Source organism: Lysinibacillus sp. KU-BSD001, assembly GCF_042920265.1.
In the GTDB taxonomy this organism is placed as follows: domain Bacteria; phylum Bacillota; class Bacilli; order Bacillales_A; family Planococcaceae; genus Lysinibacillus_B.
The window spans coordinates 1-57,671 of record NZ_JBDQZI010000004.1; the positions used below are offsets into that span (position 1 = coordinate 1).

At 37.7% G+C, this 57,671-nt stretch carries 59 protein-coding genes and 1 pseudogene (1 of these 60 running past the window's edge); 11 read left to right on the forward strand and 49 right to left on the reverse strand.

Annotated features, from left to right (window positions below):
• From AAGS61_RS07110 to AAGS61_RS07140, 7 genes and pseudogenes are all read right to left on the reverse strand, one after another.
• Positions 1 to 1,999: pseudogene (locus AAGS61_RS07110) on the reverse strand (hypothetical protein); the annotation flags it as partial.
• A 531-nt stretch (positions 2,000 to 2,530) separates the two neighbouring features.
• The gene (locus AAGS61_RS07115) at positions 2,531 to 3,115 is read right to left on the reverse strand and encodes a tyrosine-type recombinase/integrase (protein ID WP_391369363.1); all 585 of its coding nucleotides are present in this window, start codon (positions 3,113 to 3,115) and stop codon (positions 2,531 to 2,533) included.
• Positions 3,112 to 3,555, reverse strand: a complete 444-nt coding sequence (locus AAGS61_RS07120) for an ArpU family phage packaging/lysis transcriptional regulator (protein WP_391369366.1) — start codon at positions 3,553 to 3,555, stop codon at positions 3,112 to 3,114. The genes AAGS61_RS07115 and AAGS61_RS07120 overlap by 4 nt, the downstream gene beginning before the upstream one ends.
• Before the next feature lie 37 nt (positions 3,556 to 3,592).
• Positions 3,593 to 3,748 (reverse strand): hypothetical protein, encoded by a 156-nt coding sequence (locus tag AAGS61_RS07125; protein ID WP_391369369.1) that lies wholly within the window; start codon positions 3,746 to 3,748, stop codon positions 3,593 to 3,595.
• Between the two features lie 138 nt (positions 3,749 to 3,886).
• Positions 3,887 to 4,417, reverse strand: a complete 531-nt coding sequence (locus AAGS61_RS07130) for a hypothetical protein (protein ID WP_391369371.1) — start codon at positions 4,415 to 4,417, stop codon at positions 3,887 to 3,889.
• Positions 4,356 to 4,628, reverse strand: coding sequence for a hypothetical protein (locus AAGS61_RS07135; RefSeq protein ID WP_391369374.1), 273 nt, complete (start codon positions 4,626 to 4,628; stop codon positions 4,356 to 4,358). Before AAGS61_RS07135 ends, AAGS61_RS07130 begins: the two co-directional genes overlap by 62 nt.
• A 187-nt stretch (positions 4,629 to 4,815) precedes the next feature.
• Positions 4,816 to 5,556, reverse strand: a complete 741-nt coding sequence (locus tag AAGS61_RS07140; protein WP_391369377.1) for a polysaccharide deacetylase family protein — start codon at positions 5,554 to 5,556, stop codon at positions 4,816 to 4,818.
• A gap of 161 nt (positions 5,557 to 5,717) precedes the next feature.
• Between AAGS61_RS07140 and AAGS61_RS07145 the strand changes: the two genes are divergently transcribed.
• Entirely contained in the window at positions 5,718 to 5,894 is a 177-nt protein-coding gene (locus AAGS61_RS07145) for an asparagine synthase (protein ID WP_391369380.1), read from the forward strand.
• Positions 5,895 to 5,969: 75 nt separating this feature from the next.
• On the opposite strand, the gene AAGS61_RS07150 is transcribed toward AAGS61_RS07145, so the two are convergent.
• A complete protein-coding gene (locus AAGS61_RS07150) occupies positions 5,970 to 6,227 on the reverse strand; it encodes a DUF1871 family protein (protein WP_391369383.1) in 258 nt (85 codons plus the stop codon).
• Between the two features lie 221 nt (positions 6,228 to 6,448).
• Here AAGS61_RS07150 and AAGS61_RS07155 point away from each other — a divergent pair, with 221 nt between their 5' ends.
• Positions 6,449 to 6,922, forward strand: coding sequence for a DUF2062 domain-containing protein (locus tag AAGS61_RS07155; RefSeq protein ID WP_391369386.1), 474 nt, complete (start codon positions 6,449 to 6,451; stop codon positions 6,920 to 6,922).
• Between the two features lie 104 nt (positions 6,923 to 7,026).
• On the opposite strand, the gene AAGS61_RS07160 is transcribed toward AAGS61_RS07155, so the two are convergent.
• From AAGS61_RS07160 to AAGS61_RS07225, 14 genes are all read right to left on the reverse strand, one after another.
• A complete protein-coding gene (locus tag AAGS61_RS07160) occupies positions 7,027 to 7,464 on the reverse strand; it encodes a cell wall hydrolase (RefSeq protein WP_391369389.1) in 438 nt (145 codons plus the stop codon).
• 618 nt (positions 7,465 to 8,082) lie between these two features.
• Entirely contained in the window at positions 8,083 to 8,430 is a 348-nt protein-coding gene (locus AAGS61_RS07165; protein ID WP_391369392.1) for a four-helix bundle copper-binding protein, read from the reverse strand.
• Positions 8,431 to 8,532: 102 nt separating this feature from the next.
• The gene (gene epsC, locus AAGS61_RS07170; RefSeq protein WP_391369395.1) at positions 8,533 to 9,474 is read right to left on the reverse strand and encodes a serine O-acetyltransferase EpsC; all 942 of its coding nucleotides are present in this window, start codon (positions 9,472 to 9,474) and stop codon (positions 8,533 to 8,535) included.
• A gap of 114 nt (positions 9,475 to 9,588) precedes the next feature.
• Positions 9,589 to 11,319: a cache domain-containing sensor histidine kinase gene (locus tag AAGS61_RS07175; RefSeq protein ID WP_391369398.1), complete on the reverse strand. Its 1,731-nt coding sequence runs from the start codon at positions 11,317 to 11,319 to the stop codon at positions 9,589 to 9,591.
• Positions 11,316 to 12,089 carry a response regulator transcription factor gene (locus AAGS61_RS07180; protein ID WP_391369400.1) on the reverse strand — a complete coding sequence of 258 codons (774 nt, stop codon included), beginning with the start codon at positions 12,087 to 12,089 and terminating at the stop codon, positions 11,316 to 11,318. The genes AAGS61_RS07175 and AAGS61_RS07180 overlap by 4 nt, the downstream gene beginning before the upstream one ends.
• A gap of 161 nt (positions 12,090 to 12,250) precedes the next feature.
• Complete coding sequence (gene msrAB, locus AAGS61_RS07185; protein WP_391369403.1) at positions 12,251 to 13,363, reverse strand: bifunctional peptide-methionine (S)-S-oxide reductase MsrA/peptide-methionine (R)-S-oxide reductase MsrB; 1,113 nt, start codon at positions 13,361 to 13,363, stop codon at positions 12,251 to 12,253.
• 15 nt (positions 13,364 to 13,378) lie between these two features.
• Entirely contained in the window at positions 13,379 to 13,912 is a 534-nt protein-coding gene (locus tag AAGS61_RS07190; RefSeq protein WP_391369406.1) for a redoxin family protein, read from the reverse strand.
• Between the two features lie 15 nt (positions 13,913 to 13,927).
• Positions 13,928 to 14,647: a cytochrome c biogenesis protein CcdA gene (locus AAGS61_RS07195; RefSeq protein WP_391369408.1), complete on the reverse strand. Its 720-nt coding sequence runs from the start codon at positions 14,645 to 14,647 to the stop codon at positions 13,928 to 13,930.
• 179 nt (positions 14,648 to 14,826) lie between these two features.
• On the reverse strand, positions 14,827 to 15,147 hold the full coding sequence (ytxJ, locus tag AAGS61_RS07200) for a bacillithiol system redox-active protein YtxJ (RefSeq protein WP_391369410.1): 321 nt from the start codon (positions 15,145 to 15,147) through the stop codon (positions 14,827 to 14,829).
• Between the two features lie 200 nt (positions 15,148 to 15,347).
• The gene (locus AAGS61_RS07205) at positions 15,348 to 15,773 is read right to left on the reverse strand and encodes a MarR family winged helix-turn-helix transcriptional regulator (RefSeq protein ID WP_391369413.1); all 426 of its coding nucleotides are present in this window, start codon (positions 15,771 to 15,773) and stop codon (positions 15,348 to 15,350) included.
• A gap of 17 nt (positions 15,774 to 15,790) precedes the next feature.
• A complete protein-coding gene (locus AAGS61_RS07210; RefSeq protein ID WP_391369416.1) occupies positions 15,791 to 16,543 on the reverse strand; it encodes an SDR family NAD(P)-dependent oxidoreductase in 753 nt (250 codons plus the stop codon).
• A 255-nt stretch (positions 16,544 to 16,798) separates the two neighbouring features.
• Positions 16,799 to 17,743: a ring-cleaving dioxygenase gene (locus AAGS61_RS07215; protein ID WP_391369419.1), complete on the reverse strand. Its 945-nt coding sequence runs from the start codon at positions 17,741 to 17,743 to the stop codon at positions 16,799 to 16,801.
• Between the two features lie 966 nt (positions 17,744 to 18,709).
• Positions 18,710 to 19,804: a sensor histidine kinase gene (locus AAGS61_RS07220; RefSeq protein ID WP_391369422.1), complete on the reverse strand. Its 1,095-nt coding sequence runs from the start codon at positions 19,802 to 19,804 to the stop codon at positions 18,710 to 18,712.
• Complete coding sequence (locus AAGS61_RS07225) at positions 19,801 to 20,523, reverse strand: response regulator transcription factor (RefSeq protein ID WP_391369425.1); 723 nt, start codon at positions 20,521 to 20,523, stop codon at positions 19,801 to 19,803. Before AAGS61_RS07225 ends, AAGS61_RS07220 begins: the two co-directional genes overlap by 4 nt.
• Positions 20,524 to 20,675: 152 nt before the next feature.
• On the opposite strand from AAGS61_RS07225, the gene AAGS61_RS07230 reads away from it, so the two are divergent.
• From AAGS61_RS07230 to AAGS61_RS07240, 3 genes are read left to right on the forward strand one after another with little or no spacing between them, the layout of a single operon-like run.
• On the forward strand, positions 20,676 to 21,596 hold the full coding sequence (locus AAGS61_RS07230; RefSeq protein WP_391369428.1) for an ABC transporter ATP-binding protein: 921 nt from the start codon (positions 20,676 to 20,678) through the stop codon (positions 21,594 to 21,596).
• Positions 21,589 to 22,293, forward strand: coding sequence for an ABC transporter permease (locus AAGS61_RS07235; RefSeq protein ID WP_391369431.1), 705 nt, complete (start codon positions 21,589 to 21,591; stop codon positions 22,291 to 22,293). The genes AAGS61_RS07230 and AAGS61_RS07235 overlap by 8 nt, the downstream gene beginning before the upstream one ends.
• The gene (locus tag AAGS61_RS07240) at positions 22,293 to 23,123 is read left to right on the forward strand and encodes a DUF4097 family beta strand repeat-containing protein (protein ID WP_391369434.1); all 831 of its coding nucleotides are present in this window, start codon (positions 22,293 to 22,295) and stop codon (positions 23,121 to 23,123) included. Before AAGS61_RS07235 ends, AAGS61_RS07240 begins: the two co-directional genes overlap by 1 nt.
• Positions 23,124 to 23,184: 61 nt before the next feature.
• On the opposite strand, the gene AAGS61_RS07245 is transcribed toward AAGS61_RS07240, so the two are convergent.
• From AAGS61_RS07245 to AAGS61_RS07265, 5 genes are all read right to left on the reverse strand, one after another.
• Entirely contained in the window at positions 23,185 to 23,490 is a 306-nt protein-coding gene (locus tag AAGS61_RS07245; protein WP_391369436.1) for a YfzA family protein, read from the reverse strand.
• A 14-nt stretch (positions 23,491 to 23,504) separates the two neighbouring features.
• Entirely contained in the window at positions 23,505 to 24,146 is a 642-nt protein-coding gene (locus AAGS61_RS07250) for an ABC-2 transporter permease (protein WP_391369439.1), read from the reverse strand.
• Positions 24,139 to 25,008 (reverse strand): ABC transporter ATP-binding protein, encoded by an 870-nt coding sequence (locus AAGS61_RS07255; RefSeq protein WP_391369442.1) that lies wholly within the window; start codon positions 25,006 to 25,008, stop codon positions 24,139 to 24,141. Before AAGS61_RS07255 ends, AAGS61_RS07250 begins: the two co-directional genes overlap by 8 nt.
• A complete protein-coding gene (locus tag AAGS61_RS07260; protein ID WP_391369445.1) occupies positions 25,008 to 25,385 on the reverse strand; it encodes a GntR family transcriptional regulator in 378 nt (125 codons plus the stop codon). Before AAGS61_RS07260 ends, AAGS61_RS07255 begins: the two co-directional genes overlap by 1 nt.
• A 191-nt stretch (positions 25,386 to 25,576) precedes the next feature.
• A complete protein-coding gene (locus AAGS61_RS07265) occupies positions 25,577 to 25,873 on the reverse strand; it encodes a hypothetical protein (RefSeq protein WP_391369448.1) in 297 nt (98 codons plus the stop codon).
• Positions 25,874 to 26,401: 528 nt separating this feature from the next.
• On the opposite strand from AAGS61_RS07265, the gene AAGS61_RS07270 reads away from it, so the two are divergent.
• A complete protein-coding gene (locus AAGS61_RS07270; RefSeq protein ID WP_391369451.1) occupies positions 26,402 to 26,602 on the forward strand; it encodes a hypothetical protein in 201 nt (66 codons plus the stop codon).
• A 365-nt stretch (positions 26,603 to 26,967) separates the two neighbouring features.
• Here the strand turns inward: AAGS61_RS07270 and AAGS61_RS07275 are convergent, their stop codons facing one another.
• From AAGS61_RS07275 to AAGS61_RS07315, 9 genes are all read right to left on the reverse strand, one after another.
• Positions 26,968 to 30,153 (reverse strand): SNF2 helicase associated domain-containing protein, encoded by a 3,186-nt coding sequence (locus tag AAGS61_RS07275; RefSeq protein WP_391369454.1) that lies wholly within the window; start codon positions 30,151 to 30,153, stop codon positions 26,968 to 26,970.
• Between the two features lie 95 nt (positions 30,154 to 30,248).
• Positions 30,249 to 30,551 (reverse strand): HNH endonuclease, encoded by a 303-nt coding sequence (locus AAGS61_RS07280; RefSeq protein WP_391369457.1) that lies wholly within the window; start codon positions 30,549 to 30,551, stop codon positions 30,249 to 30,251.
• Positions 30,552 to 31,062: 511 nt separating this feature from the next.
• On the reverse strand, positions 31,063 to 32,265 hold the full coding sequence (gene dpaL, locus AAGS61_RS07285; RefSeq protein ID WP_391369459.1) for a diaminopropionate ammonia-lyase: 1,203 nt from the start codon (positions 32,263 to 32,265) through the stop codon (positions 31,063 to 31,065).
• Between the two features lie 203 nt (positions 32,266 to 32,468).
• Entirely contained in the window at positions 32,469 to 33,731 is a 1,263-nt protein-coding gene (locus AAGS61_RS07290) for a cytochrome P450 (RefSeq protein ID WP_391369461.1), read from the reverse strand.
• A gap of 154 nt (positions 33,732 to 33,885) precedes the next feature.
• On the reverse strand, positions 33,886 to 34,257 hold the full coding sequence (locus tag AAGS61_RS07295; protein WP_391369463.1) for an excalibur calcium-binding domain-containing protein: 372 nt from the start codon (positions 34,255 to 34,257) through the stop codon (positions 33,886 to 33,888).
• 150 nt (positions 34,258 to 34,407) lie between these two features.
• Entirely contained in the window at positions 34,408 to 35,859 is a 1,452-nt protein-coding gene (locus tag AAGS61_RS07300) for an RNA-guided endonuclease TnpB family protein (RefSeq protein ID WP_391369466.1), read from the reverse strand.
• A gap of 5 nt (positions 35,860 to 35,864) precedes the next feature.
• Positions 35,865 to 36,266: an IS200/IS605 family transposase gene (gene tnpA, locus AAGS61_RS07305; RefSeq protein ID WP_391369469.1), complete on the reverse strand. Its 402-nt coding sequence runs from the start codon at positions 36,264 to 36,266 to the stop codon at positions 35,865 to 35,867.
• A gap of 112 nt (positions 36,267 to 36,378) precedes the next feature.
• A complete protein-coding gene (locus tag AAGS61_RS07310) occupies positions 36,379 to 37,032 on the reverse strand; it encodes a ComEC/Rec2 family competence protein (protein ID WP_391369472.1) in 654 nt (217 codons plus the stop codon).
• Between the two features lie 101 nt (positions 37,033 to 37,133).
• A complete protein-coding gene (locus AAGS61_RS07315; RefSeq protein ID WP_391369474.1) occupies positions 37,134 to 37,643 on the reverse strand; it encodes an S-layer homology domain-containing protein in 510 nt (169 codons plus the stop codon).
• Between the two features lie 274 nt (positions 37,644 to 37,917).
• Between AAGS61_RS07315 and AAGS61_RS07320 the strand changes: the two genes are divergently transcribed.
• From AAGS61_RS07320 to AAGS61_RS07330, 3 genes are all read left to right on the forward strand, one after another.
• On the forward strand, positions 37,918 to 38,559 hold the full coding sequence (locus tag AAGS61_RS07320; RefSeq protein WP_391369476.1) for a hypothetical protein: 642 nt from the start codon (positions 37,918 to 37,920) through the stop codon (positions 38,557 to 38,559).
• 144 nt (positions 38,560 to 38,703) lie between these two features.
• A complete protein-coding gene (yfkAB, locus tag AAGS61_RS07325; protein WP_391369479.1) occupies positions 38,704 to 39,816 on the forward strand; it encodes a radical SAM/CxCxxxxC motif protein YfkAB in 1,113 nt (370 codons plus the stop codon).
• A gap of 104 nt (positions 39,817 to 39,920) precedes the next feature.
• Positions 39,921 to 40,685 (forward strand): sporulation protein, encoded by a 765-nt coding sequence (locus AAGS61_RS07330; protein WP_391369482.1) that lies wholly within the window; start codon positions 39,921 to 39,923, stop codon positions 40,683 to 40,685.
• A gap of 42 nt (positions 40,686 to 40,727) precedes the next feature.
• Here AAGS61_RS07330 and AAGS61_RS07335 read toward each other — a convergent pair whose 3' ends face one another.
• Complete coding sequence (locus AAGS61_RS07335) at positions 40,728 to 42,557, reverse strand: dynamin family protein (RefSeq protein ID WP_391369485.1); 1,830 nt, start codon at positions 42,555 to 42,557, stop codon at positions 40,728 to 40,730.
• 347 nt (positions 42,558 to 42,904) lie between these two features.
• Between AAGS61_RS07335 and AAGS61_RS07340 the strand changes: the two genes are divergently transcribed.
• Together AAGS61_RS07340 and AAGS61_RS07345 are read left to right on the forward strand one after the other, a co-directional pair.
• On the forward strand, positions 42,905 to 44,299 hold the full coding sequence (locus tag AAGS61_RS07340; protein ID WP_391369487.1) for a methyl-accepting chemotaxis protein: 1,395 nt from the start codon (positions 42,905 to 42,907) through the stop codon (positions 44,297 to 44,299).
• Positions 44,300 to 44,552: 253 nt separating this feature from the next.
• Complete coding sequence (locus AAGS61_RS07345) at positions 44,553 to 44,741, forward strand: hypothetical protein (protein ID WP_391369490.1); 189 nt, start codon at positions 44,553 to 44,555, stop codon at positions 44,739 to 44,741.
• A gap of 134 nt (positions 44,742 to 44,875) precedes the next feature.
• Here AAGS61_RS07345 and AAGS61_RS07350 read toward each other — a convergent pair whose 3' ends face one another.
• From AAGS61_RS07350 to ilvB, 12 genes are all read right to left on the reverse strand, one after another.
• On the reverse strand, positions 44,876 to 45,262 hold the full coding sequence (locus AAGS61_RS07350) for an STAS domain-containing protein (protein WP_391369493.1): 387 nt from the start codon (positions 45,260 to 45,262) through the stop codon (positions 44,876 to 44,878).
• Positions 45,263 to 45,304: 42 nt separating this feature from the next.
• Positions 45,305 to 46,999 carry a methyl-accepting chemotaxis protein gene (locus AAGS61_RS07355; protein ID WP_391369496.1) on the reverse strand — a complete coding sequence of 565 codons (1,695 nt, stop codon included), beginning with the start codon at positions 46,997 to 46,999 and terminating at the stop codon, positions 45,305 to 45,307.
• 27 nt (positions 47,000 to 47,026) lie between these two features.
• The gene (locus tag AAGS61_RS07360) at positions 47,027 to 47,446 is read right to left on the reverse strand and encodes an ATP-binding protein (RefSeq protein WP_391369499.1); all 420 of its coding nucleotides are present in this window, start codon (positions 47,444 to 47,446) and stop codon (positions 47,027 to 47,029) included.
• 6 nt (positions 47,447 to 47,452) lie between these two features.
• Positions 47,453 to 48,583, reverse strand: coding sequence for a SpoIIE family protein phosphatase (locus AAGS61_RS07365; protein WP_391369502.1), 1,131 nt, complete (start codon positions 48,581 to 48,583; stop codon positions 47,453 to 47,455).
• Between the two features lie 521 nt (positions 48,584 to 49,104).
• A complete protein-coding gene (locus tag AAGS61_RS07370) occupies positions 49,105 to 49,611 on the reverse strand; it encodes a DUF4275 family protein (protein ID WP_391369505.1) in 507 nt (168 codons plus the stop codon).
• A gap of 107 nt (positions 49,612 to 49,718) precedes the next feature.
• Positions 49,719 to 50,312 carry a 3-isopropylmalate dehydratase small subunit gene (leuD, locus tag AAGS61_RS07375; protein WP_391369508.1) on the reverse strand — a complete coding sequence of 198 codons (594 nt, stop codon included), beginning with the start codon at positions 50,310 to 50,312 and terminating at the stop codon, positions 49,719 to 49,721.
• A gap of 16 nt (positions 50,313 to 50,328) precedes the next feature.
• On the reverse strand, positions 50,329 to 51,735 hold the full coding sequence (leuC, locus tag AAGS61_RS07380) for a 3-isopropylmalate dehydratase large subunit (protein ID WP_391369511.1): 1,407 nt from the start codon (positions 51,733 to 51,735) through the stop codon (positions 50,329 to 50,331).
• Between the two features lie 15 nt (positions 51,736 to 51,750).
• Positions 51,751 to 52,851, reverse strand: coding sequence for a 3-isopropylmalate dehydrogenase (gene leuB / locus AAGS61_RS07385; RefSeq protein WP_391369514.1), 1,101 nt, complete (start codon positions 52,849 to 52,851; stop codon positions 51,751 to 51,753).
• 172 nt (positions 52,852 to 53,023) lie between these two features.
• Entirely contained in the window at positions 53,024 to 54,565 is a 1,542-nt protein-coding gene (locus AAGS61_RS07390; protein WP_391369516.1) for a 2-isopropylmalate synthase, read from the reverse strand.
• Positions 54,565 to 55,578 (reverse strand): ketol-acid reductoisomerase, encoded by a 1,014-nt coding sequence (gene ilvC, locus AAGS61_RS07395; RefSeq protein ID WP_391369519.1) that lies wholly within the window; start codon positions 55,576 to 55,578, stop codon positions 54,565 to 54,567. Before ilvC ends, AAGS61_RS07390 begins: the two co-directional genes overlap by 1 nt.
• A gap of 85 nt (positions 55,579 to 55,663) precedes the next feature.
• Entirely contained in the window at positions 55,664 to 56,179 is a 516-nt protein-coding gene (ilvN, locus tag AAGS61_RS07400; RefSeq protein ID WP_391369522.1) for an acetolactate synthase small subunit, read from the reverse strand.
• A protein-coding gene (gene ilvB, locus AAGS61_RS07405; protein ID WP_391370341.1) for a biosynthetic-type acetolactate synthase large subunit crosses the window boundary here: on the reverse strand, positions 56,176 to 57,671 show its 3' portion. The gene runs 229 nt beyond the window's last position; only the last 1,496 of its 1,725 coding nucleotides appear in the window; its start codon lies beyond the right edge, outside the window — the gene reads right to left on this strand; the stop codon is at positions 56,176 to 56,178. Before ilvB ends, ilvN begins: the two co-directional genes overlap by 4 nt.

Here is a 57,671-nt window from a genome sequence, read left to right on the forward strand (position 1 = left end):
CATACGTTGCACTTGTTGCTCCAGGAATGAGCGTTCCACCACTCGTACTATTCGTTGTGTTGCTATACCATTGATAGCTTAACGACACGCCTCCACTTGCTGCTACATTGAGAGTGGATGACTCTCCTACATTGACCGTTTGGTCTGTTGGGTGGGTACCGATGTTTGGCGTTGCTGCATGCGTTAATGCGTTCACTTGTACCTTTGCTACATTACTTGTAGCTGTTGCTGTTTGTTGTCCAGTCGCACTATTATCTGTATTTGTAACTACCACATAATAGTAAGTCGTTCCTGCAGTAACCGTTGATGGGGCATACGTTGCACTTGTTGCTCCAGGAATGAGCGTTCCACCACTCGTACTATTCGTTGTGTTGCTATACCATTGATAGCTTAACGACACGCCTCCACTTGCTGCTACATTGAGAGTGGATGAATCTCCCACATTCACCGTTTGGTCTGTTGGGTGGGTACCGATGTTTGGCGTTGCTGCATGCGTTAATGCGTTCACTTGTACCTTTGCCACATTACTTGTAGCTGTTGCTGTTTTATTTCCAGTCGCACTATTATCTGTATTTGTAACTACCACATAATAGTAAGTCGTTCCTGCAGTACCCGTTGATGGGGCATACGTTGCACTTGTTGCTCCAGGAATGAGCGTTCCACCACTCGTACTATTCGTTATATTTTTATACCATTGATAGCTTAACGACACGCCTCCGCTTGCTGCTACATTGAGAGCGGCTGAATCTCCTACATTCACCGTTTTATCTGTTGGTTGGGTACCGATGCTTGGCGTTGCTGCATGCGTTAATGTGTTCACTTGTACCTTTGCCACATTACTTGTAGCTGTTGCTGTTTTATTTCCAGTCGCACTGCTATCTGTATTTGTAACTACCACATAATAGTAAGTCGTTCCTGCAGTACCCGTTGGTGCTACATACGTTGCACTTGTTGCTCCAGGAATGGGCGTTCCACCACTATTACTATTTGTTGTATTACTGTACCATTGATAGCTCAATGACACGCCTCCACTTGCTGCTACATTGAGAGTGGCTGAACCTCCTACATTCACCGTTTTATCTGTTGGTTGGGTACCGATGTTTGGCGTTGCTGCATGCGTTAATGCGTTCACTTGTACCTTTGCCACATTACTTGTAGCTGTTGCTGTTTTATTTCCAGTCGCACTATTATCTGTATTTGTAACTACCACATAATAGTAAGTCGTTCCTGCAGTACCCGTTGATGGGGCATACGTTGCACTTGTTGCTCCAGGAATGAGCGTTCCACCACTCGTACTATTCGTTATATTTTTATACCATTGATAGCTTAACGATATGCCTCCACTTGCTGCTACATTGAGAGTGGCTGAATCTCCTACATTTACCGTTTTGTCTGTTGGTTGGGTACCTATGTTTGGCGTTGCTGCGCTAACCGGTACTATTGTAAGAGTAAGCGCCGGCCTGTACTCAGGGTAACGGTATTCTTTAGAATAGAGGATAACACCACTTAATCCCCCAGTTGTTTCTCCTTGAAGAATAAACGAAACCTTATCATCCGCTTGGGACTTGATAAAGGATGTAACGTCAATGACATGTGGAGATGGTAGATTAGCGAGATTTCCTACTCGCCCCAGCTCATTAGTATTAGCAGTAGGTATATGTTGATTACTTTCACTCCAAGTATCATCATTAGATCCGTAAACCGCTACAAATGGGTTACCCTGGGATAGACCAACGTTAAAACTCAATTCTGCTTTCACAATTTGGCTTGTTAAGGCTGGTAGAGTAAACTGTAAAGCTCCTCTTATAACTCCATAGTCTGGATCGTATCCGATCTCTATAGACTCCCCATGATATATGCCTGAATTATCATAAGTGATATCATAAGTTGGTTCAACTCTAGTAGTAAATCCTGCAGCATCAGCCTTTGAACCAAAATGGACTAAATTTAGTAGTATAATCATTGCAATCGTTAACACAACATAATTTGTTTTCCTCATAAATCCTCCTCCGAACAAGATTGTAAACAACAAAACACCATATAAAAGATTTCTACGTGTCTTGTCAACATTCCTTTCTCTATGATATATCCCTGATTTTATTATAAAAAGTTTAAATTCAGGTTAAAAAAGAGAAATTTAGTCGTTTTTGAGAAGTGAAATTTTCAATAAGTACTCCAAATTTTAATGAATGGTCTAAAAGATTATCAAAAAATCAAACAGATTCGTAAGGAATCTAAATTTCAACAATCTGTTAGTCCCATTTCTATATCAATAAAGGGGGGGCTTTAGTGTAGTAATGTTTTATAAAACATAAAAAAATAAATTCAAATAACGTTCGCAAATAAAAGTTTGAGCGCAACATAAAAAAACCAAGAATGTTGTCAAAAATCAACGTTTCTTAGCTTTTCTTATGAACATTATCTATACATGTTTTTATGAAGTTTTTTTAAAGTAGTTTACAGCAACAAATTAGTGCATTTTAGGAAATCCTACACTATCCCCTTTTGATTTAATTGTTTGAACGCCCGTTTATATCCTTAAATTATTAAGGGCATTGTATGCATCTTCAATCGCATCCTGATTAACCCCAATGTATTTCAACGTAATGTATGGAGCACTATGATTAAAAATATCTTGAAGCAACGCCACATCCTTTTCGTTCTGATAAACTAGAAAACCAAATGTCTTACGTAATGTATGTATACCGATTTCTTTCAACTCACAGTGATGAGCAGCTTCACGCAAAATATCATAAGCACGTACACGAGTTATTGGCTTGTTCTTTCCCTGCCGTGATTTGAAAAGAAAATCATTTGGTTGCAATGTTGCACAAAAGTCATTTAATAGACGCTGCAGCTTCTTCACGATTGGCACACGCTTCCTCACCGTGTACTTTTTGCTCCGCTGCTTCGCTTTCTTTGTCTTCTGCTCCACGATATAAAAATGATCCTTGCCATATACATCCTTCACACGAATCGTTAAAATATCACTAATCCTTAATCCCGTATAAATACCAAAGCAAAAGAGTAGCTCATCTCTTTTATTCTTGCTGGCCAAAAACTCACGTACTTCAGAAATCTTTTCTAAATCACGTATCAGCTGCACAAAATTCATGAGGACTTCACCTCATCTTCCTGGTAAACCTCAACTCGTAATACTAAAGCTAATTTATACAATGCCTGTGCCTTCATACGATAAAAAGTGCGCTCACTCACATTCAATTCATTAGCAACTTGGTAATTAAACATTGGCACTTCTTCTAAAAATGCCATAATGATTATTTGGCGTTCCTTTTTAGTCAATTTGTAAAAGCCTCGGTTGAAGCGTTCAAAAAACTTTTCGGCTTGCTTATAATGCTCCACATTCTTAACAGCAGCGTTCTCTACTTTTGAGTTCACAGTTCCACCAAAAGACGGCATCTCTAATGTATATTTTGGTGTAATTGTCGGTAAAAGATCTTCGGGTGTCGTAAGTTGATATGTCCGATATTGTCGTAATACTTTTTCAATAGCTTTCTGTGTAGCCTTGCCGTCAATACCTTTTAAAATCTCCATTGTATATACCTCCTCATTTACGGCGAATAACGCTATTTCATCTTGTATAAATGTCACGACGAACACCCATTAAATCCTCAATCTCCCATTTACTAAGCTGCTCTTTCCGCTTATTAGGCTTGCGGTTATTTGTCTTCACCTTTTTCTTTTGATGAAGACCATGTTGCTTAATCTCTAATTGAATCATGCGCAATTGCCTCACCTCTTTCATTCCGAATTGGAATACCCATTTGAACAGTGATTCGATAAAATAAAAAAGAGGACAACAAAAGACGGCAGCGTTTTGCTGCTATCAATTGTTGTCCTCCAGATAGCTGGTAGGTCAGAACTATTATTTTTTATAATCTTCTATAATTATATCCAACATTGAGATAATATATTTTATACTTCTAGTTTTAGCAGTAAATATTTCAAATACTTCCTTTATAAAAATATAAATTACGAAGATTAGAATTATAATTATTAGTGAGAGACCTGCAGAAGAAAAAATCACAGGAAATATTTCTATTATTTTGTTGAAGTATTCTTTAAAACTATCATTGAAATTTGGTATGATTATCGCTGTTATAAAAGCCGATAACATAGACATAATTACTAAAATAAATCGTTTTAAAAAAGCACTCTCTCCCTTAAATACTAAATGATTTTTTAATAATTCATAATTTAAAATATCGTCTCCTAGCTCTTTGTACCATTTGATTGCGTCATCCAATGAACGAGCTGCCACTGCGTCACATTCGTAAAGCCGAAATACAAATACAAAATCTAGCTCTGGAATATTGTAAAAATTTTCGATTTCTTCAAGTCTTTGATGCTCTTCCTCGATTAAATCTTCTAATGTACACAGCACACCATTTTTCAACTTCAACAAAATCATTATCCATATCGTATTTAATTTGGTAAAATGCTTTTTCCTCTGCAGTGTATTCTGGCAACGTGTACGCATCATAGGCAGGACGTGGTAAGTAAACTACATTTCCATCAATCATGTAACTTGTACATTTTTCTAGCCCTGTAATTAAACATAAATGTGATTCGTCAATGATTTTTGCACGAAACTTTATATTATCCATACCGTCACTCCTTTACTCCGCAAAATGTTTCTTATACTACTCAGTATCTGAATAAATTTAACTGTGCAATTACCATCGTCTCACCACCTAGCAACCTCTATAAAAGAAACAATTTGGAATTTGCCATAACAAAAACCGTCGTCTCTAGATCATTAGAAACAACGGTTTTCGTAATTATTCCATCTGGTTAACTTACCTTACTTATACTCCCCTTCTTCCGTTCGATGAGCTCAGAAATCGTTATAAATTCGTACCCTTGATTTTTAAGTGCTGGTAAAATTTCTTCTAGCGCTTTCACGGTTTGACTGCGATCACCACCCGCATCATGAAATAGGATGACATCCCCCGGTTTTGTGCCTTTTAATACTTTATCTACAATTTTGCTTACCCCTGGATTTTTCCAATCCTCTGTATCTTGATGCCACGACCACATGACAACGGTATAACCATTTTTGACCACTGTATTAATCATCGCATCTGTATATTGTCCACCAACAGGACGGAATAAAGTTGGTCTAAATCCGGTAATACTATAAATCGTTTCATTTGTCTTTTTTAGCTCTTCTTCAATTCGTTGTACTGATTGACTGCGTGTATGAGTATATGTGTGATTCGCGATTTCATGCCCCTCACCATACTGTCGTAGCACAACTTCAGGATATTTTTCAGCATATTGACCCACAATAAAAAAAGTGGCTTTTGCCTCATATTGAGCAAGTAAATCTAATATATCCGTTGTGTATTTTTGATCTGGACCATCATCAAATGTAATTGCTACGACTTTTTCACTCGTCTGAATATCCCACACAACCTGCCCTGCTTCTTCATAATAGTGTCTTCCTTTATCCGCATACGATTTATAGCCAAAATAAAACACCGAAATAAAGACAATAAAAATGGAGAACATCGTGATATACTTTCGCTGCAAGCATTGTCACCACCGTTTACTTTAATCTTTGCTACAGAGATGGCTTTAGTATTTGCTGCTTCGCTAAAAAAATGCCTTGAAATAGCTCGTATATTTTTTATTGCTATACACAAAATAAATGTGGTGTTTTCTCACCAACTAACAACGATGGAGGGACTTTTATGAATATTCGTGAAGGTTTAATCCCAGCGATCCTAGGTTCTGCAGTAACAGCAACAGGCTATGCGATGAGACAAAAAGGGAGTAGTTCCAATCAAGCGATAGCGAACACCATTTTAGGCTTCGGCTTAGCCCATATCGTGCTAGGTGCAATTGACCTGGTGGAGCATCGTCGTTAGCATGAAGAGAGCGCAACATTTGCGCTCTCTTTTTAGGTAATATGTTATTTGCACGTGTTTTACATTTACTTTAAATTAACTGTTATTCATTTTGTCCCAAATTTTTGATGCAATTGGATAACAATTTTGAATCGAATATACTTCGTCTACTGACAACATTTTCACAAACACCTCGTGTATGACTACAGCTAATTGTTCAATCGATGTTGCGGTTGGTAGTAACGCTACAATATCTCTTATTTCTGGATGATATTCATCGTCAGGTGTGTGATGTAAAAATCGCTTTGGATCCCAATCATCAATGACTTCTTTTACAATTTGGTAGTAGTTCATCGTATCCCTCTTTTAAAACAATATATTTTGGTTATTTATTCCACAATAGCATATTACTAATCTATATAGCTAGTTTAAGTACGCTCCGTTAAACGAACCATATTATTAGCAACGAGGAGGTTTTATGTAGAAATTTGTAGATATGTGTAGAGTGATGCATGTGGTACAATACTTACATAATCTTTTAAAGTAATTGTGGTAAGAAGGGAATGTACACTACAATGAAAATAGCGCGTAGAATGAAATATTACCTTCTCCGTTTATTTCGACTAAACGCCAGTCCACATCAAGTAGCAGTAGGTTTTACAATGGGACTCATCCCACACTGGTTCCCTACTTTCGGATTAGGTCCCGTCCTATCCATTGGCTTGGCGAAACTAGCAAGAGCGAATACAGTTTCAGCCATTGTAGGCGGTGTTATGGGAACGCCTGCTTGGCCACTTCTGTTTTTGTTAAATTATCAAGTCGGAAGCCTATTACTAGATAGGAAAACTACAGTAGATGAGGTTGAAGATGTCGATTATATCAATGCCCTTTATCATACCGTCGATGGAATAGATAGCATGCATTCCAGTGGCTACTTATTTCTAACTGGGGCAATCATAAATATACTAATTTCCTCTATATTCATTTACTTTATTGTGTATTTCCTCTTTAAGATGTATCGGATGAGGATTTTGCATAAAATTAGATAAAAGGGAACTCTCATTAAACAGAAAGTTCCCTTTTATTCCGCTAGAAAACAGTGCAGTAAAGCTATTAAACAGATGTACGAAAAGATAAAATTGAGATGACTTAACTAAATATAAACACTTTCACATGTTCCAGCTATTGGTTCATAAAAACAATGACTTTTGAATTGACCAGTAAATGGCTGATTATACCATGTTGGCGGACACGGAGCATATGGATTAAAATACCAAAGCGCAAATTTCGCTGGATGTTGTCTCCAATAATCCAAATTCTGCTTTGCTAATTTTTTTTCAGAAGATCGCGCTCTTTGATAAAATAAATTCCCCTTTTGAACCGCTTCAAAAGAATAATTGCCTCCCTGTACCTGATAAATGACTTGTTCAATCGTTCTGACATCTCTAAAGTCTAAACAATCTGCCAGTGCACGATTCACAATGACATTTCCAACATATAACATCCCTTGGTTTCCTTCACCCTCGGCTTCTGCTCGCATCATCCTTGCCATTAAATCAATATCTGCATCTCGGTATTTGATTCTTGGCATTTTTTCACCCCAAAATATAGTATGAAAATAAAACTACATTGGTGTCATTGTTTGTGAAATAAGGATGTTTGCCGTTTTTTCGGTAAGATGTACACTATGACACTCTTTCACGCGTGTTGATTTCCGCTACGGCTGATTCGCTTTCTGTAGGCATGGCTTCAACTATATATGTGCATTTTAATGTTCTAGCATAACGATTGACTTTAAAAATCAGCCTACATATTGCGAAGCTTTTGACTGGATACGCTGATGTTTTGCTCGTACCAGTTTTTTGACCGTTCAATGTCGACAGTTTTAAGATGATTTATATAATTGATTTCGGCTAGTGCGGAAATAAATGGATTTCCAGCTCGGAGCAACATGATGTTGCTCACAAAGGCGTTGCGCTCGTGACGTGGCGACTTTAGCCTTTGATATTTCTCCTGCAGGAGTCGAGTCGCCTCCGCTCCAATCAACCATTCCATTAAAAAATCACGCTAATTCCCCACCAATATTTGTATAATCAACACATCTGACATTCTTTGTTATTACTTATTGAAGTACGATTCTTCACATACATAAAAAATAACGAGGAAAAGACTAATCATGCTTTTCCTCCCCATTCTTCTCTTTAATACATTACATAGTAGCCATTTTTCTACATTCTTCTGCACACATACGGCAAATATCAGCGCATTTTTGACAATGGTCATCTTTAAACATGGAACACTCTTCTGCACATTTACTACAAATTTTTGCACACAGCTCACAATGTTCTTTAGAAAACTGTCCATTCATTGACATCATTGATACTGACATTTCACACATCATCGCGCATTCAACAAGTGTGCTTACACAATTTTTCCGTGCGTTTAAGTCGGGTTCATTTAAACATGCATTAAAACACTCATAACAAGCCTGTACACATTTTAAACATGCATCAATACATGCTTGAAATTTGTCATTATTATTTGTTACTACACCCATACTAAAAACCTCGCTCTTCATCATATTTTTCAAACAATCATATGATTTGCGAAAGAAGAGGTTTTATTCTTATTTTTTAAACTCCCCTTTAATTAATAAAAACTACATTTTAGAATCGCTAGTTTTCATCTGACCATTGCTAATTTTAGGAGATGGCTGCGAATTATACACTCTTGAATATGGTGGGATTGAATGTGTTACCCAAATATTACTACCTAGAATGGAATCATGACCAATCTTTGTTTCTCCTCCTAAAATTGTAGCGCCCGCATAAATAATGACATTGTCTTCAATGTCCGGATGACGCTTAATGCCTTTAATCGGGTTACCATTTTCATCAAGTGGGAAACTTAACGCCCCCAATGTAACCCCTTGATAGATTTTCACGTTTTTCCCAATCGTACATGTTTCACCAATGACGACACCTGTTCCGTGATCGATAAAGAACGATTCACCAATTGATGCACCTGGATGAATATCAATCCCTGTTAATTGATGTGTATATTCAGACATAATGCGCGGAACAATTTTCACATCTAATTTATACAGCTCATGCGCAATACGATGAATGCACATCGCAATAATAGACGGATAACTTAATAAGATTTCTTCTGTAGAAACAGCAGCTGGATCCCCGTTATAGGCAGCTTGAATATCAGTTTGAATGAGTTGACGAATTGTCGGGAGCTTATTAATGAGCGTCATCACAATATCATCCGCTTGTTCTCTACACTCTTTTTCGCTGTATACAGATTCCGTCATATTCTGGTTATAAATCATTACTTTTTCAAGAATATCGCGTAAATCTAACGCAGCTTCTCTTAAATTATTACTAATTTCAACATTCAATCTTGTCTCATCAATCGGCTGACAATTATAAAAACCTGGAAACAATACGGCCTGGAACTTATGAAGCACTTTATAAATTTTATCTTTTCCTGAAAAACCAATCGAATTTTCAATATCAACATATTGTTGATTGATTTCATTCAGCGCGTGCGCGATATTCGGCACTTCTGTGTTTAACCACTCATTTAATTTCATTGTCTTTTTCTCCCCGAATTTTCTATTATATAATTGCTATTTTAACTCAATCCTTCTTTTTATACTAATCTCATTTCAAAAAAAGTTTCTTGTGAGGGTCAAATAAACTATTTGTTACTTCCTCAACATTGGTATTTTAATGCGGACCGTTGTGCCTTTGTCTTTTTGCGAATCAATAAAGATGCCGTAGGGAGAGCCGTAATAAAGTTTAATACGTTCATCTACATTTTTAATGCCTACACCGCCAAGCTTGACTTGTTTTTCTCCGCGTTCCTTATCCAATTGTTTGACGTCAAAGCCTTCTCCATTATCTCGCACTGTCAGCTCTATAACGTTCTCGTTCTGTGAAGCACTGACCCAAATATACCCTGTACGGTCAATGCTTCGAATGCCATGGTAAAGAGCATTTTCAACAATGGGCTGTAAAATCAGTTTGGGTACTTGTACATTCCGCAAAGCTTCCTCACAGTCAATCGAATAATTCAACTGTTCACCGTAACGTTCTTTTTGAATAAATAAATACTGCCGGACATGATCTAACTCATTTTCTACTGTTGTCATATCATTCCCACCGCTGAGCGATAAACGGAAAAATTGCGCCAGTGCTTTGGTCATGTCAATTACCTTTTCACTGTCATTAAACTCCGCCATCCAAATAATTGTATCTAACGTATTGTATAAGAAATGCGGGTTTATTTGACTATGCAGTGCACTAATCTCAGACGCTCTTAAATGCTGTTCTTTTTCTGTAATTTCTTGCATTAATTTTTCAATTTGAACAATCATCGAATTAAAATGCTTCGCTAAGCTTTGGGCTTCGTAACAACCTTTTTCATCAATCGGCACTGTTTTTAATCCTTGCTCAATATTTTGCATCGCCTTTTCTAAGCGCTGGAAAGGCGTCGTTATGCGCCCAGCAAATAATGCCACACTCACTGTAGCAATAATAAATAGAACTACCCCTACGAGTAAAAAGATTTCGAGTAACTGCCTTTTCATCATTAACAGTGCGTCTTGTGAAGAGACACCAACAAATGTCCAATCTGCATTTTCCAGCTTGTATGTGTGCGTCAATGTATTTTGTGCTGCGTCATACCATGCTTGATCATTCACAATACGCTGGAGCTCTTGCTGTTTTGTATCATCCTCAAAATACATCGTATCTTTATGGTAAACGACTTCCCCGTTGTCATTCATAATGAAAGAAAACCCATTCTTCCCTAAATCCAAGTCAGCTAAGTAATCTTCAATTACGGTATATTGAATATCAATTAGGAGCACACCGATATTTTTACCAGCGCTGTTCGTAATTTCCCGACTAATAGAAATCACCCAATTGTCTTTATCCATTGAAAATTGTTGCATCCGCGCAGATGTCAAGACCGGTTTGCTACCACTATTCATTGCAGCTACATACCACTGTTCCTGCATCATATTGCTCGACATACTCATAATTAGCCCTGTTTCATTGGACAGTACTTCCCCGTCTTTACTCACAATAACAACCGATTGAATAAATGGATCGGTCGCCATCGTTGTCCGAATCGTGGACAGTACATCTTTCTTTACAGCAGCATCTCGCTCCGGACTTGAAAAATAAGATACGAGTTGCGGATTTTCCGCCAGTAAATCCGCGACGGCTTTAAGACGATCGATGTACAGTTCAATGTACATACCACTTTGCTCAACCGCTGCTTTCGTGTTGGCTGTCGCTTCACGTAATACAATAGAGGACATACTGACATATAAAATACAGCCAATTAATAATAAAATGAGCGCACTTGCCTTTAAATAATGCAAGGCAATTTGCATCCGTAATGTTTTCATCATCGTGAACTTCTTCATCTTGATTCACTCATTTTTTCTCTAAACTGATTCGGTGAAACATGACATTTCCTCTTGAATGTAGCACTAAAATAATTAGGATCTTCAAAGCCTACCGCCGCAGCAATTTCATATATTTTTAAATCCGTACTTAGCAATAAAATTTTCGCTCGGTCTAGGCGAATTTTCAGCATATAATCTTGAAAATTCGTACCGAACAATGTTTTAAACAAACCACTCAAATAAGAGTTACTTAACGCCATCTGTTTAGCTAAATAGCTTAAAGAAAAATCGATATTCGCAATATTTTCTTCCAATTCTTTTTGAATTTTGGCTTTATAGCCCGTATCATCATGCGCTGGGGCATCTTTCAATAGCTCCCCAACAAGGCGCGATACTTCGGTTTGATTTTGTAATGCTTGCCGCTTTTCAATTAGCCTTTTTAATGTTTCCTGAATATCTTTTTTCGAGACTGGCTTTAATACATAGTCATCAATTCCAGCCTTTAAAGCCGTTACCGCATAATCAAAATAATCATAACCGGTAATAATGGCGATTTTCACATCTGGTTTTATAGCTTTTGCGGCAACCGAAAAATCAAGCCCATTCATTTTTGGCATATTAATATCGGCTAAAACAAAATCAGGTAAATACTGTTTAAAAAGTTCAAGTGCTGCCTCTCCGTTCGATGCCTCGAACACTTCCGAAATCGAGAGCGCCTCAAAATCAACTAACGAGCGTATGCCTTTCAGGATGATCGGTTCATCATCCACGACTAATAGTTTATACATGATATTCACCTTTTTCTGGAAATATAAAACAAAGAGACCGTCTGAAAAGATACGTTGCGACGGAACCTTTGTTAATGGATGATGATGAAGGGGGTGTTCTGAAAGCTTTTACTTTCTGGACACCCCCTCGAAATCTTATATTCATTTTACAGCATATGATGTTATTTTGTTAGATGAATTAAATAGTCATAGCCGGCTGCTTCCATTTCCTCTTGCGGAATGAATTTAATCGCAGCACTATTAATACAATAGCGCAATCCACCACGATCTTTAGGGCCATCATTAAATACATGCCCTAAATGGCTATCACCTGTACGACTTCTTACTTCTGTTCGCACCATATTATAACTCGTATCTTCAAATTCAAGCACGACTGCTGGATCGATTGGCTTTGTAAAGCTTGGCCAGCCACACATAGAGTCATATTTATCGGCTGATGAAAACAGCGGCTCCCCTGTGACAACATCTACATAAATACCTGGCTCAAATAAGTCCCAATATTCATTAGAAAAAGCCCGTTCTGTATCACTTCCTTGCGTCACTTCATATTGTTCCTTCGTTAACATCTTTTTAATCTCTTCATCACTTGGCTTCGGATAAAGTGCTGGATCAATTAGTGATGGAATTTCTTGATTTTCCAACGCATCAAACTCTACATGACAATAGCCATTTGGATTTTTTTCAAGATAATCTTGGTGATACTCTTCTGCTAGCGTAAAGTTACGTAGTGGCTCCACTTCTGTTACGATTGGTTCATCGTAGCGCTCTTGCTCTTTTGCTATGATTTGATCAATCACTACTTTATCGGCTTCATTTGTATAATAAACACCTGTACGGTATTGTGTACCACGGTCATTTCCTTGTTGATTTAATAATGTCGGGTCAATGATGCCAAAGAAATGCGTTAATAGCTTTTCTAAAGACACACGCTCTGGATCATAGCGTACATGAACCGTTTCGGCGTGACCTGTATTTTTTCGAATCACATCTTCATATGTTGGATTTTCTGTATCGCCATTTGCATAACCAGACGTTACATCATATACACCATAAACACGCTCCATATATGCTTCTACACCCCAGAAACAACCACCTGCTAAATAAATTTCGGCTAATTGATCTGTATCAAAGCTTAAATTCACGTTTGGATTCGGTGGATATTTCGAATCTGCTTGAACAGGATTTGAACTACCTGTTAATGTTGACGTCACATTGGAACATGCTGCTAACAACAGGACGATTCCAATGAAAGTCCCAACTAATTTGATATTCATATATCGTTTCCCTCCCTATTCAATTCCTTTAAATGTTTCAATAATATGTTCATTGCTTACATGTCCCGGTAACGTTTGAATGAGTGTACCATCTGAGCCAATATAAGACGATGTAGGATATGCTCGTACGCCAAATTGTTTTGCAACCGTACCATCTTCATCTAATAACACTGTTATGTTTGACGCTTCTTCTACACCGCTGAACCATTTAATAAAAGCATCAGTCTTTTTTTCATTGTTAAAGCCAGGTGATACAATCGTTAATACGACGAAATCTTGTTCTTCTCCAGCTAATGTATTTAATTCTTCTAAGCCAGCTAAGCAAATGGAACACCAGGAAGCCCAAAATTTCACATATACTTTTTGCCCTTTGTAATCTGCGAGATTATGCGTTTTTCCGTTGACATCGACTAATTCAAAAGTCGGTGCCTCACTCCCTTCATTTTTAGCTACCTTATCCGTATTATTCGAATTTTTAGTTTCGCCCGAGCAAGCCCCTAACATCAAGACAGCAGCTAACAGCACGATCATCTTTTTTAAATTGTTCAAACTCATGCTCCTCTCTTATTGTGGAATAATCGTTAATAGTAAATTTAAGTTATTCGTCATCAGCACAATACCCATCAAAATAATGATGACGCCGCCTGCAATTTTCATTTTATTTGCATGCTGATTGAGTTTTTTTAGATGTCGTAGCAGCACATCTGAAAAAATAGCAACAAGTAAAAAAGGAATTAATAATCCAAGTGCATAAATAAACATCATTAATGCACCAAACGCTGCATGCCCTTCACTTGCGGATAACCCTAGTACAGCCCCTAGAACCGGACCAATGCAAGGTGTCCAGCCCATACTAAACGTAAACCCTAATAAATAGGTGCCTAGTAAATCGCGTTTATTACTTCTTTTTAACTGGACTTTATTCTCTTTATGAAGCACGGCAAATTTGAATACCCCTATTTGATGTAAGCCAAGCAGCACAACGACTGCACCACAAGCGACGAGAAACCAGTCTGCCTGAATGACTGAACCTAGAAGACCCGCGCCAAACCCTAGGATTACAAAGCTCGTAGAAAGACCAAATACAAACACCATCGTCTTAAAAATCAAATATACATTCACTCGCCATTTCCCAATCGTCACAACATGTCGATCAGACGTACCGATTTCATTTGTTGACAGCACGGATATATAAACCGGCAACAATGGCAAAATACAAGGCGACAGAAAAGAGAGAATGCCCGCAATAAAAACCGTACTAAATAACAGCTGCTCACCTACCATAAGAGCACCACCTTTCTCTTGTATAGTGTTATAGTAAGAAAAATGAATAACGAAGAACATAGAATCATTTCACATAACTCTTAGAAATCATCCTATACCGATAAAAATTTTAACCGAACACACTATACAAAAAAGCCTGCTAGAAATGAATCTAACAGACCTTTAATGGATGGCACTATTTACACCAATGCTTCTTTTAACGCATTCGCTGTAATTTTATAATGGGTCGCTTGCCAAACTGCTTGACCGTTTTGAATAATAATCGCTTGCGGTGAGGCATGTTGTACTTGTAAATCCTTAGCGATTTCATTTGAGACATCGCGATGCTCAATCACCTTTACTAAATAGGCATCCGCTAATTCCACCGATGTAAACTCACGATAAGCTGCCGCGCTAATCGGGCATGTCGTACTATGCTTAAATACAACAATCGGCTGTTCATTGGATGTAGCTAAAATATGTTGCCACTGATTAATATCTACAATTTCTGTATAATTCACTTTATCTTGCCTCCTTCTACACGCTTTAAAACCATTCTTAACTCATTTTAATCGTTAAAAGAGGAATTTTCCAATTTGTTGTTTGATTATATGGATATTGTGAGACATTCACAATCATTGCTATACTGTGTATTATCAAAACAAAGCTCCCCTACTTAGACCGGGTGAAATGGCAAGTGGGGAGCTTATTTAGGTTTGATTTAATTTTTAAGATGATACAGTAGCTTTCTTTGGATACTTATATATTGAGAAAGCTCTTCTTCTGTCAAAACGGAATAAATTGTTTCATAATATTTTTGACCAAGCATTTCGGCTTCTTTTAATATAGCGATCCCTTCGTTTGTAACCTCAAAGGAGATACTTCGACGGTCGTGTGGATCAGCAAAGCTTGTAATATAGCCCGCTTGTAGTAGCTTATTCGAAATAGCGGTAATGCTGCTTTTTGAGTAGCCCAATTTATTAGCTAATTGGATTGGCTGGCATTTTTTTTGCTTCTTTATTTCGCTTAGCACGATGATGGACGATATTCCAATTGGTTTTGATAAGCTATCGGTATATTGAATAATACTCGCATTGTTTACCTGCTCGACCATATTGACTAATTCGTAAATACTTGGTTTCTTCATTATGATATCCCTCGATTTTAACGTAGTTGAACTGAACCACCATCAACCATAATTGTTTGTCCTGTAATATAGCGAGCATCTTCTGAAGCGAGGAAAACCGCTACACGACCGATATCCTCTTCTGGCTCACCCCAGCGACCAAGTGGAATGCGAGATAAGCTATCCTGATACATTTCAGGGAACTGCTTAGCCCATGCTTCTACCCCAGGACTTTTCGCAATTGGGCTGATTAAGTTGATATTAATATTATACTTGCCCCATTCATTTGCAGCAACACGTGTAATACCGCGGATTGCTTCTTTTGCAGCTGCATATGCTCCTTGTGTTGGTTGACCAGCTAAACCTGCGCCAGATGCAAAGTTAATAATAGAGCCTTCTGTTTCTTTTAAGTACGGTAATGCTGCTTTCATTAAGTAGAAAGTTGGGTAGAAACCAGTACCAAATGATAGATCGAAGTCTTCTTGTGTTAACTCTTCAAACGGTTTTTGTGTAGATGCATGTGCATTGTTCACTAACACATCTAGCTTACCAAACTTTTCTACAACAGTAGTTACGATATTTGGTAAGTTTGCTACATCAAATAAGTCACCATTGAAGTAAATCGATTGTGGTGAATATTCGTGTACTTTTGCTAGCACTTTCTGACCCGCTTCTTCATTAATATCTACTAGCGCAAGGATAGCGCCCTCTTTTGCCATTGCCATCGCCATACCTGTTGCGATACCACCAGCACCACCCGTAATAATAACAACTTTATCTTGTAATCGCATTATAAAATCCCCTCTTTCTCATTTATTCGACTTCATTATAACGTCATATAGTTCACAAGTAAACTGTTCAGAAAATTTATGAAATTACACTTTATCTTTTCTCTTCCAGGTGATAGTTCCTACTTCAATCAAACTAAACTTCAACAATTGAAGACATTACATAGTCGGTGATTTCGACTTATCAATGCAAAATAATATCTTCAATAAAAATACGGCATACACTCAAGTAAAACCCGAGCATATGCCGTTTATTGATTAATCTAAAGGCGTTAACATCGCTTCAATTTCTTCTCTACGATGTTCGAACTTTGGCGGTAGATGTAGCTTTTCACCTAACGTCTCGATATCCCCCGCAATCGTAAAGCCTGGTTCATCTGTCGCGAGTTCAAATAAAATATTGTTTGCATCACGGAAGTATACACTTTCGAAGTAATGGCGATCAACTACGTTTGAAGTTGTTACGCCGCGCGCCTTTAGCAACTCATCGAAATGCTTTAGTTGCGCCACATTTTCCACACGAATCGCTACGTGGTGCACACTTCCTCTTCCTGGCTTTTCAGCTGGACCATCCTCTTCTATCAACACAAGCTCGCTAAATACCCCGCCCGCTTCCGTTTGAATAATCGTTTGACTGCCTTTTTGTTCTACTACTTCATAGCCGAAAAGTTCATGTAGTACTTCCACCGTCGCTTTCGGATTACGCACCTTCAACTCCACACTCGCCATGCCCAAAATACGATGCTCTTTCGGAACGTCACTTTTCTCCCAAGCTTCCCAGTGAGCTGGTAGCACTGTATTTTTCGGTACAACAAGTAATACCATTTCAAGCATTTCGTGATCTCGGAAATGAAGTGCCGCTTTATTCGCATATTCCGTTACTTCTGCATGAAACGCAACACCGAACCGAGTGAAGCGCTCTTTCCAATAATCCAAGCTTTCTACTGTTGGTACAAATAAGCCAATACGTGAAATGCTATTTGTCCCTTTATGTGTCTGACCCGCATTTGGAATTTCAAAAAACGTTAATTCTGTTCCTGGTGACCCTGTTCGATCCCCGAAAAATAAATGGTACATATTAGGTGAGTCTTGATTTACCGTCATATTCACACGGCGTAAGCCTAATACGTTTGTATAAAATGCGTTATTACGCTTGGCATCTTTCGTAATCATGGAAATATGGTGATGTCCGTTAATATTCATATTGAGTGCCTCCTTTAGTTTAGAAATAAAAGAGATTGCTTTTATATCGTTTCATTTTACCTAGTATTACATCCTCCCCAAGTTCATCTGCTAAGTGTAAAACGATTCATATTGGCTAATACTTGACTGCGAATTTGCTGCAAGTATTGTTGGGGTAATGGATGTCGCTCATGTCATTTAGTAGGCGTTAAGTAGGCTATCTTATTTTTTATTACGAATGCATTCATTTGATTGAGTAATTTCATCATCTTAAACGCCCTCCTATTTATGCGAGTGTAAAATATCTTGAATTCAAGATATTTGTTAATTGAAATATAACACGCAGCATTTTACATGTCAACTGCTGGAAAGTGATGCGTGTTATGTGTGTAATTTATTTGATTTTCGATGTATTTGAGCTGAAATCATCCGCTATTTTTATGCTGAAATTTATATGTAAATCGCCGGTTTTGTTCATGAAATTTACCCTTTTTGTATCAAAATGAACATAAATAAGTGACAATGGGGATTTAAGAGAATTCTAAAATGGCACTTATTTTACCGTTTCCTCCACTTAAACCCTACAATTCATTCAAAAAATCATTGTAATCAGCTAGTAATGGAGAAAATGAACGCTGTTGCTTTGCATTTCGTTTAACCCATCCCGAATAAATAGGCTGGAGAAATGCCTACCCCTAGCGCTTTATTAGCTGCTTAAAAAATGAAGGGTGATTTTTTAAATCGTATTTTATGCAAATGAACGATTTTGATATACAACTTATTTGAAAATAAGTGTCAAATCCTTTCGACACTTATTTATTTTTAAGTCGTATATGAATTTTATTAAATGACAAAATCACGGTTTATAAAATGGGGAATTCAATTTTGTTGTGTGTATTTTTGAGAAACGATTTCACACTTAATTTACAATAAGCTATTGAAACAAATTTTATATTTCGTTATCCCTACTTAACATGATGAGCCTATTCAATAGCCTTTTTCAAAAGGTAATGTCACTATAAATTTTGTTCCCTTTTGTAGTTCGCTCTCTACTGTGATAACCCCCTCATGCGCTTCAATCAAACTTTTGACAATCGCCATCCCTAAGCCTGTCCCTTCAGATTTTTGTTCTGTTGTCGTCCCCCGATAATACCGATTAAACAAATTTTGTTGTGTTTTCTCTGTCATACCTATTCCATTATCTTGAATGCTTATCGTTAACTTATCTTGTTTTTTTTCTACTATCGTTGTAATCATAACAGGCGCTTCATTATGAATGACTGCGTTCATATAAATGTTTTGCAGTGCTCGTTTTAACAATTGTGGGTCAAACTTTATAGCTAACTCGTTCATTTCTGTTTGCAATTCAAAGTGGTGCTTTTGTGCACGTAAGTCACTGCTAATATCGGCCAAAACTTGTTGGACGAACGATATCATATTTTGTGTTGTTTTATGAATAGGTACTGACTGTGAGCCGTCGAAATGCATTGATAAATTCAAGTCTTGTACAAGTTGCTCCATATGTGTCCCCTTATCATCGATTTCTTGAATGAAACCGCGCTGCTCCTCTTTTGACCAATGATAATCCGTGTTTAATAACAATTTAGAATAACCTTTAATATATGTTAAAGGTGTTTTCAAATCATGTGAAATGCCGGCAATCCATTCCCGCTTTACTTTCTCTAGTTGAGTCCGCTCGACCTTTGCTTTTTGCAATTGATCCTGCATATGATTCAGTTGCCTGATGACTTCTTGATATAAACGAAAGCGCATTTTCAGTTTTTGTTTACGCGTATAAATTTTTTCCCTCTCTTTAAATAAAGAAAAATCTTCATTTGCTAATTGGTCAATCCATTTCATAATAAGTAACAAGGGGCTGGCAAAATACCAACCAAACCAGATGATACACAATACTGTATCAACCCCCATAATAATCATGACAAACCATTCATAGCTTTCATCACCAAGCCCTAGTTTCGGTAAAATCCCTTCCATGACGAACGGCACTGTAACTGCTAAAAGTAATAACCAAATGACAAATCCAAGTAATAAATGTAGAACAAAGCGTTGTTGGATTTTCATTTAGCATCACCTATCGATGGAATGAATTTATAACCAATACCTCGTAAATTCACGATCACAGTTGGATTTCTAGTATTATCGCCTAGCTTTTTACGTAACTTTGCAATATGAATGGTTACGGTTTTTTCCTCACCAAACACATCTTCTCCCCATACACGTTCATAAATTTGTGTGGTAGTAAATACTCGATTGGGATTTTCACAAAAGAAACGAAGTAATTCTAACTCTTTTGCTGTAGCTTGAACGACTTCCCCATCTACAGTTAATAAAGCCTCATCTGGTGTAAATGTAAACGTGTTATATACATAGTTTTTCATTTCAGATTGTATCGCCTTTTTTTCGTACTCACGCTGTCGACGTAAAATGGCACGTATTCTTGCTACAACTTCAAGTGGATTAAATGGTTTTGTAATATAATCGTCTCCTCCTACACTCAGTCCTGTTAATTTATCGAAATCACTAGAACGTGCACTAATAAATAATATCGGTGCTACCGTTTGCTGACGAATGGCTGAACATAATGCAAAGCCATCACCATCTGGTAACATGACATCCAATAGAATAATATCGAAATTTTTCTCTGTTAAAGCTTGCAGTGCCGCCGCTTTCGTTGTGGCGGTTGTAATATATATAAAATGCTCTTTTTGCAATGTGATTTCGAGCATTTTTAAAATACCCACTTCATCATCTACAATTAAAATTTTTGCATCATCTGTCATATGATTCCCTCTCTTCTATATCTATCCTAACAAGTTTTTCCACCAATACCTACACTTTAAGTAAAAATTACGTACATTTTCCTGCCATTTTACTTTATTTTTACTTTCATCTTTTACGCTATAACTAAGCAATTTAAAGGAGTGGTTTAAGTATGAATTATCTGATTCAAACACATCAATTAACGAAACGTTTTACAGAACAATCTATCATTAACAAAGTAAGCATGAATATTAAAGAAGGTGAGATTTATGGTTTTCTTGGGCCAAATGGGGCGGGTAAAACTACAATTATGAAAATGCTATTAAATTTAATTAAGCCAACATCAGGTGAAATTACAATTCAACATCAATCCATTACAACTACTTCATATGAATATTTAGAAAACATTGGTAGCATGATTGAATATCCTATTTTTTATGAAGAGCTAACCGCATATAAAAACTTGCAAATCCATTGTGATTACATCGGTTATAAAGACCCAAATCATTTAAAGAAAGTGTTAGACATTGTAGGTTTACAAAAAAGCGGAAAGAAACAGGTAAAGGAATTCTCTCTTGGTATGCGTCAACGTCTAGCCATTGCACGCTCCATTGTTGCTAAACCGAAAATTCTAATATTAGATGAACCCATTAATGGGCTAGACCCAATTGGTATTAAAGAAGTAAGAGAGCTACTTGTTATGCTAAAACAACAATATGGTATGACGATTTTAATTTCTAGCCATATCGTCTCAGAAATTGAATCAATCGCAGATACAATTGGTGTACTAAATCATGGTGAATTAATCGAGGAAATTGCGATGTGTTCCCTACGCGAAAAACAGCAATCCACGGTTGAAATGATAGTAAATGATCCAACAAAAGCTAAACAGTTATTAGAAGAAAAATTTAATGCTAACGTTCAAATCATTAATGCTACAACGCTGCATATTCAAAAAATAGTTGAAAAACCATCCATACTAACGAAGCATCTCATACTCCACGGGATTGATGTAGATGAAGTCGAAACAATCCATCAATCATTAGAAGAATACTTTGTAAATCTGATTAGTGGAGGGAACCAATATGTTTAATTTAATCAAATTAGAATGGCAGAAGCATTATATCGGACGTTATTTTATAAGCTTTTTCTTCTGTGTGATTGGTATTTATAGCTGTGTAGTATTACTTGCACTAGACGCAAAAAATGATGTAGATGGGGCAATGAGTTCATTTCAAGAATTTATGTCATTAGTAAATATTTTATCGAATATTACTTTTATTATTTTCGGTAGTGTTATTTTATCTCGCCTTATCATTTCAGAGTTTCGTACAAAAACAATGCAAGTGCTGTTTACCTACCCTATAAATCGTAAAAAACTATTATTTGCTAAGCTAGTACTTGCTTATTCATTTATCACAGTTATTTTATTCACCAATATTTGGATATTACAAATGATTACATACTTCCTGCAGCCCTCACTTCAGTTATTTGAAGGAACCGTAACAGTACAGGATTTATTGGCAACTTTGCCAGAGACGATCACTAACGCTTTCATGATGAGCGCAATCGCTTTAATTCCATTATTTTTCGGTATGCGAAAAAAATCAACAGCGACAACGATTACATCAGCTACCATTATTGGTTTTTTAATTAATGGAACCGTTTCTGATGTCGATACCACATTTAACTTCACCGATACAATCATTATTCCAGTCCTATTGGCACTTCTCGGTGTTAGTATTGCTTATTTATCCTTCCGCAATATTGATGTAAAGGATGTGACATAATGACGAAAAAAGTGTTATTTGCACTATTACTTGGAACAATCATTGTAATCATTACAATTTTTATGAAGCAACAACCTGCGGAAAAAATCACAATGGGTGAGTATACAGCAATGCCACAGATCGATGTGACACTTGATGTGTTAAGTATCGCTATTAACAATTCACCTGATGATAAAATACATGTACACCTACAAGGACATAAACTAAAAAAAGATCTGCTAACAATTACTGAAGAAAATAATCGATTATTCATTACAGAGAAAAAACGCAAAACAAACTGGCTCGAAAACATTCGCTTTCGTTCAGCGCCAACCATTATCGTACAACTGCCCAAATCTCAAAATAACGCACTCACACTTAACACAGAAAATGGCGATGCTACTATTCAAGACTTGCCACTGGATACAGTGCAATTGAACACGTCTACTGGTAATGTTAATCTAAACAATACAGCTATCTTACATGCTGAACTTCGTACGAAAGATGGCACTGTCACCATTACTAAGAGCGCTATTGACAATTTATCGATTACAACAAGTGCAGGCGATGTTGCAATAAAAGAAAGTACAGGATTAACGCATACAATCGAAACGACGGACGGCCAAATCAAAATGACAGAGGCTACGGAACAGCCAAATATACATGTAAAAAGTACTTCAGGTGATATTAACATTCACTATAAAAAAACACCCACATCGCTTCAATTAATGATGACTAGTGAAGATACTAAAATCACATTACCGAAATACGATAAAAAAACACATACTATTGGTGATGGAGCTAACATACTTTCAGCAGAAACAAAGTACGGCTTTATTGTTATTGAATAGGATTAAGTAGTAAAGGGAGTGTTCTGAAAGTTTTTACTTTCTAGACACCCCCATTAAATAATTAGTCGTTGGCTTGTCGAAAAACATCTTTTATTGCACCTATCATTCCTGGCAAGAGCAGTATGATAGCAAAAAAGACAGTAAATAAATTGAAATGCGCTGTTTCATAAAAAGAAAACCATTTAATAAACGACGGAGATTCAGCAATTCTTCCAAATAATGTTCCATTAATATCTTGCAAATTAGGTATCCAACCAGTTGCTTCAAATGTAATGAAAATGAACTGGGACAATAAAAATGTACCAACAAGCGATACCCATGTTCTTTTCAAAAGTGGAACTGAATTTTTTTGTTTATTTACTAACACATTCAACACCCTTTTTAAAACGCCTTTTTACTATAAATACGAATCGAAAGAAGCCATGAACAAACATATAAAATAACTACGATAGCTACAATGAATGCATACAGCTGCCCGTCCTGTAAACTGAATAATGTTTGCGTAAACCATTCAACTTTTTCATTCACGTTCATTTTATCTTCTATTATTGAACCAAACCTCGGAAGAATAAATTTAATAATAACCATCAGCGCAACAACTAGGATGAGAGCTCCAGTAACCAAAAATTTACTTGTATACTTATAAGAGAATGGAAAGGAAAACGAAACCATCATTAAAACAACGCTAACAACAAGTAACGCTTCTTTCCAATCGGTCATTTCCTGATGAATGATTAAATTCCCAATAAAAAGAGCAAAAACAATGATGAAAGTAAAAATTAATGCTCCCATATACTTAGAACTAACAATCTCTTTTCTCGTATAAGGAAGAGAATTAAGAAGATTATTAATAGAAGACTTTTCATCTAATATAAAAGCATTCATAATGATGGAAGTGCTAAATATAACGCCTAGCCAGACAGATGAAACATCATTTACCATTAAATATGCTATTAAAATCGGAACTAATATCATAAGTGAAGTTTTTTGAACTAGAATATCTTTCCGAATTAAATTAAACATACTGTTCACTTCCCTTCTTCGTATAGAACATAATATCTTCTAGCGTGGGCTTCTCGATCATAACCATTTCTCCAAAAATATGTTCGATTCGGTCCCTATTTGCTGTTAACGCTTCAAAACCATGATTCGATTTTCGAATAGACAGGAATTCCTTTTCTGTTTCAACATCTAACAACTCGGTGCCACCTTTCACAATCGCATATTCCTCTTCAATTTGATGAAATTCCTTTGTAAAAACATGCGCCCCATTATGAATAAACGTGATATAATCTGCAATTCGGTCTAAATCCGTCGTAATATGAGTAGAAAAGAAAATGGTTTTATTCTCATCTTCCATTAATTCGTGAAGAATGTTTAACAGCTCTCTTCGAAAAATAGGATCTAAGCCAGAAGTTGGTTCGTCCATAATGATTAATTCCGCATGATGAGATAAGGCCATCGTTAAGGAAGCTTTCATCATCATCCCTTTTGAGAATGTTTTTATCTTTTTATTTAATGGCAGCTCAAATGCTTTTACATAATGATTGAATAGATTGTCATCCCAATTTGAATAGGCAGGCTTTATAATTCGCTTCATTTCCATTAATGTTAAGTGTTCATAAAAGATATTTTCATCAAAGACAAAACCGATTCGTTGTTTGATTTCTTTTTCATGCTCCTTATAATTCAATCCAAAAATCGAAACCGCCCCGCTATCTGGTCGCAATAAATTCATAATGATTTTGATTGTTGTCGATTTTCCGACCCCATTCCCCCCGATAAAGCCAGTTACAAATCCTTTTTTCACATTTAACGAAAAGTCTTTCAGCTGAAACCCTTCAAATTGTTTATTCACATTGCGTAATTCAATGACGTTTTCCATCATTCTTCCTCCCTATATAGCATCGTGAGCAATTCCTGTAGTTCTGTAAGGCTAAGACCAATTTCTTTACTGTTTTGGATAGCCGTCATTAATTGCTCTTCAATGACTTTGAATTTTCGTTCTTTAATCATTTCATTGTTTTGCTCTGATACAAAAGAGCCTTTCCCAACAACTGAATAAATAAAGCCATTCTTCTCTAGTTCTTCATAGGCCCGTTTTGTCGTAATAACACTGACATCTAGCTCCTTCGCTAACTGCCGCATAGAAGGTAACCCCTGCCCCGCCTGTAATTCATTCGTCAAAATATGCTTTTTTATTTGAGCATAGATTTGTTCATAAATCGGTTCCTTTGAATGATTTGAAATTATAATTTGCATGCAAATACCTCTTCTTGAAATATTGTATATATACTTTATATACAATATACACAAAAAGAATTCCTTTTACAACTTTTTTTGGAATTAAATTGGTATAAAGCATTTTAGCTCTGCTATGAATCCCCAACAAAAAACACCTATAACCGTTGTTTTATCAACGTTTATAGGTGTTCTGCTTAAGTATTCCATCATTATTTTTGGACCAAACTCATATGCATCTCGATTTCATCCGCCTTTTTCCTCATATACATTGCCCATTCAATTAAAACAATTGGAACTAGTGACATGTAAACATTAGCAATAATAAAAACAAAGAATAATTCTTCTAAATTCGTCAAAACACTGTAAACATAACCGATTATGCCACTAGCAATTAGGACCATATAAAACGGAAAGCGTGGAAAACGAAAGCCTATGACACCACTAAAAACCATCACAAGTACCACCATCATAATAAAGTGCCAATACATTGAAAAGTACATTGCCATCCCAATTCCTCCTTTGGTCGGTCATGTGGAAACCTTAAGAAAGAATATTCGACACCAATGTACTTTCTCCTTCTATATGGATAATTTTTTCTACTTTAAGTATACTTTTAGCTACATTATACTCAAAAACCAACTAAACATTGTTAATCTATAATATATTTCTTTACTCTGCAATAATTGTTAAGACGAGATTACTGTAGAGGATTATCCAGTTTTTTAAGGTTTTTCAATCATTCAATATATTAGCGTTATACATGGAGGTGATGATTTTTTACAAATAAAAAATTCTCTCAACACTATTGAACTATCCAATAAACCGTTTTATAACGGGCAATTCATTAAAGTTGTTTCGGAACAACTTTCACCTTTTAGTATTAAAATAGGGGTTAAAAATAGTTTGAATAAACTTTTTTACTGACTTATTATAATAGGATACTATTACTATTTTTAGAAATCTAACTAATAACGATTATGCCTTAATCTAAGGCTTGTGCGTAACATATATTCAAATTAGTAAGGAAGATGAACTTGGATAAGAACAAATTATTTTTAACAGGTTTCCTTTGGTTATTATTAGCAACAATAGTAAGTTTTCTGGATGAGTTTATTAAAGAATCATTTGAAAATAATCAACTAATAACAGGACTATCATCTATAATTGTTTTATTCATTTGGCTAGTTTTTATTTATCATGTTATGAAATTCTTATGTAAAGTATCAAAAGGTTAATATTCTATAGACAAATACTTAACATGACAAATTCTGAAATTGTGATTATGAAGACACCTCATAGTCGTGAGCTCTTTTGTTATGCTTCCCATTAACCACTCTTATAGTTACTGAATTTCCATTTAATCCCCAAATATTAATCTACTATGCGAATATTTCTGCATAGGCAGGTTTTTATTCGTTAAAAAAGGGTATGGAATAATGTTTAAAGATGCTTAGAATCCCACAACACAAGAAGAAATAAAAAAATGGGCATACGGTAATGAAATAATACCTGAGCAAGATTGGGAACTCGCCATATAGGATTTTGAAAACATAGCCATTAGGAGAGGACTTGCCTATATGTGCAAGTCCTTTCGTTATGCCTAAACCCTTAAAATCTCCCGAATATCCTCTTCCGTTAAAGCACCAGGACTCTTTTCATCAAATTCGATGATATCTGCAATCAGATGGCGCTTTCTTTCTTGGAGCTCGTTCATTTTTTCTTCAATCGTGCCGCGGGCGATGAGCTTAATGACTTGTACGGTGTTTTTTTGGCCCATTCGATAAGCACGGTCCGCTGCTTGTGCCTCTACTGCGGGGTTCCACCAAAGATCATAAAGGATAACCGTATCGGCACCCGTTAAATTCAGCCCTGTGCCCCCTGCTTTTAATGAAATCAAAAATAGATCCCGCTCTCCTTCATTAAAACGATTGCACAGTTCAACTCGTTCCGCTGAAGGCGTTTGACCGTCCAAATAGAAGTATGCTTGACCGCGCATCGTCATCTCTCGCCCAATAAATTCCAACATTTTCGTAAACTGCGAGAAAATCAACACTCTTCTGCCAGAAAGCCTCGATTCCTCTAATATTTGTAGTAGCTGCTCAAATTTCGCAGAGCTTCCTTTATAGCCATCGACAAACAAACTCGGGTGACAGCAAATTTGACGTAGTCTCGTTAAGCCAGCTAGGATGCGAATGCGATTTTTCCGAAACGTGTCCTTGTCGAGGTGCTTCAATGTATCGACTCGAAGCTTGGCTAATAAGGCGGCATACAGTTGCTTTTGCTCAGGCAGTAGCTCCGACATTGTAAGCGCTTCGTTTTTGCCAGGTAGCTCCGTCAGCACCTCTTCTTTTAAACGACGAAGTAAAAATGGTCGCACCCTCCGCGCTATCGCTTTCCTCGTTAAATAACTGTATTCCTGTAGTCCTTGGAATAGTTGCGGGAAAATGACATGATAAATCGCCCAAAGCTCTTCCTGATTATTTTCTATAGGTGTTCCTGTCAATCCAAAACGATAATCGGCTTTTATCTTTTTGACCGCTCGCGCCGTTTGAGTTAACGGATTTTTAAATGCTTGCGCCTCATCAAAGAACACCGCGTGAAACGTTTGCTGCTCATACCATGCTACATCACGGCGGAGTAACGGATACGATGTAATAAGCACATCGATATCATCAAGATGACGTTGTAGCTCTCTTCTAACAGCTTGATCTCCATCAATAACGATTGCTTGCAGCTCAGGCGCAAATTGCATCATTTCATGTAGCCAGTTATACATTAACGAGGACGGGCACACAATGAGCACCGGCTGCTTACTCGCTCGTATGTTAGCTAGCTCTGATACGATGAACGCAATGCTTTGCACCGTTTTCCCAAGCCCCATATCATCAGCTAAAACACCACCAAACCCGAAGCTCGCTAGTTGTTTCATCCATTTAAACCCTTGCTTTTGATAGTCTCTTAAAATGCCTGCTAAGCTTGGGGGTACATCGAAATCCAACGTTTCTGGATGCAGTAATCCACCTACAAACTGGCGGAATGATTCAGCTGGTGTAAACACTTCACTGTCGCCGATCAACTCCAAAAATTTTAAGCTTTCGAGTATCGGCATATTGAAAGTTGCTTCATACTGGTCATCTTGCACTGGTCCTGCTAGTAAAAATCGGCGAATTTCTTCCATTTCCTTTGTTTCAAGCGATAGCAAGGAGTCATTCGGCAGGCGATAATATTTTTGCTTTACTTCAAGTGCTTGTAAAATCTCCTTCACTTGTTGATCTGAAATGCCGTCCATTTCAAATTTGAATTCCAACCAATTTGTTCGTTCCTTCTTCACCTTTACGACAATTTTAGGGAAGGTATTCTGTTTAACAAGGCGATTGCGAACAGCCGTTGTTGCATAAATTTGCGCAAGTGATTGAAGATTAGGTAGCATGTGATATAAAAAGTCATATTCCAATTGTTCATTTTGCATGAAATAACCGCCATCTGTTTTCGTAAAGCCGCTTTCCTCCATGATGTTAAGGATCTCTTGTTCCTTTCTGTAATCCCGAATCAACATCGGACCTACTGGATCCTCGGCACTTTCCAACGGTTGAATGACAACATGCTCATAATGAAATTCTAGTCCCGCTAGCAATCTATTTTTCAAGCGATCTAAGTAAAGCTTCGCCACAAGTGGTGTTTTTCTCATTTCCTCTATTATCTGTTGCGACAAGTTGACTTGCCCGATTTTTCTTAAACCTGGTACAACTTTGTTGAGAAACGTATTCAATTGTTCATATGGAATCGGCACGTGATTTGTACTTGGTGTTAGCATGTGCTGTAATTCCGTTAACCGAGCACAGTCCTCGCTGTCTAACTGAAACACGGAGCCATCGATTAATACAGCCGAATAGGCACTGAACAACCGCATTCGCTCAAACCCTTGAATCGTCAATTGATATTTGCCGTCTCTCTCCTCCACTAAAAATTGTAACGGTGGTACCCCTTTTACAATACGTAAGGGCTGAGCAGCTTGTCCTTTCGGTTCAACAACTAAGGCTGGCGTTTGTATGAATAACGAAGTAAGTTCTCTCCAAGCAGATGGTGGGATTAGTAAGACGGTGTCGTGTGGTAAAACGTCTAAAAAAGCCTTTTCATCCTGGACAATTTGGATGAGTTGATGCAACACCGCATCTACTTCATCGTTAAAGCAATGCTCATTTGGATTATAGAGAAGTGTAGGCGATAATGTACAACATTCCCCAAACTTTACATGTTGTAGAAACTCTCGAATATGTGTAATCTTCGTTTGACTGATACATAGCTCCACACTAAACAAGTATTGCCCGTTCCCGATTGGGCAAGGCTTAAGCGTAAACTGCACATCCAGTATCTGTCTTTTTTCAAAATGCAGCTGATGCCGACTTTTTCGTATTGTTCCATCCTGAAAAAGTGTCATAATCCCCGTTGACAGTTGGGGCACATGGAATTGTTCAGATGACTCATCAGACGGCGCACTTCCCTGTCGTTTCCGTTCATCTATGGCCAGCAAAACAGCCGCAACATGCTGACAGCTCTTACTAAAATTCACAAGTGTAGGACAGCTACAGGACGTCTGAATACGCCCAAGCAGATCTTTTTCAATTGTGACATGGAAGTCTTCTGCACCTTTCACAGTAGCTGTACATCGGTCTACGCTATCGTCGTGAATGGTTACTTTATTTGCGCGATAATAAGCGTCTCCTCTTTTGAAGGAGACCGTGCCGCACATTTCTTTTATGATTCTATGATTGATTTTGATGTCCATGTATGTAGTCCCTTCCTTAGGAGATGGATCGTTACTAATGCCTATTTTACCATGTACTTTAGATAGACTCGACATACTGTTGATGACGCGCTCTCCTATCTCCTTCTATTTGGCTTATTTTTGGAGCGTTTTGTTTTAACTAATGTAGAAGCGGGCTGTTTTCTAATCCATTTTACGAATTTCCACACTTGTTCATCTGCTTTTAGTGCTTCGATTGAATTTAATCTGATTGCTAATTCTTTGTTCGTATATAAAGCATGGATATTTTTATGGCAGGGAATGCAAAGAAAAGCAGTTGGCCCATGATTCCCGCCTTCTTCTCTTGGAATTAAATGATGCTCCGTCGTTTCCACTTCTGTTCGCTTGCATAATGCACAAACATCTACTTTCTTCGCCATACTCTTCTCCTTTCTATTGCGGTATTTCGATTGCTCCATTCGATGAAGTAATGATATTATTCGCCACTTTTAGCGAATCATTATGACATTTTTTTGATCATGCAATAAATTTTCATACAAAAAAGCCGATTGCAACTACGTCGAATCGACTTTTCTTAGAACTAACGCCATGTTACGTTCATCAAGAGGCACTTTCTTGTACTGTTATATGAACTGAAACGCAAACATTAAACCAAGCGGAATCGTTAACCACAGTAGAAAGTTACTTACGATCATCCTAAAACGGGAGATATTTTCGGGTCCATCTTTGAAAACGAATCGCCACATCAATAATACCCCGATCACCCATATCGGTAAGATAAAAAAGAATTCGGGTGTCAACGCATCGGCGTCACCTAATGCGCCTTCTGCAAAAAACCAAGCGATTAATAATGCAATAAAACCACTACATATAACATTAATCATCACCAGCTTTGATTTTATTTTAATCTCCGCCCTTCCTTTTTCTATTCTACTTTAATGAAAAATGTCCTAACCATGTTACTTTTTCATATTGTTCTAGGTCTGTATCGCCTTCCGTGGATATAAGTAATACGCGAGATTGTCCGTCTAATCCGAGTTCTTTCCCTATTTCTGGCTGAAGCTTTTGTAAATAATATAGTAGCCCGAGCGTTACCGCACCGGATTCTCCCGATATAATAGCAGGATCTCCGTTGCACGGATTGCCATAAATACGCATACCTAATGCTGCAATCGCATCGTCACAAGAAAACGTTGCAAAAGCGCTATCACTCAAAATACGGTAGGCATCTTTGTTCGGTTCACCACAAGCTAACCCGGCCATAATCGTCGCCATATCCCCCGTCACAAATTGAACCGAAGCATCCTTTGTTAAAAATGATTGATAATAACAATCGGCTTTGTCCGCTTCTACAATGATAATTTTAGGTGGATTCTCCGGATATAGCTGATGGAAAAATGCCGTGATGGCGCCGGCAAAAGAGCCTACCCCTGCTTGTAAAAAAATATGTGTTGGTGGGGTTGGTAATTCCTCCGTAATCTCTAACCCAATCGTCGCATAGCCTTGCATAATCCACAGCGGAATATGTTCGTAACCCTCCCAAGCTGTATCTTGAATCACTATATAGCCGTTTTCTTCTGCTAATGTAGCGCATTCCCTCACACAATCATCATAGTTCAGCTCTAAAATATGTGCATCCGCTCCTTCTGAACGTATCGCTTCTAATCGTTGCTGAGCAGAACCTTTTGGCATAAAGACGATGGATTGATGACCAAGCTCACGGGCAGCCCAAGCTACGCCGCGCCCATGATTGCCATCAGTCGCTGTAATAAACGTTAACTTTCCGAGTTTCTTTTTGACTTCCTCACTTTTTAAATCATCAAATGTTAAATTTGCAAATGGGATTGCTAAAGTATCTGCGATATATTTCGCAATGGCATAAATCCCTCCTAACACTTTAAAAGCGTTTAAGCCAAATCTTCGGGATTCATCCTTCACATGAATCGTTTCTACATGTAATTTCTTTGCTAGTTGTTGCAAGCTATGTAATGGTGTTTTCGTATACGCTATATGTGATTGCTGAAACTTTAACACTTCTTCGATGACGTTTTGCTGAAAATGTGAATAGATTGGCCCGCGCTCTTCCTTTTGATGGTGATTTTTTGTCCATTGAATATACGTTTGATGTTGCATTTCAAAACCTCCTATTTCATGTACTATGCGATGTAAGAAAGCGGTTACTCGACGTGCTATCTAATTAACCATAATTTTCTTTCCTACGCAAATAATTCTAGCTTTCTATACTTATAATAGCTTGAATCTTTTCAAATGCCAAAAGAAGACATAAAAAAGAGCCTAAACTTCGCTAAAACCGTTTAAGCTCTATAGTATTCACTTTACTGTATATTCTCCTGTACCCTTCGCACATTTTCCAAAATGATTTTACTTTTCGGAATGCTTGGGATGTCGTTTAAGTCAAAGCTTAAGTCTTGTTCAGGGATATCGTATTGGATTTTATTGACTAAGTAATCTAAACTCACCTTCATGATTTCAATCGTCATTTGTTCCCCTGCGCAGCGGTGCCCTAAAATATAATCGCCTCCCCCTTGTGGGATAAAGCTAAACGGACTGCCTTGCCAGCTCGCAAAACGTTCAGGATAAAATGAACCGGGATTTTCCCACAACGCTGGATCATTATTCGTTCCATATAAATCAAGTAAGGTCATTGTTCCTGCTTTAAATTCATGGTTGTTCCACGTAAAATCTTCTTTTACCGTCGCTACGATAAATGGGAAGAACGGATAAAAACGTCTCACTTCTTGTACAAACATGCGCGGATAATCTGGATAGTTCTGTAATTTTTCTTTTTCTTTCGGGAATTCGTGAAGTGCAAGTAATGTAAAGTTTGCATAAATGGCAATGGCTACAATCGGGCGAAGTAAATTGATAATCTCAACAGCGGCTGTCTCTTCATCTAATACGTAGCCATCTACATCTTTATAAAATGCAAATTGATGAAGCACTGAATTTTTAGGAAACTTTATTTTTTCATCGCGCGTATCTCGAATGAGCTGTTGCATATTTTTTTCTACTTGATTACGGTAACTCCTGCCAATCCAATGTGTCACACCAAATACAGCAGGTGTCTCAAACATGGCCGCTAATTCTTTCGTCAGCCTTTTCGTATCTTGTTCATGAAGCGGATAGCCAATCCATTGAAATGCGACTTTACATAGCAGCTCCTTCATTTCATCATAAAACACGATGGAATCCTTTTGGCTCCACTGGTCGATAGATTGCTCCCATTGTAATTTTGTCATATCTACAATGCGAGCCACTTCCTCTTTTGTCATGACCGACATCAACATTTCTTTTCGATGACGATGCGCCTCCCCATCTAGTGTTTGGACACTATTTTCACCAAAAAGCGTTTGGACAATACGATTGGGCGCCGCACCACTACGTTGAAATTTATCTGTATCGTAAAAAAGTCTAGCCGCTTCTTCCCCAATCATACAGATAGCTTTTTTTCCTAAAATCCGCGTCTCAAAAACATTCGAACGCAATTGCCTCTGCCGATTAACAATAAACTCATATCCCTCTTGTAAAAAGCTAATACTGTGATCGATCCCTTTCTCACGTGGCATTTCATTTTCCATTACTGTCACCTCTTTACTTAGATTCCCTTCTATTATCTCTAAATGGATTTCAGTTTATGCTGTCTCCCGTAAAAATCTCTAGATCCGTTATCATTGTTTCTACCAACAAAAAACCACAATCTAAAATCTCAAAGATTGTGGTTTCGTGTATTATTTACTTTTCACATGCCCAGTTGTCGCCATCTCGGTCGTGTTTTGCTGCATACGCTGGGTGTGTACTTGCTACACCATTTGGGTAGTAGGCACGCATTGCTGTACAGTTTTGGAATGATGTTGGTGCACCCGCAATCACGTAAGTACCGGAAGATGGATCACCTGTTTGAATAGGTGGTTTTTCAGGCGTGATTTGTGATGGCATCGGCTTGGCATTTATAGAGTATGTCACGCTATCTGTCGATACAATAATCGAGCCACTCATCGCTGTTGCATATCCTTTAGCACCGATTGCATTCATATTTGCTAGTACTTCACTATGTGGATGACCCTGACACTCCCACCCATGAATGAGTGGGGTTCTAAAGTACAAAAGATTTCTTCTTTACTCTCCCATCAACCGATGAAACTGGTTGGGTACAACATAAAGACACGTTCTTATTTCCTTTAGACTTCAACGAACAAGACGACCGTTGCCATCATTAGCGTTCGCACCGGCTCATGCCTAAACCGTTTTTATAGTTTACCTTATTCCCATACTTTTCAGCGTATGGGATTCCTTTTTTAGTTTACTAATTAATGCATCGTGATTTTTAAGGAATAAATCGAATGTTTTAAAGCATAAATCTCTATCTATTTTATCTAAATCTTTATCATTAACCATGTTCATCAAAAGGAAAGCTGAATACAAATCTCGTTGGACTTTGATGCCATTGAAGTCATTCCAACGCTTACTCAATGATTTTTTGGTATACGTATCATCAAAATGATTATATTGACTCGCTTTTACTTTAGTTGTATTCACTTTGTTTAATTTCAAACCATTATACTTTAACTTACGTTCTAGGCAACTTAAAAGCATAGAAGGAGCACGATTCGATAAGGTTCTTCCAAACCTTTTCTTCTTCTTAAATCGACCTTTTTTATTTTTCTCTGTTTTTTTACTTCGTTTTTGAAGTCCTTTAAAGCGCATTGTTTCTACGAAAATTGTATCGCCCATAGATAACAGTTGATTAGACAATATTTCATGGTCTTGTTTTCTTATCATTCGGTTCTTACGATGCAACTCTCGATATTGATTTCGTAGTTCAACATAACGATTCGAATATACCCATCTTTCTCGATGACTACGATTGATTGTTCCATCATCATTATATTTTAAAGGGTTTGTCGCTCTTTTACTTCTATCCATTTTGCGTTGAATTCGTTGAATGGCTTTCTCATAATTAACCACATTAGGAGCCAAACCCTTTAGCATTACTTGTTTCTCGGAGCTTGCTGCGACAGTAGAAGTACCTATATCGATTCCTACTCTGCCAATGCCTACCTGTTGCTTTAATCCCTCTGAGTTACACGATTGCGGCGGAACGCCTTCTAATATAAGTTGAGCATAATATACATATTTTCCTTTTAGAAACACTCGTTTAATACGAACGTACTTCACTTTAGCTTGAAGTGCTAAATGAGCATATGCATCTTGTTTTCGAACAATAACAGGAATAGAAAGACCTTTCCAAGTCAACAGATCGTTTATGAAGCGGATACCCGTTTTATTTGATTTACCTTCAACGGATTCCATCTCTCCGTAGCGTTTAAAATATACTTTCTTCGCTTCACCAAACATCATTTTTTTAAAAGCTTGAAAAGCCCTTGTTCCCATTTTTTGACCAGCTTGTGAATCTATATTTTGTTTGAATCGTTGACTCATAGGTGTTAAAAAAGCATGAATAGAATACTCTGTCAACCCAAACTGTGCATTCAACTTCGAAAAAATAGCATTTCTCTCTTTCCCTTTTTTCATCTTTTTGGCTTTTTGATAGGATTTTGATTGTTGCATAGTGCGATAACGTTTGTATAATTCATTCACGCAGGCATTGTATATCTTGCGAGAAATTTCAAAACGTTTATCTAGAATATAATCTTGGAAAGATTCTGTTTTTAAGCGCAACGTTAATACATAGCTTGGCGTTGACATCGCATTCACCCCCTCGTTTTTTGATTTTCTACATAACGTCTAATGGTTTCGCTTGATACGTTTCCAGCAGTTGAAACAAAATAAGAACGCGTCCATAGACTTGGCAAATGTTGAAGATGAGGAAATTCCTCTCTCAACTTTTTAGAAGTCACTCCTTTTATTTTTGCCATTATGTCTGTTGGACTAAATGTTGGTAGTGTATTTAAAAGCAAATGCACATGGTCTTTATCGCATTCCATTGCGATGACTTCGATTTCTAATTCTTCGCAAATTTCTTGAACCAATGTTTTGAAGCGTTCTTCAACTTTACTGTTGAGAAAAATTTTTCTCCTATATCTCGGACAAAACACAAAATGATAATTAATTAATGACACAGTTGTTTTAGTTCTTCTATATTCATTTAACATATATCGATTGTATCAGTTTAACGATTAAACTGCAACTTAAATACATTAAAAATTCAGATAATTAGAGCGTCGGTTTTGGCGCTCCTTATCTGACCTCACTTTCATCCCAAGCCTAAAGGCAAGGGCTTTCCTGTTCGGAAAATATGTAACTGTTATCTTTTCCGTAAGATAAAATGACTGCTTTTGGGTTTACTTGTTGCATAAAGTTCAATCCACTGCTTGTATTTGAACCATGGTGCCCTGCTTTTAAAATTTGGGCAGATACATCGTATGTTGCGGCAATTTGTGTTTCGATTTCTTTGCTCGCATCACCCATTAGCATAAATGATACGTTTCCATATGTGAGCTTTAGTACGAGGGAAGCATCATTGTTATCGCTTGCATTTTTATTGGCGTATAAAACTTGTATGTTAACAGCATTATCTAATGCAATGCTATCACCTTGATTTGGCTCTATATAAGCAGAACCTTCGTTGACAGCTGCTTCTAGTAAATCCGCGTATGTCTCACTCGTATGATCTTTTCCGCTGTTCACAAAATGGTGTACATGAAACGCGGCAAATACATCGATTAAACCACCAATATGATCCGCATCTGGATGTGTCGCCACAACATAGTCAAAAGTTGAAATACCAAGTGATTTTAAGTATGTAACAACATCGTCCCCTGCCCCGCGTGTTCCACCATCAATTAACATCGTCTTGCCATTCGGTGATTGAATCAAAATCGAATCCCCTTGACCAACGTCGATAAAATGAACTTGCATTTGCGGGTAGTCTTTATACATCGTACGATACATAAATACGGCAAAATGCATACGGCTCAGCGTTGTATTCGGTTGAAATGAACCGTCACCATAGCCTGTTGTTATGTTGTTATGTTGTTTGCAGCAAGTGCCCCAACGTAAGGATTAAAATGATGAGTTGTTGGCACATCTTTAAATGCTGATGTGTGCTGCTGCGGTAGCCCAAAGGCATTAGTTAAAATTTTCGCAAGCTGACCACGTGTCAACGAGCCTTTCGGATTGTATTTCCCGTTTGTTCCGTCCACAATTCCCGCACGGTATAACGCCATAATTTCATTATAGTAAACGTGTGTTGTTGGCACATCACTAAATGTTATGGCCGGGCGAAGGGGCTTTAATTCGAGAGCACGGCTTAACATAACCGCCACATGTGCACGAGAAATCGTATTGTTCGGCTTAAATTCCTCATTACCATACCCTTTAATAATGCCTTGCTCACTCATAACATCAATCATGCCAAAATAGGCATGCGTATCTGGCACATCTGTAAATGATTTCGCTGCTGTTTCAGTAGATGTTACAAAACTGAAGGCTAACAGAATAGCCATTAATGCATAAAGAAATTTCTTCAAAATATCCACTCTTTCTATTCTAATTAGAACAATTGAAACATATATTAAAATAGTTTAATTTTATGTCCAATTTTCAGATTACTATTTCTGTACACTACATTCAATGGCAATGAATTCATAAAATGGTGCCATTTACTCCAGTTGCTTCGCTTCATCATTTTCTTTTCCTTATCTCTCAGCTTCCTATTTATATTCCTATAAATAAATTATTCTCCTATACCTTTCCCACTCAACAGCTATGCGTTTCTAAACTAAAGTGAAAGGTTTGAACCTTGTGAAGTATGTATATTTCCTTTTATGTAGCCTTTTCCTTGCTGCTTGTACTCAAGTAGCAGAGAATGTTAGCTTGCCGGATTCAAATGAACATTTTAATGAAAAGGAATATAAAAATGCTTTTGAACATTCAACAGCATTACAGCTATTTTTTAAAGAAGACCAAACAACAGCGGGGTTTTTAGGAGAAGGCAATGAATATGCCTCTTTTACGGAAGAAACGATATGGTTAACAGATACAATCGTTCAAACAGTCGTCGATAACGGTGGGGTTACAATGTACCGAATTTATCGTATAGCCGATCAAGCAATCGATTTAGTATATGAGGATGTCACGTCGCCAAATCTCACAGTGGATGAAATCGAAAAACTCCCTACCATCGAACTGTATATGGCCTTACCTATTGAACGTAACACCTCATTTGATGGGTGGGTCATTACGGCTATCGATGTAACGGTGAAAACACCTTTTCAAACATTTACACAAGCAATTGAAGTCGTAAAGGAGACAGATGACTTTAAAACATCCCGTTATTTCGTTCGTGGCTTTGGCTTAGTGAAGCAGATCGATGAAATGAAAATGGCAGACGGTGTTTTTGTAGTCTCTTCTACATTGAAGGAGATCCAATACCATTCGAATTAGATAAATAGGTGTCTAACATCATAAGTATGAATATTTCTTCCATTGAAGCTCCTCTTTTTATTTTTAAAATTTTCCGACTACAGAAAAAATCTTTGCCCTTATAGCAATTTATGAGACAATGGAAGTTATGAAAGGAAGATTGACATGATAACAATGCCTAAAATTACAACAAGTTATGATCCGTGGGAAGCTTATATGGATATAGAGCAACATGGCAAATTAACTTTATCTAATATTGAATTTACAACGACAACGCTTTGTAATATGCGATGTGCACACTGTGCAGTTGGGTATACTTTACAAACGAAAGATCCAGAAGCACTACCCATTGACTTAATTTTAAAGCGTTTAGATGAAATTCCGCATTTAAAAACTTTATCAATTACTGGTGGAGAACCGATGCAAAGTAAACGCTCGGTACAAAATTATGTGCTACCGATTTTACAATATGCTCATAGCCGCGGTGTGCGCACACAGATGAACTCCAATTTAACGATTGACGGCGAACGTTATATGCAAATTGCCCCTTATTTAGATGTACTACATATTTCACATAACTGGGGAACAGTAGAAGAGTTCGTAGAAACCGGCTTTGCGATGATGGAACGTAAGCCTACGTTTGAGCAACGTGCTACCCTATTTAAGCGGATGATTGAAAACTCTCGTATGCTGGCACAAAACGGCGTCATGGTATCAGCGGAAACGATGCTAAATAAAAAAACATTACCGTATTTAGAGCATATTCACCATCAAATCGTGCACGAAATGAAATGCGCAAGACATGAGATTCACCCAATGTACCCATCCGACTTCGCTGGCGCTTTAACATCCCTAACACTAGAAGAAACACGTGAAGCCATTCATCATTTACTCGATATTCGTGATGAAAATACATGGATGTTATTTGGGACATTACCGTTCTACCCTTGTAGTACGAAGGAAGAAGATCAAGTATTGCTCAGCCGCCTACGAAATGCGCAAAATGTGACGATGCGAAACGATCCAGATGGCCGTTCTCGTTTAAACATCAATATTTTCTCTGGCGAAGTCATCGTTACTGACTTTGGTGATGCACCGCCACTTGGTAATATTCAAACGGATACACTCCCACAAGTATTTGACAAATGGCTACAAAGTGATTTGGCCAAATCGCTAAACTGTCACTGCCCTGCTGTCAAATGCCTCGGACCAAACGTACTCGTTAAAAACATGTACTATCAAAACCAAACATTTAGTAGCGGTGCTGTGACAAAATAGATTTCAATTTAAATAATTGTCTCATCTGCTAAAAATACATGAAACTATTTCAGAAATCCTTCGTATAGATTAGTGAAATACTAATTAATTAGGGGGATTTTTTTATGTTTCAAAAAATATTAGCAAGTATCGGTATTGGCAATGCACAAGTAGATACAAAACTTGACCGCTCTCGTTATACTGCAGGAGATGTAGTCAATGGGGTTGTTGAAGTAAAGGGCGGCAACACAGAACAAGCGATTGATACGATTTATTTAACGGTTTATACAACGTATATCAAAGAAGTAAATGATACGAAAGTTTATGACAATGCTGCCGTGGCATCCTTCCAAGTAAGCAGTCCTTTTACAATCGGTGCTGGTGAATTGAAGTCGATTCCATTTTCATTTAATTTACCGCGTACAACACCGATTACAGGAGGCAAAACACAAGTATGGGTACAAACAGAACTTGATATTAAAATGGCCGTGGACCCGACAGACAAAGACTATATTGAAGTGAACGCTACACCGCTAGCAAACGAAGTATTAGCAGCTGTTAAACGACTTGGCTTCCGTTTACGTAAGGTAGAATGCGAAAAAGCACCGCTACGCATTCACACACCACATCCGTTTATTCAAGAATTCGAATTTACAGCGACAAATCCTACCTATAAACGACACTTGGATGAACTAGAAGTAACATTTATTAACCAGTCTGCGGATAGCATCGATGTGCTGCTACAAATCGATCGCCGCGCTCGTGGATTAGGCAGCTTACTATCGGAAGCTTTAGAAATGGATGAAAGCTATGTTCGCCTCACATTTACAGACCGCGATGTGTTCTCCATCGAACAAACATTAAAACAAACGATTGAACGTTATATGTAAAAAAAAGTGTAGAGAAATTGACTTCTCTACACTTTTTTCATATTACACCATAAATGGTGCTGGTAAATCGGGTAAATCCGACAGTACATCCACTTCTGTTAAGCTTAAAGGACTTAGCGTATATTTCGTTTCAAAATCTTGATGTAAGAGCGAATCTTGGTCGTTCTCTTCTGAAGGTAATTCAATTTCTTTTTGTGATAATTTCACTGCAATCATACCATCAATTATATTTTCAATCGTTACTTGTTGGTTTTCTGTTAACTCGATCGCACCACTAAGCAAATACGGTTTAATCCCATCGCGCACAAAATGTTGCGCTTCTATAATACAGCTAAATTCCGAAAGCTTGTTGACATAAGAATTGGCAATCTTTACTTCACGTTTTCGTTGGCTATTTAACTCAGCCACTTGATGAATAATCGTTTGTAAACGTTTTTGAGCAAGCTCTGTAATATGATTTTGAATACTATATAAATTTTCAACTACATGCGCTTCATAATACTTAATAATTCGATATTGTTCTCCGCACTTTTGTTGCATTTGATCTAAACGCTCTTTCTGTGCCTTTGCAATCGAATTTTGATTGATTTGCGCTAAATCGCCTTTTTCAATTCCTTTACCGAATAGTTTACGATATTGCTGATCTAACAGTCCGTATGTTTGCATATACTCTACATGCAGCTTCCGATACTCCCGTACGGCTTGATGGTATTGCAGTGCAACCGACTCAAACTCCTCTACTTTGTCGTCACGTAAATATAGCTCACTCGCTAATGTTTGGAGCAATTGATATAACGTTTCGACCGGTTTAAATACATGGCACACATGCTCATACTCTTGTTCATATGCGGTGAGCAATGCCATATCGCGTTGTTGACGTGTATATTCAAATCCTTTATTACCTGTATATTTTTCAATGTTTTCAAACGCCGATAAATACGGTTCGCGCTGTGGGATTTGCTCTATTTCTTTACGGAAAAGTTCTAGCCAATCAATAAAACGTTCAAATACATGATGCGTCTTTTTTGTATAATTATTTGTCAGTCCCTCTAGTAACTTATGTAGCTCCCCGTATTTTGAATCACTAAATAACTGTGTATTATTCGTTTTCGCCGCTTCTAACGCCTGTGTTGCCGAAACAGCCGTCATCGAAGCGATTTTTCCCCCGTAACGGTCCGATTCAGATTGCATAAACGCTGCCACATTTTCTATATCATCAATTGCATTTATAATGAAGTGTGGTTTCATTTCACGTTCATTATATTTATCTAAAAGGGCTAATTCAGCTTCCGTTGCCATAGAGCCACTGCGGATAACCCAAAAAATCTCATCCATTCGGTCGACAAGTAACTCAGAAAAATAAGCGGAATGATCGGCCGCTACTTCTAACGCAACCGAATCCACAATGGTTACGTTTTTCAATAAATCGTGCTTGATAAATACTTCGATATAATCAAGATGTTCACGAATAATTTGGGCACAAAATGCATCCGATATTGTGAGTAACTCTACTTTTCCTAAATCAAATGTAGCGACCATACCATCTAAAAAAATCGCTTTCACACATTCTTCCTCACCGTAACGGATAAATGTATTGGCAGCAGTCGGATGTTCACTACTCGCTGATAACACTTCACGACCGAGTAGTCCATTGATAAAGGTCGTCTTACCGACCCGCTCTTTCCCCATCACTAAAATCATTGTTTGAGAACTGGCATCATCAATAATACGTTTTAACCTTCTCGTCGTATCTTTTACATATGAATTTTGATTCAGTAAAACGTGAAGCGGTTTCATTCGTTCGATTAATTGTAGTAACGGATTTGATGAGACGATTGATTCAGTTACTAGTTTATTTTGTTGTTCTATCATACAATCAACCCCTTTACTATTTCGTTAGTTTCATTATATATAAGAAAGGCTATTTTCTTAAATATGGAAATAGTAATCTATGTAAATTTGATTCATCATACTTATATAAATATCCTAGTTTTTAGGTATTAATACACATACAGATTGTTCTCGTAAGCTCATTTTCTCCTAAATCCTTCGTTGCTTCACTGTTATTTGCTGATAGGATGTAACAAAACTTTAATTAATTGTAAAGAAATTAGATCCCCATTGACATGATGGTTTTAACAATGGTAATTTTAACCCAAAGGTTAATTGACACATTATAACTATTTGCAGTTCCATAATTTAAGTAGGAGATGTTAGGCATGCTTTCTTTTTTTAGCTCACTCACAAAAAGTGATAAGACTCACCCCGATTCCTCAATAACTAAAGAACAAGTACAAGAACTAAAGCATCTATTACAAAAAATAGCAAATGGCAATTTAGCTGAAACATTAGTACTGGATAGCAATCACTTAAATGATGAATTAGCTGGAACACTCCATTATTTAGCTGACAACTATAACAACCGCTTAAAACAAATTACGTTAGAACTAACACATATTGTTTCTGCCAACATTGATGAAAATATTTTTATTAATAAACTACAAAAAAATGCAGTTGCGCTAAGTACGGATTTAGATACCATCGTGGCGGCAGCAGAAGAATTTGCTTCCTCTGTTCAAGCTATCACGACAAATAATTCACATGCGACAACTAATATGAAGAAAGCTGGTACAAGAGCCGAAAAACTCCGCGAACAGCTACAAGAAACTGTTCATGAGATTGAGCAAGTACATACACAATTTCACTCATTAAATCAACAAGTAGTATCTTTAAATGACCACATTGGCTCCATTGGTAAAATGGTGTATCTCATTTCAGAAATTGCAGAACAAACAAATCTCCTTGCTTTAAACGCATCCATTGAAGCAGCGCGGGCTGGGGAACAAGGGAAAGGCTTTGCTGTTGTGGCACAGGAAGTACGGAAGTTAGCGGAGCAAACAAAGCAAAATGTAAACGATATTCGTAATAATGTGACGAGCGTTCAACTAGAAGCCTCCAAAACATCTACTACCATCACAAATATGACAAGTAAAATGGATCAAAATAATGCAGCCATCTCTAAATGCTCGACAGAAATGAATGACATCATTACTAATCTATCAATTAGCATTCAAGACATTTCACATACTGCACCGATTATGGAGGAGCAATCTTCTACTTTTGAAGAAATCATTGGGACGATTTCAAGTATGAATGATACGATGGGGCAAATGACAAATGAAATTACGCATAGCTCAGAAAATCTATTTAAAATGGGCACAATCTCTGAGCAATTGCGCAATAGTATGGGGGATTTCCAACTTCGTTATGCAAATGATGATATTATTGAACTGGCGAAAACGGATCACCTGCTTTGGCGTTGGCGCATCGAAAATATGCTACTAGGTAGAAGTAACTTAGAACCTAATGCGGTAAAAGATCATACGAAATGCCGCCTCGGTCGGTGGTACGTAAGTAATGGAAAGGCGCATTTCGGCCATCTGTCAGCATTTCAAAACTTGGATGCTGTGCATGCAAAATTTCACCAAACATGCCATATAGCCATTCAACTGTTTAAAGAAGGGAAACGTTCAGAAGCCCACTATAAATATGAGGAAATTCAAGAACTGAGCAATAAAGTACTACAGATGCTGGACCAATTAAAAGTTTCATAATAGATAAAAACGTGTTTTAAAGCACTCCTTTATCTATTTTAATTGCCTATGTCAATAGCTACTTCTCTCTTTTAAGAAACTCGAAATTTTACAACAATTCAAGGAAAACGTTTTCAAGTAGTAAATTGTTTACGGGTTCATTTTCTCGTCAAAAAGGTGTGAATAAGCTGTGACTTAAGGTGATTTTTATTGAAGTCAGACGTCTATCTGATGTATAGTAAAGACAGCAAATCACTCATTGGAGATGACATATATGAACGCTCGAATTTTAAACTTTGTAGAGCAAATAGAAGCAACATTGCTAAATGATATTGTCACAGCAACTACATTAGAGTTAGATTTATATGCAATCGCAAACAATATGATTGCCCAAAATGATAAAATAGACTTCCCTGAAATTTGTCAGGCTTATGAAGTCGTCAAACATCGCTTAATCGGTTAATATATAGATTCCCCCCTTCCCGCTACTAGTTAGCGGGCTTTTATTTTGATTGATGTATTTATATAGGACAAAAGAAAAAGCATATCCCCAAAAATTATAGGGATACACTTTGCCTATCAATGATATTTTTGATTTTAATATTCGTTAATTGACAACTCACCTGTCCATTCACTTTTGATCATGTTTCTTGCTTCGTCTTCTGATGTCACAATCGGAAACACTTTATCACATTGCGATATCGCAAATAAGTTACGAATGAAATCATCAACAACGATAATGACAATTTTCTTCCCTTGCACTGATACTTTTTTCGCGAAATTGACAATCATCCCAAAGCCTGTACTATCAATATTTATTACCTTTTGCAAATCAATGACATAACCTAGCCCTGTATGTAAAGGAAGGTTTTGTAGCTCTGCTTTTACATCTTTAAGAATGCCATATTCTAAGCTTCCTGTTAAAGCAATGACTTTATATTCTTTTTTTTCAGTAATGTTAACTGCAACCTTGTTTCGCTCCATGAAACTATCCCTCACTTATTTTATCTTTTAGCGATCAATTATTTAAAATTGAAACTTATTCACTTCATTGCGCAGTTTATCAGCCACGTCTGCTAGTTCATCCGCATTTGATGTGATTTCTGCAACCGTTGCGTATTGCTCCTCTGATGTCGCAGCAACCTCCTCTGTCGCAGCCGCTGATTCTTCAATAATGCTCGAAATCTCATGAATTGCATGTTGGACATTTTGTGAATTTGTATGCACATGTGAAAATGAATCTTTCATCTGTTCAACGCCTTTTTCCGTCACCATTACCTTTTCAACAATTTCCTCAAGTGCCTCGCCGCCTTTATTAATAATCATAACTTGCTCATTAACGGCCAGTAAGTTACTTTCCATCGTTCGAACAGTTACCGAAGTCTCTGCTTGAATATCGCTAATTAAGTTTGTAATCTGTCCAGATGCTAACTTGGATTGCTCAGCTAATTTACGTACCTCTGATGCTACAACCGCAAACCCTTTCCCTTGTTCCCCTGCACGCGCTGCCTCGATCGCTGCATTTAATGCAAGTAAATTTGTTTGTTCCGCAATATCGCTAATTACTGTAATAATGCCGCCAATCTCCTCAGAGCGTTTCCCGAGCTTTTGAATAGAATCCGTTGCATACGATACGGTTTGCGTCACCGCACCTAAATGCCTGATTGCCTCGTTAATTGCTTCATCACCTTTTTTCGCAATTTGCGTTGATGTAATGGCGTTGTGCAACGTTTCTTCTGCTCGCTCTATACTTCGTACTACCTCTTCAATTGTTTGTTGCATCATGACGACGATGCGCTCAGACTGCTCGGCTTGCGTCGTTGTCCCCACAGCAAGATCATTCATCGTGAGGGCGACTTGATTTGCTGCCTCACTCGTTTGATGAGAGGAATCTGATAATTGATAAGAGGAAGTGGCTACTTGATTAGCACTACCTGCTACAATACCGATTGTCTCCTTCAATTGGTTTCTCATATCATTAAAGGAATTGGCTAAATCGGCAATTTCATCTTTTCCTTTTGGATTCAGCAATTTAACATTTAAATTTAAATTTGCTAGTTCCTTTGCATTTCCACTTAAAATATTGATTGGTGTAATTACTTGGCGCTTCATAAATACTGTAATACCTAAAACAATCAACAGTGAAATAATGGATGAAATCAAAATATTTTTTTCAGCTGCACTATTCGCTATATCTAAATAAGGGGCAATCGGTAAGGCCGTAGCCCAAATTCCGATAACCTCTCCAGCACTATTTAAAATAGGATCATACGCTGCTTGATGTGGCTCTCCTAATACGTCTGCCGAACCTAAATAGCGTTCATGTTGCTCTAAAACAGCCTGTTTTACTGGTTCTGAAACTTTTGTATCAATCGCACGGTCACCATTCTCTATAACGTTCGTATTAATACGCGTATCATATTGGAAAATCGAAAATGCATTTCCATGAGTTAGCTCCCCTACTTCGTCGATGATTTCATAGTTTTCAACCATATTGACATCGCCTTTGTAAAGCTCTCCATCAACAATTTGCCACTCACCTGGGATTTTTGCATCAATATAATTATATGAGACTTGAATATCCGAAAATAACTTCGAATTGGCACTTTCTAACATACTGTCCTTTGTAATAAAGTAATTCGCTACCGCTAAAATGGCAATTAATAAAAAAATACAGCTTAAAATAAGAACATTCATTTTTCTTCGAATTGACCACTTCATCAAAAAAACCCCCTAAACTATGACTTGCTATACATTTATTTTTTTCTTTATGCCCACTAAAAATCGATTGTCAGACAGATGTTCAAACCAAACTTCATCTACCATATTTTTAATGAATAGAAAACCTCTTCCTCTATCCGAAAAATCGACGTCCTCAAAATTAGTAGCTAAAATACGCTCGCACTTGTCCTTCGGTATTCCCCCAGATTCATCGGTAACGGTTACCTGTACTAAATCTTCGTCTTTTGTTACATGAATTTCTATTTTTTTTACGTTGGTAAATTGCACTTGTTGCATTGCCTCAACGGCATTAATGACCAGTTCATGTACAACAAAGCAAAGCTCCCTTTTAATTGGAATTCCATACATGTCAGCGAATGTGGTTATTTTTTGATCCACAAACTGGATTGCCTGCTGATTTGGTTCTACACTAAGCAAAAGTTCCATCCCGAGTCACCCACCTTCAAGCGTTATAGTAATGGATACCATTGAAATATCGTCTTTGTACGTATTTTCATATAAATTGTATTGCTCAGCAAATTTGTTAAGTGTATACGTATTATGCTGAGATGCATAGGAATGGAAAAATTCCGTGTCTAGCTTTTCATTTTGCTGCGTTAAAAGAAGACCATCCGTATATAAAATAATCCGGCTCCAATCCGCCAAATAAATTTTCTTTTTATTTATTTTCATGTTCGGAAGTAAACCTAAAATCGGTGCATTTGCTGCTAACTCCATCGTCTGTTTGTATTTTCCAATCTTTATACCTGCTGGATGAGCGGCATTCACATATTCAACCGTTTTATTTTTCGTATCAATGAGTAAGTAAATCGCCGTAACTAAAAAATGATCGATTTCGCTATCAGTAAACATCGTATATATTTGGCGATTCATTTCCTTCATAACCGTAACTGGGTCAACTAAGCGCGTGATGAGCCCTCGTGTTAGCGAGCGAATGGACATCGTCACAAGTGAAGCCGCTATCCCATGTCCCATCACATCATAAAGTAAAACAGCTGTTAAATGCTCGTCTATTTTAAACCAGCAATACATGTCCCCCCCTAGTATATTCGATGTCAAGTACAGTCCATCACACTCGACATGCTTGCGCACCAGACGGGGAGACAATGCATTTTTCTGCACCTTTTTCGCAAATATTAAATCATTGTACCGCTGTTCTTCTCGCCTTTTCCGTTGCTTGGATTCTTTAATAAACTTCAATGCAACGAGAATGCGGGATTTAAAATGTAGAAAATCAAACGGCTTCAGTATGAAATCAAAAACACCTGACTCAAACACTCGATCAATTGTTTCCGCCTTCTCATACGTTGTTGAAAGTAAAATAGGAACGTCAATCCATTTATGCAGTAAATCTATTTTTTGACAAATTCCCTCACAGTTCTTCAGCGTCATTTTAACGTCTAAAATGACTAGCTCCACCGTTTCTTTTATAGCATTAGACATATATTCAATAGCTGACTCTACCGTTTGAAAGCTGTGTATTTCCGTTATATTCATTCGTTTAAAATAAAGTTGTAGTCGCCGTAAATCATTGTCGACCTCTCCAACAATTACTACTGACATCTCCTATTCTCACACCACCTTTACACCACAATGAAAAATAAAATAAAATTAAACGAATGCAATTACTTGTATTTAAAATAAAAATATAAGCATGTTGATTCACCTTTTATTAACAAAAGCATTAGGATATGTTGATTTCCACAGGCATAACTTCACCTCGTTACTTTCGGCTAATGCCGAAAGTAACGCATTGTCAGCTCATGCTTTTCATGCTAGAGTCAAGTTGCCTTCGTTCTAATCAACGAGCAAGCCAGTTGTTTAATCATTCCACTTGTCATCTACTAATATTTAGATCATCAACACATTTAATATACTCTCTCTATTATACAAGAAAATTATAAATTATTATATTTTTTTACAATTATTTCTTTATGAATTTTAACTTATTACTCCATATGGCTCTTCACAAAAATATGTACTTGACCGTACATGCAATAACGAATAGCCGCTTTTGAGGTATGACTTGAACCTCCATGTCTCCCGTCACTATATATACTTTTCCTTTTACAATAATTACTGTTTTAATCAGCCAGCTTTAAAAAATATGGGCCACACATCTCTTCGTGTGTATGCACATACGTCCAACTAAAACTATCATCAAAAATATATATATCCGATTGTGAATTAAAGTCTTCGGAAGTGACATTCATCGCATTTTCGTAAACATATACAATCGGGAACCTTTCATACATCATATATAGATTGCCCTTTCGTTGTGCATCAAATGCTGTTCTTGCCTCTTCTTCTTTTAAGCATGGAATCTTTTCGTAACTAAATAAATGCCACTTAAATTGCTCATAGTAAATTTTAGCCTTAACTTCCTCTTTTATTGATCCAGCAAAAGCCGCTTCCCAACGTTGAATTAACTTTTCTGAATCTGTATGGTATATATCTAAAGTTACACCTTTATTGATTAAATTTTGCTTATAATCATATTCCTGTTTAACGCCTAGAACAGCCTGATAGACATGTTCCAGCTCTTCCTCAGGTAACTCGTTTAAAATACAATCAATCTTTTTTCGAATCATCTTGTTCCCCCCTGTATTTCATTTTATAGATTTAACTTACTATATAGAATGTTCATTAACCTCTATCTAAAACACCCTAGCTACAAATAGCTAGGGTGCTTTTTATCTTATTCAAATACTAGACGTTTTTCTTCGTATGCTTTAATGTGATCTTCGTATTGGAATGTTAATGAAATCTCATCCCAACCGTTTAATAGCATTTTCTTATAATATGGATCGATATGGAATGTATACGTTTTACCATAATTAGTCGTTACTGTTTGCGCTTCTAAATTCACTTCGATTTCTTGTGCTTGCTCTAAACCTTTTGCCAGTAACTCTTCACACTCAGCTTCTGTTAGCTTCACTGGTAAAATGCCATTTTTGAAACAGTTATTGTGGAAAATATCCGCAAATGATGGCGCAATGACTACGTTAAAGCCATAGTCTAAAATAGCCCAAGGTGCGTGCTCACGAGATGAACCACAGCCGAAGTTATCTTGTGCTACTAAAATTTTTGCATCTTTATAAGCTGGTTTGTTTAAGATGAAAGATGAAATCTCATTTCCTTCTGCATCAAAGCGCCAGTGATGGAATAAATACTGGCCAAAACCTGTACGCTCAATGCGCTTTAAAAACTCTTTGGAAATAATTTGGTCTGTATCGACATTTTTATGATCAAGTGGTGCATATACACTTTTTACGATATTAATTGGTTCCATGAATTTAACCTCCTGCTTATGCTTCTTGCTTAATTAGCGTACGAACATCGACGAAGCGACCGTGAATACCAGCCGCGGCTGCCATTGCTGGTGATACTAAATGCGTACGTGCACCTGCACCTTGACGTCCTTCGAAGTTACGGTTTGACGTTGATGCACAGCGTTCGCCTGCTGGAATCACGTCCTCGTTCATACCTAAACAAGCAGAACAGCCTGACTCGCGCCATTCAAAGCCTGCATCTAAGAAGATTTGATCTAACCCTTCTTCTTCCGCTGCTTTTTTCGTAGACCAAGAGCCTGGTACGACAATGCCTTTCACACCTGATGCTAGCTTATTGCCTTTTACAATATCCGCTGCTGCACGTAAATCTGATAAACGAGAGTTTGTACAAGAACCGATAAATACGTGTTGAATTTCGATATCTGTAATATTTTGCCCTTCTTGTAAATCCATATACTTTAATGCTTTGTCTAATGCATTGCGGTCGATATCGTTATCGTAGTCCGCTTTTGTTGGGACTGTTTTCGTTACACCGATCCCCATGGATGGATTTGTCCCCCATGTGACGATTGGTTCGATTTCAGATGCTTCAATTTCTAATACGACATCATATGTTGCATCCGCATCCGAAGCTAAGCTTAGCCAGTAAGCAGCTGCTTCTTCAAACTGCTTTTGTGGTGCAAAACGACGCCCACGTAAATATTCTACTGTTGTTTCGTCAGGAGAAATAAGACCCGCTTTCGCTCCGGCTTCAATAGACATATTACAAATTGTCATACGTTCTTCCATTGAAAGGGCACGAATGGCTTCACCTGTGTACTCTACGATATGGCCAGTACCAATACCGATACCCCATTTTGCAATGATTGCTAAAATAATATCTTTTGCCGTACAACCAAATGGCAAATCACCATTCACACGAATTTCCATTGTCGGTGGTTTTGTTTGCCATAACGTTTGTGTACTCATCACATGTTCTACTTCAGATGTACCAATACCAAATGCTAATGCACCAAATGCACCGTGTGTTGCTGTATGTGAGTCACCACATACGATTGTTTTACCTGGTTGTGTTAAACCAAGCTCTGGTCCGATTACGTGTACAATCCCTTGATCAGGGTGCCCGATATCTGCTAGCTGCACACCAAATTCTTTTGCGTTATCGGCAAGTGTTGTAATTTGTTTTTTTGCAATTGGATCATTAATTGTTGGTAAATTTTTTGTCGGTACGTTGTGATCCATTGTAGCAAAGCAAAGATCTGTACGACGTACTTGACGACCCGCTAGGCGTAGCCCCTCAAACGCTTGCGGACTTGTTACTTCATGAATTAAATGAAGATCAATATACAGTAAGTCTGGCTTGCCATCTTCACGATATACGACATGTTGCTCCCAAATTTTTTCGATAATGTTTTTTCCCATTGTCTTCACCAACCCTTAATTATATGAAATCATAATACTATCAGAAACGAAGTTTGCATCAATCTCGTTTATGACTTTATCTGTCCATTCATCTGTAGTTAATACACGGTCTCCATCACGTGCTAAGTCTGCCGTGAAGTAGCCATCCTCAAATACCGCATTTACTGCGCGTTCGATTTCTGCTGCTTCTTCTTTTAAACCAAATGAGTATTGTAGCATCATCGCAACAGAAAGAATTGTCGCTGCTGGGTTTGCTACACCTTGACCTGCTAAATCTGGCGCTGAACCATGTACCGGCTCATAAAGACCAAATTGATCGCCACGAATCGACGCGGATGGTAATACACCAAGTGAACCAGTAATAACAGATGCTTCATCCGATAAAATATCACCAAACATATTTTCCGTTACGACTACGTCATAATGACCTGGGTTTGTAATTAATTTCATCGCAACAGAGTCTACTAAATTATGTTCTACTTCTACATCTGGGTATTGTGCTTTTTTCTCTTCTACAATTTCACGCCATAAACGAGATGTATCTAGTACATTTGCTTTATCAACAGAGCAAAGTTTCCCACCGCGTAAGCGAGCTAGCTCAAATGCATTATCGATAATACGCTCAATTTCAGCACGAGAGTACACACATGTATCCACTGCCGCTTCATTCGTTTTCAAACGAGGTTCTCCGAAGTAAATACCGCCTGTTAATTCACGAACAATCATTAAATCCACGTTTTCTGCGACTTCACGCTTTAACGGAGAAGATGCGAGTAAGCTAGGAAATGCTTTTACAGGACGGAGGTTTGCGAATAAATCAAAATGCTTGCGGATTTTTAATAAGCCTTTTTCAGGACGCAACTCTGGTGGATTGTTATCCCATTTTGGACCACCAACTGCACCTAAGAGAACAGCATCACTTTCTTCACACATAGCGATTGTTTCATCCGGTAATGGATTATTAAATTGATCAATTGCCGCGCCACCAATCGCTGCATAGCTAAGGTGGAATGTATGATTATATCGTTTACCAATCACTTGTAAAACTTTTACCGCTGAAGCAACTACTTCAGGTCCAATGCCGTCTCCAGGCAATACTGTAATTTTCTTTTCCATTAAAAACACCTTTCCTTTTATCGCAACTTACGCGAATGATTTATCCCGTATTAACGGGCCGTAATGGATCTGTACCAAAAGCGGAATACCCGATACGAGTCTCATTTCCCCCACTTATTTAAAGTGTCGCTTTATAGAAACGCCATCAAACTTACGCTTGATGGCGCTCGTATTAATGTATCGGCTGACGAGCACGAATACTTTCTTGGATTAATTGACGATTAATTGCGTTTAAATACGCTTTTGCAGAAGCTTCTAATACGTCCTGAGCTGCATCACGACCTGTTACTTGGAAGCCATTATAACTTAAGTTAATAACCGCTTCACCCAGTGCATCCTCACCCTTACCAACTGATTTTACGCGGTAGTCAAGAATGCTCACTTCGCCTGCTACAAGCTGTGCTAACGTATTGAAAATCGCTTCCACTGAACCAGAGCCTGTCGAAGCAAGTGTTTTCGTTTCGCCTGCTGGTGTAATAATCGAAGCCGTTGCAGTTGGAATATTTTCTGTTCCGTACTGCACTTGCACGCTCTTTAATTCAAATAGTGGCACGTCTTCAACAGATACTTGTTGTTCTGTTAATAACGTCACTAAGTCTTCTTCTGTTACTTCTTTTTTGCGGTCAGCAAGCTTTTTGAACTCACCAAACGCTTTGTTTAATTTGTCATCTGATAAGTCAAAGCCCATTTTTTCTGCACGATCGCGGAATGCAGCACGCCCTGAATGTTTACCAAGGACTAATGGTACTTCCCCTTCACCAATTAAGGCTGGTGAAATAATTTCATATGTTTCAGGGTTTTTCAGTACGCCATCTTGGTGAATACCTGATTCATGCGCAAATGCGTTTTTACCAACAACCGCTTTATTTGGCTGAATGACAACACCTGTTAGACGGCTCACTAATTGAGATGTACGCTTAATTTCTTTTAAGTTTAATCCCGTTTCAACGCCGTAATTATCTTTACGGATATGGAACGCGACACCGAGTTCTTCAAGCGCCGCATTCCCTGCACGCTCACCGATTCCGTTAATTGTACATTCCACTTGATCCGCACCATTTTGCACAGCGGCAATCGAGTTCGCTACCGCCATCCCAAGGTCATCATGGCAATGTGCAGAGAATTTGACGTTATCTGCACCTGTACAGTTTTCACGTAAGAAACGGAATAATGCACCGTATTCTTCAGGAGAAGCATACCCTACTGTATCGGGTACATTGATTGTTGTTGCCCCTGCTTTAATCACTTCATTAATAATACGAACAAGGAAGTCCTGATCTGAACGGAAGCCGTCTTCACAAGAAAATTCAACTAATGAAAATTTGCTTTTTGCATATTTCACCGCTTCTACGGCTTGCTCAATTACTTGATCTGGTGTTTTTTTCAGCTTATATTCCATATGGATCGGGCTTGTTGCGATAAATGTATGTACATGTGGCTGTTCTGCGACTTTAATCGCTTCCCAAACCGCATCAATATCACCTTTTACCGCACGTGCCAGACCTGTTACAATCGAATTTTTTACTGTTTTTGCGATTAAGTTTACCGCTTCAAAGTCACCAGGACTTGAAGCAGGGAACCCTGCTTCAATAATGGTAACGCCTAATCGTTCTAATTGTTTGGCGATTTCGATTTTTTCAGCTGTATTTAAGTTAATACCAGCCGATTGCTCTCCATCGCGTAGTGTCGTATCAAAAATATCGATTTTACGCACTATTTCACCACTACCTTCTCTTTACCTTCATTAATGAATGGCATCATTGAACGAAGTTTGCGACCCACTTCTTCGATTTGGTGGTTAGCGCCATCTTCTTTGTATTTTGTATAACGTGGACGACCTGTTTCGTTTTCGCTGATCCAGTCTTTAGCGAATGTGCCGTCTTGAATGTCTTTTAATACTGCTTTCATGTTTGCTTTTACTTCATCTGTTACGATACGTGGACCTGTTACATAGTCGCCCCACTCAGCTGTATCTGATACTGAGTAACGCATTGTCTCCATACCACCTTCGAACATTAAGTCAACGATTAATTTTAATTCGTGTAATGTTTCAAAGTATGCAAGCTCTGGTTGGTAACCTGCTTCTACTAATGTTTCGAAACCAGCTTTTACAAGTGCAGTTGCGCCACCGCAAAGTACTGCTTGCTCACCGAATAAGTCTGTCACTGTTTCTTCAGCAAATGTTGTTTCAAGTAAACCACCACGAGCTGAACCAATCCCTTTACCGTAAGCTAAAGCTAAATCACGTGCTTGACCTGTTGCATCTTGGTGAATAGCGAATAAACCTGGTACACCAGCACCTTCTTGGTATTGACGACGAACTAAGTGGCCAGGACCTTTTGGCGCTACTAAGAATACGTCAACGTTTTCTGGTGGTGTAATTTGACCGAAGTGTACGTTGAAGCCGTGTGCAAACATTAACGCTTTACCTTCAGTTAAATGTGGTAAAATTTCAGCCTCGTAAACTGCTTTTTGACGCTCGTCTGGAAGTAGAATTTGGATTACATCTGCTTCTGCTGCTGCCTCTGCTACTGATTTAACATCTACGCCATCTTCTTTTGCTTGGTCGAATGATTTACCTGGACGTACACCTACACGTACATCAAAGCCTGATTCTTTAAGGTTTAATGCATGCGCATGACCTTGTGAACCGTAACCGATAATTGCGATTTTTTTCCCTTTTAATACTTCATCATTGATTTGATTTTCATAATACATTTGTGCCATTTTAAAATGCCCCCTAAAATTTTTATATGCGTGGGGATGCGGTGTCACCGATCCCCAAGATTATATTGCAAACTATTCTGAAATTTTATTTTAGAATAGATAGCTGCGGTTGATCCGATTTTTGTGTTTCACGAACGGATGCTGTAGCACCTGTGCGTGTTAATTCTTTAATTCCATATGGACGAATTAGTTCAATAAATGCATCGATTTTCTCTGGATGTCCGACTACTTGATACGTCACAACATTTTTTGCTGTATCGATAATTTGTGGACGGAACGGCTCAATGATTGCATTCATCTCAAGTCGCAAGTTCGGCGGTGAAATCACCTTCACTAAAGCAAGCTCACGAATGACGATTGATTTATCCGTAATATCATTTACTTTTAGTACATCAATTTGTTTTGATAATTGCTTAATCAGCTGTTCAATTTTGCGCTCATCTTCAACATGAACAACGAATGTCATTTTGGAGAAGTTTGGCTGCTCTGTATGACCTACAGTAATTGATTCGATATTGAATTGACGCTTCATTAAAAGACCTGTTACGCGATTTAGTACACCGCTTTGATTGATTACAATAACAGTAATTACTCGTTTCACAGCTTTTTCACCCCGATCATTTCATGTAATCCTTTACCTGGTGCAACCATTGGATAAACGCTTGACTGCTGTTTTACACGAAGGTCAATTAGCACCGGCTCATCAGAATTGATAGCTTCTGTTAGTGTCGCTTCCATATCTTCTAATCTCTCAATTAAATATCCTTTAACGCCATATGCATCTGCTAATTTCACGAAATCAGGCTGAATTGGCATTAATGATTGAGAATAGCGCTCTTCATAGAACGTTTCTTGCCATTGGCGTACCATTCCTAAACAAGCATTATTTAAAATGACAATTTTCACTGGTAAGTTGAATTCTTTTAATAATGCCAGCTCTTGTGCTGTCATTTGGAATCCAGCGTCACCACAAATTGAAATAACTTTTTTCTCTGGCTTCGCAAACTGTGCTCCAATTGCCGCTGGGAAACCGAAGCCCATCGTACCAAGTCCACCAGACGTTACCCAGTCATGCGGGTTATTTAATTTATAGTACTGTGCTGCAAACATTTGATGTTGACCAACATCCGTTGTAACAATCGCATCACCGTTTGTAATTTTTTGAATTGCTTCCATCGCTTGTTGCGGCATAATTTCATTTGGATCTTCGTCATACCAAAGCGGGAATTCTTTGTCTTGTTCATCAAGATATTGTAACCAAGCCGTTGTATCCGGTGCATCAAACTCTTTTTTTAACAGCGCTTTTAATGCTTCTTTTGCATCTGCTACAATCGGAATATCCGTTGGCACGTTTTTACCGATTTCCGCTGGATCGATATCAATATGAATGATCGTTGCATTTGGCGCAAATGTCGACAAGTTCCCCGTTAAACGGTCATCAAAACGAGCACCAATATTAATCAGTAAATCACATTGTGTAATCGCATCGTTTGCTGTCACTGTTCCATGCATACCTGCCATACCGTAGAACAATTCATGCTGACCATGAATGCTACCTAATCCTAACAGCGTATTAATAACTGGCAATTTGTACTTCTCAATAAATTCTGTTAATTCTTCGCGTGCATCTGCGAATAATACGCCCGCTCCAGCAAGTACTAACGGTTTTTTCGCTAAGCTGATTGCTTGAATGGCTTTTTGAATTTGCAAGTAATTTGGTTTATATGTCGGTTGATAACCCGGTAAATAGATTTCCTCTGGTGTTTCTGGCATATCACCGTCTGTAAATAGCGTTTGCGATACGTTTTTCGGGAAGTCGATTAAAACCGGTCCTTTACGTCCTGTATTCGCAATATGGAAAGCCTCTTTGACGATGCGTGGGATATCACGCACATCCTGTACTTGGTAATTATGCTTTGTAATTGGTGTTGTAATGCCCATAATATCCGCTTCTTGGAATGCATCTGTACCGATTACAGATGTTGCTACTTGGCCAGTGAAAACTACTAGTGGAATCGAGTCAATCATTGCATCCGCAATACCCGTTACTAAGTTTGTTGCTCCTGGACCACTTGTCGCAATGACAACGCCGG

What these genes read in the sequence shown, in the direction of transcription:
- AAGS61_RS07115 (WP_391369363.1), bottom strand. Translation starts at nt 3,115, where the DNA reads ATGAATTTTGTGCAGCTGATACGTGATTTAGAAAAGATTTCTGAAGTA.
- AAGS61_RS07120 (WP_391369366.1), bottom strand. Translation starts at nt 3,555, where the DNA reads ATGGAGATTTTAAAAGGTATTGACGGCAAGGCTACACAGAAAGCTATT.
- AAGS61_RS07135 (WP_391369374.1), bottom strand. Translation starts at nt 4,628, where the DNA reads ATGGATAATATAAAGTTTCGTGCAAAAATCATTGACGAATCACATTTA.
- AAGS61_RS07145 (WP_391369380.1), top strand. Translation starts at nt 5,718, where the DNA reads ATGAATATTCGTGAAGGTTTAATCCCAGCGATCCTAGGTTCTGCAGTA.
- AAGS61_RS07150 (WP_391369383.1), bottom strand. Translation starts at nt 6,227, where the DNA reads ATGAACTACTACCAAATTGTAAAAGAAGTCATTGATGATTGGGATCCA.
- AAGS61_RS07155 (WP_391369386.1), top strand. Translation starts at nt 6,449, where the DNA reads ATGAAAATAGCGCGTAGAATGAAATATTACCTTCTCCGTTTATTTCGA.
- AAGS61_RS07160 (WP_391369389.1), bottom strand. Translation starts at nt 7,464, where the DNA reads ATGCCAAGAATCAAATACCGAGATGCAGATATTGATTTAATGGCAAGG.
- AAGS61_RS07165 (WP_391369392.1), bottom strand. Translation starts at nt 8,430, where the DNA reads ATGGGTGTAGTAACAAATAATAATGACAAATTTCAAGCATGTATTGAT.
- epsC (WP_391369395.1), bottom strand. Translation starts at nt 9,474, where the DNA reads ATGAAATTAAATGAGTGGTTAAACACAGAAGTGCCGAATATCGCGCAC.
- AAGS61_RS07175 (WP_391369398.1), bottom strand. Translation starts at nt 11,319, where the DNA reads ATGAAGAAGTTCACGATGATGAAAACATTACGGATGCAAATTGCCTTG.
- AAGS61_RS07180 (WP_391369400.1), bottom strand. Translation starts at nt 12,089, where the DNA reads ATGTATAAACTATTAGTCGTGGATGATGAACCGATCATCCTGAAAGGC.
- msrAB (WP_391369403.1), bottom strand. Translation starts at nt 13,363, where the DNA reads ATGAATATCAAATTAGTTGGGACTTTCATTGGAATCGTCCTGTTGTTA.
- AAGS61_RS07195 (WP_391369408.1), bottom strand. Translation starts at nt 14,647, where the DNA reads ATGGTAGGTGAGCAGCTGTTATTTAGTACGGTTTTTATTGCGGGCATT.
- AAGS61_RS07205 (WP_391369413.1), bottom strand. Translation starts at nt 15,773, where the DNA reads ATGAAGAAACCAAGTATTTACGAATTAGTCAATATGGTCGAGCAGGTA.
- AAGS61_RS07210 (WP_391369416.1), bottom strand. Translation starts at nt 16,543, where the DNA reads ATGCGATTACAAGATAAAGTTGTTATTATTACGGGTGGTGCTGGTGGT.
- AAGS61_RS07215 (WP_391369419.1), bottom strand. Translation starts at nt 17,743, where the DNA reads ATGAATATTAACGGACATCACCATATTTCCATGATTACGAAAGATGCC.
- AAGS61_RS07220 (WP_391369422.1), bottom strand. Translation starts at nt 19,804, where the DNA reads ATGAAAATCCAACAACGCTTTGTTCTACATTTATTACTTGGATTTGTC.
- AAGS61_RS07225 (WP_391369425.1), bottom strand. Translation starts at nt 20,523, where the DNA reads ATGACAGATGATGCAAAAATTTTAATTGTAGATGATGAAGTGGGTATT.
- AAGS61_RS07230 (WP_391369428.1), top strand. Translation starts at nt 20,676, where the DNA reads ATGAATTATCTGATTCAAACACATCAATTAACGAAACGTTTTACAGAA.
- AAGS61_RS07235 (WP_391369431.1), top strand. Translation starts at nt 21,589, where the DNA reads ATGTTTAATTTAATCAAATTAGAATGGCAGAAGCATTATATCGGACGT.
- AAGS61_RS07240 (WP_391369434.1), top strand. Translation starts at nt 22,293, where the DNA reads ATGACGAAAAAAGTGTTATTTGCACTATTACTTGGAACAATCATTGTA.
- AAGS61_RS07250 (WP_391369439.1), bottom strand. Translation starts at nt 24,146, where the DNA reads ATGTTTAATTTAATTCGGAAAGATATTCTAGTTCAAAAAACTTCACTT.
- AAGS61_RS07255 (WP_391369442.1), bottom strand. Translation starts at nt 25,008, where the DNA reads ATGGAAAACGTCATTGAATTACGCAATGTGAATAAACAATTTGAAGGG.
- AAGS61_RS07260 (WP_391369445.1), bottom strand. Translation starts at nt 25,385, where the DNA reads ATGCAAATTATAATTTCAAATCATTCAAAGGAACCGATTTATGAACAA.
- AAGS61_RS07265 (WP_391369448.1), bottom strand. Translation starts at nt 25,873, where the DNA reads ATGGCAATGTACTTTTCAATGTATTGGCACTTTATTATGATGGTGGTA.
- AAGS61_RS07275 (WP_391369454.1), bottom strand. Translation starts at nt 30,153, where the DNA reads ATGGACATCAAAATCAATCATAGAATCATAAAAGAAATGTGCGGCACG.
- AAGS61_RS07280 (WP_391369457.1), bottom strand. Translation starts at nt 30,551, where the DNA reads ATGGCGAAGAAAGTAGATGTTTGTGCATTATGCAAGCGAACAGAAGTG.
- dpaL (WP_391369459.1), bottom strand. Translation starts at nt 32,265, where the DNA reads ATGCAACATCAAACGTATATTCAATGGACAAAAAATCACCATCAAAAG.
- AAGS61_RS07290 (WP_391369461.1), bottom strand. Translation starts at nt 33,731, where the DNA reads ATGGAAAATGAAATGCCACGTGAGAAAGGGATCGATCACAGTATTAGC.
- AAGS61_RS07300 (WP_391369466.1), bottom strand. Translation starts at nt 35,859, where the DNA reads ATGTCAACGCCAAGCTATGTATTAACGTTGCGCTTAAAAACAGAATCT.
- tnpA (WP_391369469.1), bottom strand. Translation starts at nt 36,266, where the DNA reads ATGTTAAATGAATATAGAAGAACTAAAACAACTGTGTCATTAATTAAT.
- AAGS61_RS07310 (WP_391369472.1), bottom strand. Translation starts at nt 37,032, where the DNA reads ATGCAAGTTCATTTTATCGACGTTGGTCAAGGGGATTCGATTTTGATT.
- yfkAB (WP_391369479.1), top strand. Translation starts at nt 38,704, where the DNA reads ATGATAACAATGCCTAAAATTACAACAAGTTATGATCCGTGGGAAGCT.
- AAGS61_RS07330 (WP_391369482.1), top strand. Translation starts at nt 39,921, where the DNA reads ATGTTTCAAAAAATATTAGCAAGTATCGGTATTGGCAATGCACAAGTA.
- AAGS61_RS07335 (WP_391369485.1), bottom strand. Translation starts at nt 42,557, where the DNA reads ATGATAGAACAACAAAATAAACTAGTAACTGAATCAATCGTCTCATCA.
- AAGS61_RS07340 (WP_391369487.1), top strand. Translation starts at nt 42,905, where the DNA reads ATGCTTTCTTTTTTTAGCTCACTCACAAAAAGTGATAAGACTCACCCC.
- AAGS61_RS07345 (WP_391369490.1), top strand. Translation starts at nt 44,553, where the DNA reads ATGAACGCTCGAATTTTAAACTTTGTAGAGCAAATAGAAGCAACATTG.
- AAGS61_RS07350 (WP_391369493.1), bottom strand. Translation starts at nt 45,262, where the DNA reads ATGGAGCGAAACAAGGTTGCAGTTAACATTACTGAAAAAAAAGAATAT.
- AAGS61_RS07355 (WP_391369496.1), bottom strand. Translation starts at nt 46,999, where the DNA reads ATGAAGTGGTCAATTCGAAGAAAAATGAATGTTCTTATTTTAAGCTGT.
- AAGS61_RS07360 (WP_391369499.1), bottom strand. Translation starts at nt 47,446, where the DNA reads ATGGAACTTTTGCTTAGTGTAGAACCAAATCAGCAGGCAATCCAGTTT.
- AAGS61_RS07365 (WP_391369502.1), bottom strand. Translation starts at nt 48,583, where the DNA reads ATGTCAGTAGTAATTGTTGGAGAGGTCGACAATGATTTACGGCGACTA.
- AAGS61_RS07370 (WP_391369505.1), bottom strand. Translation starts at nt 49,611, where the DNA reads ATGATTCGAAAAAAGATTGATTGTATTTTAAACGAGTTACCTGAGGAA.
- leuD (WP_391369508.1), bottom strand. Translation starts at nt 50,312, where the DNA reads ATGGAACCAATTAATATCGTAAAAAGTGTATATGCACCACTTGATCAT.
- leuC (WP_391369511.1), bottom strand. Translation starts at nt 51,735, where the DNA reads ATGGGAAAAAACATTATCGAAAAAATTTGGGAGCAACATGTCGTATAT.
- leuB (WP_391369514.1), bottom strand. Translation starts at nt 52,851, where the DNA reads ATGGAAAAGAAAATTACAGTATTGCCTGGAGACGGCATTGGACCTGAA.
- ilvC (WP_391369519.1), bottom strand. Translation starts at nt 55,578, where the DNA reads ATGGCACAAATGTATTATGAAAATCAAATCAATGATGAAGTATTAAAA.